The organism is Clostridium algoriphilum (assembly GCF_020443705.1).
GTDB lineage: Bacteria > Bacillota > Clostridia > Clostridiales > Clostridiaceae > Clostridium_AD > Clostridium_AD algoriphilum.
Genome location: NZ_JAIZZK010000017.1, coordinates 1 through 57,671 on the forward strand (window position 1 = coordinate 1; position 57,671 = coordinate 57,671).

53 protein-coding genes, 2 pseudogenes and 1 riboswitch (1 of these 56 running past the window's edge) are annotated in these 57,671 nt (G+C 31.4%); of the genes and pseudogenes, 14 read left to right on the forward strand and 41 right to left on the reverse strand.

The window, feature by feature from the left end; translation table 11 throughout:
• The first annotated feature begins 131 nt into the window (after positions 1 to 131).
• The gene (locus LGK95_RS12820; RefSeq protein WP_226125185.1) at positions 132 to 1,268 is read left to right on the forward strand and encodes a trans-sulfuration enzyme family protein; all 1,137 of its coding nucleotides are present in this window, start codon (positions 132 to 134) and stop codon (positions 1,266 to 1,268) included.
• Positions 1,269 to 1,761: 493 nt separating this feature from the next.
• Here the strand turns inward: LGK95_RS12820 and LGK95_RS12825 are convergent, their stop codons facing one another.
• From LGK95_RS12825 to LGK95_RS12870, 10 genes are all read right to left on the reverse strand, one after another.
• Complete coding sequence (locus tag LGK95_RS12825) at positions 1,762 to 4,899, reverse strand: glycoside hydrolase family 2 TIM barrel-domain containing protein (protein WP_226125186.1); 3,138 nt, start codon at positions 4,897 to 4,899, stop codon at positions 1,762 to 1,764.
• Positions 4,900 to 5,109: 210 nt separating this feature from the next.
• Entirely contained in the window at positions 5,110 to 6,276 is a 1,167-nt protein-coding gene (locus LGK95_RS12830) for an amidohydrolase (protein WP_226125187.1), read from the reverse strand.
• 163 nt (positions 6,277 to 6,439) lie between these two features.
• A complete protein-coding gene (locus tag LGK95_RS12835) occupies positions 6,440 to 7,282 on the reverse strand; it encodes a MetQ/NlpA family ABC transporter substrate-binding protein (protein ID WP_226125188.1) in 843 nt (280 codons plus the stop codon).
• Positions 7,283 to 7,305: 23 nt separating this feature from the next.
• The gene (locus tag LGK95_RS12840; RefSeq protein WP_226125189.1) at positions 7,306 to 7,956 is read right to left on the reverse strand and encodes a methionine ABC transporter permease; all 651 of its coding nucleotides are present in this window, start codon (positions 7,954 to 7,956) and stop codon (positions 7,306 to 7,308) included.
• Entirely contained in the window at positions 7,946 to 8,980 is a 1,035-nt protein-coding gene (locus LGK95_RS12845) for a methionine ABC transporter ATP-binding protein (protein ID WP_226125190.1), read from the reverse strand. Before LGK95_RS12845 ends, LGK95_RS12840 begins: the two co-directional genes overlap by 11 nt.
• A gap of 5 nt (positions 8,981 to 8,985) precedes the next feature.
• Complete coding sequence (locus LGK95_RS12850) at positions 8,986 to 10,155, reverse strand: amidohydrolase (protein ID WP_226125191.1); 1,170 nt, start codon at positions 10,153 to 10,155, stop codon at positions 8,986 to 8,988.
• Positions 10,156 to 10,222: 67 nt separating this feature from the next.
• Positions 10,223 to 11,572 (reverse strand): N-acyl-D-amino-acid deacylase family protein, encoded by a 1,350-nt coding sequence (locus tag LGK95_RS12855; protein WP_226125192.1) that lies wholly within the window; start codon positions 11,570 to 11,572, stop codon positions 10,223 to 10,225.
• A gap of 632 nt (positions 11,573 to 12,204) precedes the next feature.
• Entirely contained in the window at positions 12,205 to 13,596 is a 1,392-nt protein-coding gene (locus tag LGK95_RS12860; protein WP_226125193.1) for a PhoH family protein, read from the reverse strand.
• A 214-nt stretch (positions 13,597 to 13,810) separates the two neighbouring features.
• Positions 13,811 to 14,398: a TetR/AcrR family transcriptional regulator gene (locus LGK95_RS12865; protein WP_226125194.1), complete on the reverse strand. Its 588-nt coding sequence runs from the start codon at positions 14,396 to 14,398 to the stop codon at positions 13,811 to 13,813.
• Between the two features lie 107 nt (positions 14,399 to 14,505).
• Positions 14,506 to 16,503 (reverse strand): oxidoreductase, encoded by a 1,998-nt coding sequence (locus tag LGK95_RS12870; protein WP_226125195.1) that lies wholly within the window; start codon positions 16,501 to 16,503, stop codon positions 14,506 to 14,508.
• Between the two features lie 280 nt (positions 16,504 to 16,783).
• Between LGK95_RS12870 and msrB the strand changes: the two genes are divergently transcribed.
• Positions 16,784 to 17,248, forward strand: coding sequence for a peptide-methionine (R)-S-oxide reductase MsrB (gene msrB / locus LGK95_RS12875; protein WP_226125196.1), 465 nt, complete (start codon positions 16,784 to 16,786; stop codon positions 17,246 to 17,248).
• Here msrB and LGK95_RS12880 read toward each other — a convergent pair.
• Together LGK95_RS12880 and LGK95_RS12885 are read right to left on the reverse strand one after the other, a co-directional pair.
• Complete coding sequence (locus LGK95_RS12880) at positions 17,245 to 18,216, reverse strand: carbohydrate kinase family protein (RefSeq protein WP_226125197.1); 972 nt, start codon at positions 18,214 to 18,216, stop codon at positions 17,245 to 17,247. The genes msrB and LGK95_RS12880 overlap by 4 nt on opposite strands.
• A 33-nt stretch (positions 18,217 to 18,249) precedes the next feature.
• Positions 18,250 to 19,242, reverse strand: coding sequence for a LacI family DNA-binding transcriptional regulator (locus tag LGK95_RS12885; RefSeq protein WP_226125198.1), 993 nt, complete (start codon positions 19,240 to 19,242; stop codon positions 18,250 to 18,252).
• 342 nt (positions 19,243 to 19,584) lie between these two features.
• Between LGK95_RS12885 and LGK95_RS12890 the strand changes: the two genes are divergently transcribed.
• On the forward strand, positions 19,585 to 20,748 hold the full coding sequence (locus LGK95_RS12890; RefSeq protein ID WP_226125199.1) for an iron-containing alcohol dehydrogenase: 1,164 nt from the start codon (positions 19,585 to 19,587) through the stop codon (positions 20,746 to 20,748).
• A gap of 223 nt (positions 20,749 to 20,971) precedes the next feature.
• Positions 20,972 to 21,139 carry a hypothetical protein gene (locus LGK95_RS12895; RefSeq protein WP_226125200.1) on the forward strand — a complete coding sequence of 56 codons (168 nt, stop codon included), beginning with the start codon at positions 20,972 to 20,974 and terminating at the stop codon, positions 21,137 to 21,139.
• An 84-nt stretch (positions 21,140 to 21,223) separates the two neighbouring features.
• Here LGK95_RS12895 and LGK95_RS12900 read toward each other — a convergent pair whose 3' ends face one another.
• The 8 genes from LGK95_RS12900 to LGK95_RS12935 all read right to left on the reverse strand — a co-directional run bounded on the left by LGK95_RS12900 (position 21,224) and on the right by LGK95_RS12935 (position 29,552).
• Positions 21,224 to 22,753 (reverse strand): hypothetical protein, encoded by a 1,530-nt coding sequence (locus LGK95_RS12900; RefSeq protein WP_226125201.1) that lies wholly within the window; start codon positions 22,751 to 22,753, stop codon positions 21,224 to 21,226.
• A gap of 450 nt (positions 22,754 to 23,203) precedes the next feature.
• Complete coding sequence (locus tag LGK95_RS12905; RefSeq protein WP_226125202.1) at positions 23,204 to 23,908, reverse strand: ABC transporter ATP-binding protein; 705 nt, start codon at positions 23,906 to 23,908, stop codon at positions 23,204 to 23,206.
• Positions 23,901 to 24,674 (reverse strand): ABC transporter ATP-binding protein, encoded by a 774-nt coding sequence (locus LGK95_RS12910; protein ID WP_226125203.1) that lies wholly within the window; start codon positions 24,672 to 24,674, stop codon positions 23,901 to 23,903. Before LGK95_RS12910 ends, LGK95_RS12905 begins: the two co-directional genes overlap by 8 nt.
• On the reverse strand, positions 24,652 to 25,617 hold the full coding sequence (locus tag LGK95_RS12915) for a branched-chain amino acid ABC transporter permease (RefSeq protein ID WP_226125204.1): 966 nt from the start codon (positions 25,615 to 25,617) through the stop codon (positions 24,652 to 24,654). The genes LGK95_RS12910 and LGK95_RS12915 overlap by 23 nt, the downstream gene beginning before the upstream one ends.
• A gap of 9 nt (positions 25,618 to 25,626) precedes the next feature.
• Positions 25,627 to 26,505, reverse strand: a complete 879-nt coding sequence (locus LGK95_RS12920; protein WP_226125205.1) for a branched-chain amino acid ABC transporter permease — start codon at positions 26,503 to 26,505, stop codon at positions 25,627 to 25,629.
• 91 nt (positions 26,506 to 26,596) lie between these two features.
• Positions 26,597 to 27,742 carry an ABC transporter substrate-binding protein gene (locus tag LGK95_RS12925; protein ID WP_226125206.1) on the reverse strand — a complete coding sequence of 382 codons (1,146 nt, stop codon included), beginning with the start codon at positions 27,740 to 27,742 and terminating at the stop codon, positions 26,597 to 26,599.
• 474 nt (positions 27,743 to 28,216) lie between these two features.
• Positions 28,217 to 28,723: an amidase domain-containing protein gene (locus LGK95_RS12930; RefSeq protein WP_226125207.1), complete on the reverse strand. Its 507-nt coding sequence runs from the start codon at positions 28,721 to 28,723 to the stop codon at positions 28,217 to 28,219.
• A gap of 103 nt (positions 28,724 to 28,826) precedes the next feature.
• Positions 28,827 to 29,552, reverse strand: a complete 726-nt coding sequence (locus LGK95_RS12935; RefSeq protein WP_226125208.1) for a VCBS repeat-containing protein — start codon at positions 29,550 to 29,552, stop codon at positions 28,827 to 28,829.
• A gap of 189 nt (positions 29,553 to 29,741) precedes the next feature.
• Between LGK95_RS12935 and LGK95_RS12940 the strand changes: the two genes are divergently transcribed.
• Complete coding sequence (locus LGK95_RS12940; RefSeq protein ID WP_226125209.1) at positions 29,742 to 30,068, forward strand: hypothetical protein; 327 nt, start codon at positions 29,742 to 29,744, stop codon at positions 30,066 to 30,068.
• A 132-nt stretch (positions 30,069 to 30,200) separates the two neighbouring features.
• Here LGK95_RS12940 and LGK95_RS12945 read toward each other — a convergent pair whose 3' ends face one another.
• From LGK95_RS12945 to LGK95_RS12980, 9 genes are all read right to left on the reverse strand, one after another.
• Complete coding sequence (locus tag LGK95_RS12945; RefSeq protein ID WP_226125210.1) at positions 30,201 to 30,746, reverse strand: ParB N-terminal domain-containing protein; 546 nt, start codon at positions 30,744 to 30,746, stop codon at positions 30,201 to 30,203.
• Positions 30,747 to 30,882: 136 nt separating this feature from the next.
• Entirely contained in the window at positions 30,883 to 31,014 is a 132-nt protein-coding gene (locus LGK95_RS22435; RefSeq protein ID WP_264174557.1) for a hypothetical protein, read from the reverse strand.
• A gap of 108 nt (positions 31,015 to 31,122) precedes the next feature.
• Positions 31,123 to 32,256 carry a Ger(x)C family spore germination protein gene (locus LGK95_RS12950; RefSeq protein WP_226125211.1) on the reverse strand — a complete coding sequence of 378 codons (1,134 nt, stop codon included), beginning with the start codon at positions 32,254 to 32,256 and terminating at the stop codon, positions 31,123 to 31,125.
• Positions 32,249 to 33,337, reverse strand: a complete 1,089-nt coding sequence (locus LGK95_RS12955) for a GerAB/ArcD/ProY family transporter (protein ID WP_226125212.1) — start codon at positions 33,335 to 33,337, stop codon at positions 32,249 to 32,251. Before LGK95_RS12955 ends, LGK95_RS12950 begins: the two co-directional genes overlap by 8 nt.
• Positions 33,330 to 34,805 carry a spore germination protein gene (locus tag LGK95_RS12960; protein ID WP_226125213.1) on the reverse strand — a complete coding sequence of 492 codons (1,476 nt, stop codon included), beginning with the start codon at positions 34,803 to 34,805 and terminating at the stop codon, positions 33,330 to 33,332. Before LGK95_RS12960 ends, LGK95_RS12955 begins: the two co-directional genes overlap by 8 nt.
• A gap of 146 nt (positions 34,806 to 34,951) precedes the next feature.
• A complete protein-coding gene (locus LGK95_RS12965) occupies positions 34,952 to 36,307 on the reverse strand; it encodes a PFL family protein (protein WP_319001925.1) in 1,356 nt (451 codons plus the stop codon).
• Between the two features lie 10 nt (positions 36,308 to 36,317).
• Positions 36,318 to 36,587: an ACT domain-containing protein gene (locus LGK95_RS12970; RefSeq protein WP_226125214.1), complete on the reverse strand. Its 270-nt coding sequence runs from the start codon at positions 36,585 to 36,587 to the stop codon at positions 36,318 to 36,320.
• 64 nt (positions 36,588 to 36,651) lie between these two features.
• Positions 36,652 to 36,744, reverse strand: a riboswitch (glycine riboswitch).
• Between the two features lie 203 nt (positions 36,745 to 36,947).
• Entirely contained in the window at positions 36,948 to 38,156 is a 1,209-nt protein-coding gene (locus LGK95_RS12975) for an MFS transporter (protein WP_226125215.1), read from the reverse strand.
• Position 38,157: 1 nt separating this feature from the next.
• Complete coding sequence (locus LGK95_RS12980) at positions 38,158 to 38,643, reverse strand: MarR family winged helix-turn-helix transcriptional regulator (RefSeq protein ID WP_226125216.1); 486 nt, start codon at positions 38,641 to 38,643, stop codon at positions 38,158 to 38,160.
• A 118-nt stretch (positions 38,644 to 38,761) separates the two neighbouring features.
• Here LGK95_RS12980 and LGK95_RS22835 point away from each other — a divergent pair.
• Positions 38,762 to 38,875 (forward strand): annotated as a pseudogene (locus tag LGK95_RS22835) (2-iminoacetate synthase ThiH); the annotation flags it as partial.
• A 292-nt stretch (positions 38,876 to 39,167) separates the two neighbouring features.
• Here LGK95_RS22835 and lon read toward each other — a convergent pair.
• From lon to LGK95_RS13000, 3 genes are all read right to left on the reverse strand, one after another.
• Positions 39,168 to 41,555, reverse strand: a complete 2,388-nt coding sequence (lon, locus tag LGK95_RS12990; protein ID WP_226125271.1) for an endopeptidase La — start codon at positions 41,553 to 41,555, stop codon at positions 39,168 to 39,170.
• 133 nt (positions 41,556 to 41,688) lie between these two features.
• Complete coding sequence (locus LGK95_RS12995) at positions 41,689 to 42,252, reverse strand: TetR/AcrR family transcriptional regulator (RefSeq protein WP_226125218.1); 564 nt, start codon at positions 42,250 to 42,252, stop codon at positions 41,689 to 41,691.
• Between the two features lie 160 nt (positions 42,253 to 42,412).
• Complete coding sequence (locus tag LGK95_RS13000; RefSeq protein ID WP_226125219.1) at positions 42,413 to 43,777, reverse strand: MATE family efflux transporter; 1,365 nt, start codon at positions 43,775 to 43,777, stop codon at positions 42,413 to 42,415.
• Between the two features lie 314 nt (positions 43,778 to 44,091).
• On the opposite strand from LGK95_RS13000, the gene LGK95_RS13005 reads away from it, so the two are divergent.
• The 3 genes from LGK95_RS13005 (at position 44,092) to mmuM (ending at position 47,143) form a co-directional block, all read left to right on the forward strand.
• Positions 44,092 to 45,216, forward strand: a complete 1,125-nt coding sequence (locus LGK95_RS13005) for an NADH-dependent flavin oxidoreductase (protein WP_226125220.1) — start codon at positions 44,092 to 44,094, stop codon at positions 45,214 to 45,216.
• Between the two features lie 277 nt (positions 45,217 to 45,493).
• Entirely contained in the window at positions 45,494 to 45,961 is a 468-nt protein-coding gene (greA, locus tag LGK95_RS13010) for a transcription elongation factor GreA (protein WP_226125221.1), read from the forward strand.
• 240 nt (positions 45,962 to 46,201) lie between these two features.
• Positions 46,202 to 47,143 carry a homocysteine S-methyltransferase gene (gene mmuM, locus LGK95_RS13015; protein WP_226125222.1) on the forward strand — a complete coding sequence of 314 codons (942 nt, stop codon included), beginning with the start codon at positions 46,202 to 46,204 and terminating at the stop codon, positions 47,141 to 47,143.
• Between the two features lie 287 nt (positions 47,144 to 47,430).
• On the opposite strand, the pseudogene LGK95_RS13020 reads toward mmuM, so the two are convergent.
• Positions 47,431 to 47,973: pseudogene (locus tag LGK95_RS13020) on the reverse strand (glutathione peroxidase); the annotation flags it as partial.
• A gap of 248 nt (positions 47,974 to 48,221) precedes the next feature.
• The gene (locus LGK95_RS13025; protein WP_226125223.1) at positions 48,222 to 48,962 is read right to left on the reverse strand and encodes a hypothetical protein; all 741 of its coding nucleotides are present in this window, start codon (positions 48,960 to 48,962) and stop codon (positions 48,222 to 48,224) included.
• 363 nt (positions 48,963 to 49,325) lie between these two features.
• Between LGK95_RS13025 and mgrA the strand changes: the two genes are divergently transcribed.
• Entirely contained in the window at positions 49,326 to 50,321 is a 996-nt protein-coding gene (mgrA, locus tag LGK95_RS13030) for an L-glyceraldehyde 3-phosphate reductase (RefSeq protein WP_226125224.1), read from the forward strand.
• 72 nt (positions 50,322 to 50,393) lie between these two features.
• Here mgrA and LGK95_RS13035 read toward each other — a convergent pair whose 3' ends face one another.
• Both LGK95_RS13035 and LGK95_RS13040 read right to left on the reverse strand, forming a co-directional pair.
• Entirely contained in the window at positions 50,394 to 50,927 is a 534-nt protein-coding gene (locus tag LGK95_RS13035) for a pyridoxal-dependent decarboxylase (protein WP_226125225.1), read from the reverse strand.
• Complete coding sequence (locus LGK95_RS13040) at positions 50,878 to 51,018, reverse strand: hypothetical protein (RefSeq protein ID WP_226125226.1); 141 nt, start codon at positions 51,016 to 51,018, stop codon at positions 50,878 to 50,880. Before LGK95_RS13040 ends, LGK95_RS13035 begins: the two co-directional genes overlap by 50 nt.
• 360 nt (positions 51,019 to 51,378) lie before the next feature.
• Between LGK95_RS13040 and LGK95_RS13045 the strand changes: the two genes are divergently transcribed.
• From LGK95_RS13045 to LGK95_RS13055, 3 genes are all read left to right on the forward strand, one after another.
• Positions 51,379 to 51,849 (forward strand): hypothetical protein, encoded by a 471-nt coding sequence (locus LGK95_RS13045; RefSeq protein ID WP_226125227.1) that lies wholly within the window; start codon positions 51,379 to 51,381, stop codon positions 51,847 to 51,849.
• Positions 51,850 to 51,965: 116 nt separating this feature from the next.
• Entirely contained in the window at positions 51,966 to 52,352 is a 387-nt protein-coding gene (locus LGK95_RS13050) for a hypothetical protein (protein WP_226125228.1), read from the forward strand.
• A 7-nt stretch (positions 52,353 to 52,359) separates the two neighbouring features.
• Positions 52,360 to 52,686, forward strand: a complete 327-nt coding sequence (locus LGK95_RS13055; protein WP_226125229.1) for a hypothetical protein — start codon at positions 52,360 to 52,362, stop codon at positions 52,684 to 52,686.
• Between the two features lie 45 nt (positions 52,687 to 52,731).
• Here the strand turns inward: LGK95_RS13055 and LGK95_RS13060 are convergent, their stop codons facing one another.
• Positions 52,732 to 53,196 (reverse strand): Lrp/AsnC ligand binding domain-containing protein, encoded by a 465-nt coding sequence (locus tag LGK95_RS13060; RefSeq protein WP_226125230.1) that lies wholly within the window; start codon positions 53,194 to 53,196, stop codon positions 52,732 to 52,734.
• A gap of 268 nt (positions 53,197 to 53,464) precedes the next feature.
• On the opposite strand from LGK95_RS13060, the gene LGK95_RS13065 reads away from it, so the two are divergent.
• The gene (locus tag LGK95_RS13065; RefSeq protein ID WP_226125231.1) at positions 53,465 to 54,421 is read left to right on the forward strand and encodes an asparagine synthetase A; all 957 of its coding nucleotides are present in this window, start codon (positions 53,465 to 53,467) and stop codon (positions 54,419 to 54,421) included.
• A gap of 120 nt (positions 54,422 to 54,541) precedes the next feature.
• Here the strand turns inward: LGK95_RS13065 and LGK95_RS13070 are convergent, their stop codons facing one another.
• The 4 genes from LGK95_RS13070 to LGK95_RS13085 form a co-directional block, all read right to left on the reverse strand.
• The gene (locus LGK95_RS13070; RefSeq protein ID WP_226125232.1) at positions 54,542 to 54,769 is read right to left on the reverse strand and encodes an alpha/beta-type small acid-soluble spore protein; all 228 of its coding nucleotides are present in this window, start codon (positions 54,767 to 54,769) and stop codon (positions 54,542 to 54,544) included.
• Between the two features lie 216 nt (positions 54,770 to 54,985).
• Positions 54,986 to 55,189, reverse strand: a complete 204-nt coding sequence (locus tag LGK95_RS13075; RefSeq protein ID WP_226125233.1) for a cold-shock protein — start codon at positions 55,187 to 55,189, stop codon at positions 54,986 to 54,988.
• Between the two features lie 167 nt (positions 55,190 to 55,356).
• Positions 55,357 to 56,994 carry an FMN-binding protein gene (locus LGK95_RS13080; RefSeq protein ID WP_226125234.1) on the reverse strand — a complete coding sequence of 546 codons (1,638 nt, stop codon included), beginning with the start codon at positions 56,992 to 56,994 and terminating at the stop codon, positions 55,357 to 55,359.
• A 21-nt stretch (positions 56,995 to 57,015) separates the two neighbouring features.
• Positions 57,016 to 57,671, reverse strand: the 3' portion of a protein-coding gene (locus LGK95_RS13085) for an FAD:protein FMN transferase (RefSeq protein ID WP_226125235.1). The gene runs 388 nt beyond the window's last position; the window shows 656 of its 1,044 coding nt (coding positions 389–1,044); the start codon falls outside the window, past its right edge — the gene reads right to left on this strand; the stop codon is at positions 57,016 to 57,018.

Consider the following 57,671-nt stretch of genomic DNA (forward strand, 5'->3'; position numbering starts at 1 on the left):
ATTATAACAAATAGAGGGGGTCATTGTTTTTTTTATTATAAAAGTAGCTTAAACCCTTGCTAATGCAAGGATTCAAATAAATAAAACAAAGATAGTGTTAACACTATCAAATTTTTTGAGGAGGAAAAGATATGAAAATTGAATCATTATTAATACACGGCGGAATAGATGGTGATGCTCAAACCGGAGCAGTAAATGTACCTATTTATCAAACATCTACATTTAAAAAAGGCAAATTTGATGCAGATAATGCTTACGAGTATTCAAGATCAGGAAATCCTACAAGAGAAGCTCTTGAAAAACTCATTACAGATCTTGAAGAAGGTCATGCAGGATTTGCATTTGCTTCAGGAATGGCAGCTACAACTGCCACATTATCATTATTTAAAACAGGAGATAAAATTCTAATATCAAATAATATCTATGGTGGAACCTTTAGAGTTATAGACAAATATTTTAATAATTTCGGTATAAATTATAGTACATTTAATTCATCAGATATAAAACAACTTAAAAATAACATTGATGCAAGTGTTAAAGCTATTTTTATAGAAACCCCAACAAACCCATTGATGGGTATTACAGATATAAAAGAAGTTTCAAAAATTGCAAAAGAAAATAATTTGATTTTGATTGTCGACAATACCTTTATGACTCCATACTTACAAAAACCAATTACTCTTGGTGCTGATATAGTTATTCATAGTGCTACAAAATATCTAAGTGGACATAGTGATTTAATTGCAGGGCTTGTTGTAGTAAATAATAAGGAATTAGCAGAGAAAATACAATTTATACAAAATTCAACAGGCGGAGTTTTGTCTCCATTTGATTCCTTCTTATTGATTAGAGGTATTAAAACTCTAGCTTTAAGAATGGATAGACACAACTCAAACGCTAAAATTGTTGCTAGTCTTTTAAGAGATAGAAAGGAAGTAGAAAAAGTATATTATCCAGGTTTTGTTGATCATCCAGGACACAAAATACAATCAAAGCAAGCTAAAGGATATGGTGGCATCATTTCTTTTGTTCTAAAAAAAGATTATGATTATAAAAAATTCTTAGAAAGCTTAGAGTTAATAACTTTTGGAGAAAGCTTAGGAGGGGTGGAATCATTAATTTGTCATCCTGCCACTATGACACATGCCGCAGTTCCATATGAAATAAGACAAGAAATCGGCATAACAGATAATTTAATAAGATTATCTGTAGGTGTTGAAAATGTAGAGGATATAGTAGAAGATTTAATAAACGCATTAGAACTATAACTTTAACAAAGTAATCAATGAAAGATATATGAACCAAAAAAATCTTGGATCATCACAACAAATTGATGATCCAAGATTTTAAAATTGCTAATTACTTTTTATGATCTTCTTCCAATAATAAGATCAAAAATGAATACAATTGCTGAAACTAATTCAAGAAAGTCGTCTTTTCACATTGAATATTTTATTTAAAATCCAAACCATTCTTAAATATACACCAAACTGAGTATGAATTTTCATTAACAGTGAAAATCACCGCTACCATCCTCTTCAATTTTAATTCCTCCAGAAAATGTTACCAGTTATATCTACAAAAGTCTTACCAGCGAGTTTTTCTGAAACAAACATCTTCTTAGAACCACCATCCTTTATATGCCGGTGGGAGCCAAAGAGTGTTTATGCCTACATCACTTAAGGCTTTACATGCTCTTTCAAAAAATTCCAGTGACCTCCATCTGATGGTAGATTCCATTCAAAGAATTGCATTATAGTTTTATTCATGCAAGCAAGTTCCTTTTATTTTATAAGAATAAAAATAACTTCTATTTGAATAAAGTGTAAATTCAGAGTGTGTTTTAGCTCCCCAGCTATCATCTCCACCCACTCCCATTTGTTTGTAATTAATTCTTACAACTACCTTATCACTCTTTGTAAGTTTGTATTCATGATCACTTTCTTCAAGCTCACTTGGTGAATACGGTAGTGCATTAATCTCAACCAATGGCAACCCACTTACCATAAGCCCAATGCCATTATTGTTAGTTAATGTTGCCCATCGTACATCGATCTTATTCCCACATTCTTGTGGTCTTAGGTAATGTTCAAACTGATCTTGAACCTTTCCACTATATATACCAACCCTAGCTCCCTCAGCTCTATCCCAATAATTTTCATGTGGTCCCCTACCGTACCAAGTGAGATTATCAAATTCCTTATTAAGTATAACCATCATTCCAACCTCTGGTATTTCAGGTAGTTTTGTTCCAGGAATTAGTTCTTCACTAATTTCAATTTCGCCTGCCTCATCAATAATATATTTAATATAACATCTACTTGGAGTTTCCGTAAGTAACGTATAATCTACTTTTATAACAATTTTATTGTTAATCTCTTCAATTTCAAAAGAATTAATTTTCTTATTTTGTCCTGCATTCTTCCACGTTTTACATCTTTCTTGAAGCTTGTTACCATCATCATTATCAGTGTGAGCTCTCCAGAAGTTAGGGTACACTCCCTCTTTTATTAGCTCTACATGCTTGTAGATATATGATACAAGCGCAGCTTTTTCTTTATTAAAAGTTATTTCAAAATCTCTTCCTTCTACTTTTAGAACTTTATTATTTTCTTCTACTTTTAAATTAAATGCGTTTTTTAATTCTTTTATCCCTTCATTAATGTTAGTTTTAACAACATCTTCAGAAATCTTAAACTGTTCAAAAGCAATTTCGTGACCAATTTTCGCCCAAGTTGTATCCTCTTTTAATTGTAAATTTAACTCCAAATAATATTCAGATATATCTTCGCAATTTTTAGGATATTCAAAAGGCAATTTAATAATGTCAAAAGAATTAGGTTTAATATCTATATCTAGATACCCTTTTAATATTTCTTTACCATCTTTCAATATTTTATATAATAATGTGAATTCACTCAAAGATGTAAACAGAAAATTATTTGTGATTTTGTATATACCTTCTTTAATATTCTCAACCTCAAATTTAACATTTTGATAGCATTTTTTCACTTCATAAATCTTAGATGTTTTTTCTCTATCTGCAAAAATCAGCCCATTCCCACAGAAATTGCCATCATTAGGCTTATCACCGAAATCTCCACCATATGCTAAATACTCTGTTCCATCTTTTGTCTTTGTCTTAATGGCTTGATCTATCCAGTCCCATATAAATCCGCCTTGAAGTATAGGATATTTATCGAACAAATCCGTGTACTTAAACAAATTACCACAAGAATTACCCATAGCATGACTATATTCACATAATATAAATGGCTTCTTAGGATTATTTTCAGCATATTCTTTGAGATCTTCGACTTTAGAATACATTTGACTTTCTATATCTGACGCTGCCTCAAACTCACGGGCATGAAAAATTCCTTCATAATGAATAACTCTCGTTGGATCACTTTCTTTTATGAAGTCATGCATTTTTATAAAATTATCTCCACCCCATGCTTCATTTCCAAGAGACCATATAACAATAGACGGATGATTTTTATCCCTTTGTAGCATTGAATTACATCTATCTAATACAGCGTTTGTCCATTCTTGTTTGCTTCCAGGAATAGTTCGTAATTCTTCCTTCGTTTGCTCAATAGTCCATGACCCGTGTGTTTCTAGATTTGTTTCGTCAATTACGTAAAGACCATATTCATCACATAAATCGTACCATAAAGTATTGTTTGGATAATGAGATGTACGAACTGAGTTTATATTGTGTTGTTTCATAAGTATTATGTCTTTTACCATATCATCTCTCGAGACTACTCTACCTGTTTCACAATTAAATTCATGTCTATTGGTGCCTTTAAATACTATTCTTTCACCATTAATTTTCATAAGGCCATCTTTTATTTGGAAGCATCTAAATCCAACCATGCAACTTACAGTTTCGACTATATTACCATCCTCATCCTTTAAGCACAAAATCAATGAGTAAAGATTTGGCTTCTCGGCACTCCATTTTAATGGATTTTTAACAAAAGCCTGAAAGCTTACATCTCTATATTCTTTGCTATTAACATCAACATCCATTTTTTGAGACTTATTGAAAATGTTTGAATTAGTTTTGTCGTATAACATAACATCTATAGTATACTTGTCTGTGACCTTTTGAAAGTAATTTATTACTTTTGCTTTAATATTTAATTTAGAGTTCTCATAATGATCATCCAATTCAGTAACTACTGAAAAGTCACATATATGTACTTTAGGTGTTGAATATAAATAAACGTCTCTAAATATACCACTAAGTCTCCAAAAATCTTGATCTTCAAGCCAACTAGCATCACACCATCTATATACCTCAACTGCGAGCTTGTTTTTACCTTCTATTAAATATGGAGTTATATCAAATTCCGAAGGAGTGAAAGAATCTTTACTAAATCCAACTATTTCTCCATTCACCCATACATAAAAAGCAGATTCCACCCCCTGAAAGCTTAAATATACTGGCTTGTCAATCCACTTAAGTGGTACAATAAAGTCTCTGGTATAAGATCCAACAGGGTTGTATTTTGTTGGAGCAAAAGGGGCAACTATATCTTCGCTTAAAGTCCATGGGTAAGTTACATTAGTATACTGAGGATAGTCAAATCCTTGTAATTGCCAGTGACTTGGAACTTTAATGTCCTTAAAGTTACTACAGTCATATTCTTTTTTATAGAATTCTTTATTTCTTTGACTTGGATTCTCTGCAAAACTAAATTTCCATGTACCATTTAAAGATAAATAATTATTTGAATTTGTTTTTTCTCCCAGTAGAGCTTCTTCAACTGTTGAAAATGGAATAAATGACGCATGTGAAGCGGTGCGATTGAATCCGCAAATCTCCGGATTATTATTCCACTCAGGATAACCATTCTTTGGCGCAGTATAAACAAATTTTTCTAACATAATAACCATCTCCTAAACCAATATTTTATATATAAGAGTCACTTAAATAACTAACATACAATTGTCTATTTAACAACTTATTACTTTATTCAACAAGTACATTCTAATACCTTTATTTCTTACAATTTTTTCAAATAAAAAAGCCAGTCAAGTTGATATAATATCATCTTAACTGACTACTAAAAATACTTATACTTAATCCTACCTAGTTTATTCTTCTTTCAAAATATTCAATGCACGTTTAGCGAGTTGTGAAAAATATTTTGCACCGGGCAGAATCGCAGCATCATCTACTTTAAATTTAGGATGATGAAGTGAATATGACACACCTGTACCAATATTTACAAATGCACCTGATATTTGTTCCTGATAAAAAGCAAAGTCTTCACCAATTAGTGTGTCTGGAAGTTCTTTAATAACATATCCCTGTTCTTTTGCTACATCCAATGCAACAGACGTCCACTTAGGAGTGTTATTTGTTGCTGGTGGTCCGCAGTACCATTTTAGCTCAGCCGTTGCGCCAAATGAGTCAGCCATTCCTTTAACTATTTGCCGCATTCTTTTAGGAACAAACTCACGCATTTTAGCATTAACTGTTCTCACAGTTCCTTCAAGATAAGCTGTAGTTGGAATTACATTCCATGTATTACCACTTTGCAAGTGAGCAACACTAATGAGCGCTTGATCAAATGCACTAACATTACGACTAACTATTGTTTGTAATGCTGTAATTATATGAGCTGCAACAATAATCGGATCTATCCCCTTCTCTGGTGAGGAAGCATGTGTCCCAACACCCACAATTTCAATTTCAAAACGATCAACTGCAGCAGTCAAAGGTCCTACTTTTGTTCCAAAACTTCCCACTTCTAAATCTGGTGCACTATGGAGCCCAAAAATTGCAGATACATCAGTTAATGCTCCGGTTGCTAAAACATTTTCTGCACCCTTTCCTGTTTCTTCAGCTGGTTGAAATATAAACCTTACCGTTCCAGATAATGTTGCTTCTTGCTGTTTTAATATATACGCTGCACCTAAAATAACTGTTGTATGAAAATCGTGACCACAAGCATGCATTTTACCGAGCACTTGTGACTTATAATCTAAATTCGAATCCTCAATGATAGGCAACGCATCAATATCTCCCCGAATTGCAATAATAGGCCCTTCCTTATTTCCTGTTATTTCTGCAACTAACCCTGTAGCGAGCGGTAGATCAAGTATACGAATATGAGCCTCGTTTAATAGCTTACGTAAAGTTTTAGTTGTTTCAAATTCCTCATTTGATAACTCTGGATTCTTATGAAAATTATGACGTACCTCAATTAATTTTTCTTCCAAATTATTAATAATATTTGATAATATCTCATTTTCCATAAATTATTCTCCTTAAATTTATTTAAATAGGTTTTATATCTATGTCATTATAATAGTTCTTGTATATTTGTTGAAATAACAGTATAACCCACCTCTCATATAAAAAGCCAGTCAAAATGACTTAGTATCACCTTAACTGACTGAATAACAAATAATCTTGTTATTATTTTAACCCATCAGGTATTACCCAATAATTATTCTTATTGTGTTCTTTCATATACTTCTTAAATTCATCTGATTTATATGCTGCTACAATATCTTTTGCCCATACACTATTTTCTTTACCTTTGTTCACAACTGCAGTAATTTCTAAATCTTTTACAATATTCTCCGACAACAAAGACTTTGATGCATCTATATGTGATGAATATACAATGCTCCCGGGTAATACAGCAAAATCAATATCCTTCATTGCACGAGGAATTTGTGCTGAGTCCATCAATGTAATATTTAAATTATGTGGATTTTCTATTATATCACTTTTACTTGCAGACATAGGGTCTATTCCTGCCTTTAGTTTAATCCAACCTGCCTTTTGCAATAAATTATAAGCACGGGCTGTATTAGAAGGATCTTTTGGTATAGCTATTTTAGCACCAGCCTTAACATCTTTAATTGTTTTGAATTTATCAGAAAATATTCCTGCTGGTACTGTTGGTATGTGCACAATTGGTAAAAGATGTGCATTCTTTTCCTTATTAAAATTGTTCATATAAGCTGTATGCTGTGCTACATTTAAATCAATGCTATCTTCAGTTAGTGCCACTTCAGATAATAATAAATTAGAGAAATTAACCAACTTTACTGTGTATCCTTTCTTTTCTAGGATGGGTTTAACCACAGAATTAAATAAATCATTATAAGGCCCTGCTGAAACACCAACTCGTAGTTCTTTCTTTTTATCATTACTAGCGCTACTATTTGATTTTCCACAACCAGATACTCCCAAAATAAGTACCCCTACTGACATAATTGTAACGATTTTTGTAAATAATCCTTTTTCCATATATATTCTCCTTTATAAATAGCTTAATGGCGTCGTATCCTAAGCGCCAACATATTACCTAGTGATTGAATGATTTGTACAAAAATAATCAATATAACCACTGTTACAATGATTACAACAGTATCAAATCGTTCATATCCATACGAAATTGCTAAATCTCCTATGCCTCCACCTCCGACCGTTCCAGCCATAGCTGTAGCACCTATTAAACCAATTGTAGCGGTTGTTAAATTTAAAATTAGTGAACTAGAAGCTTCCTTTAAAAGAAAATGCCAAATAATTTGAAACGGCGTTGCACCCATAGCCTCTGCGGCTTCTATAATCCCATCATCTACTTCTAGTAACGAGCTTTCTACAAGACGAGCGATATACGGTGCAATGTAAACAATTAAAGGTACAATAGCAGCACTCGTGCCAATTGATGTCCCTACTACAATGCGTGTAAATGGAATAATTGCTATTAATAAAATAATGAATGGTAATGAACGAAAAATATTTATAATTTGATTTAATATTGAAAATATTATACCTTTTGCAATGATGCCACTTTTTCTAGTTACCACCAACAATATACCCATAGGAATACCAAATAGTGATCCAATAACCAAAGAAAAACTAACCATATATAATGTTTCTTTTATTGCTTGTATTACTTGCTGACTATCAATCGTCATAATTGCTTTTAACCTCCTCTACAATAAGATCTTTTTTACATATGAACTGATATGCCTGCTCTATTGATAATACTTCACCTTGTAGAAGAACAATAATGTTTCCGAGTGTCGTCCCTTGCAATTCGCTTACATTAGCAAACAAAATATTAATATTTACATCAAACTTCTTTGCTATTTCTGAAACTAATGGTTGCCTTGCCCTATCTCCAATAAATTTAATTTTAAAAATACGCCCATTAAGTTGCTCTTCTGTCATACCTTTAACAATACTCTTTGGCACTGTATCTTTAATAATCGTGCGAACAAAATTCTGCGTTGTAGGTTCCTTGGGATTTCCAAACACTTCTAATACATTCCCTTGTTCTATAATCTCACCACTTTCCATCACAGCTACTGAATTACAGATTTCTTGGATGACATTCATTTCATGAGTAATAACCAAAATTGTAATATTGTACTTTTTATTAATACGTTTTAAAAGTTGTAATATTGACTGTGTTGTTTGAGGATCAAGTGCCGATGTTGCTTCATCACATAGTAATATAAATGGATTTGTGGCTAAAGCACGTGCAATGCCGACACGTTGTTTTTCTCCCCCCGATAATTCATCTGGGTAACTTTGCATTTTACTTTCAAGCCCAACAAATGATAATAATTCATTAACTCTTTCACTAATCTGTTTTCTAGGCACATGACTTAATACAAGCGGAATAGCCACATTATCAAAAACCGTTTTTGAGTTAAGCAAATTAAAATGTTGAAAGATCATCCCAACTTGTTTTCTAACTGTTCGCAGGTCTTTATTAGATAACAAAGCCAAATCTTTTCCATCGATAAGTACTTTTCCTAAAGTAGGTTTTTCCAAAAAATTAACCACGCGAACCAAGGTACTTTTACCTGCCCCACTAAAACCAATTACACCAAATATATCACCTTTCTTAATTTTAATATTTATTCCTTTAAGGGCATGAACAATTACACCTTTACTATTAAAAGTTTTGCATACATCTTGTAATTCAATCACCTATCTTACCTCTTTTCTGTTAAAATAACCAATGCACGTCTAGCCAGTTTTGTAAAATAATTTGCACTTGGCAAAATTGCCGCATCATCTACTGTAAATTTAGGATGGTGAAGTGAATAGGATAAACCTGTACCAATATTAACAAATACGCCTGGTATTTGTTCTTGATAATAAGCAAAATCTTCACCACCGAGAGATGGTGGCACTCCTTTAATTTCATATTCCTGTTCTTTTGCTACCTCTAATGCAACCGCCGTCCATTCTTCCGAGTTATTTGTTGCTGGTGGTCCTGGGTACCATTTAAGCTCAGCCTTTGCACCAAATGAGTCAGCCATTCCTTTAATTTTTTGTTGCATTTTTTTAGGGATAAACTCACGAGTTTCCTTTTTTAACGTTCTCACCGTTCCTTCAATATATGCTTTAGTTGGAATTACATTCCATGTATTACCACTTTTTAACTGAGTAACACTAACAAGAGCTTGATCAAAGGCACTAACATTACGACTAACAATTGTTTGTAATGCCGTAACTATATGAGCCGCAACAATAACCGGATCTATTCCCTTTTCCGGTGACGATGCATGTGTCCCAAGACCTTCAATCTCAATTTCAAAACGATCAACTGCTGCAGTCAATGGTCCCACATTTGTCCCTAAACTGCCTACTTCTAAATCCGGTGCGCTATGCAATCCAAAAATTGCACCAACGCCTGATAAGGCTCCTGTTACTAAAATTTCTTCTGCACCATGTCCTTTTTCTTCAGCTGGTTGAAAAATAAACCGTACCGTTCCACATAATGTTGATTCTTGCTGCTTCAGCAAATAAGCTGCTCCTAAAATAGCAGTTGTATGAAAATCATGGCCGCAAGCATGCATTTTACCAAGCACTTGTGACTTATACTCAAAATCTGTTTCTTCAATAATAGGAAGTGCATCAATATCTCCTCTAATTGCAATAATAGGGCCTTCCTTATTTCCTGTTATTTCCGCAACTAATCCTGTTGCGAGAGGCAGATCAAGTACACGAATTTTAGCCTCATTTAATAAATTACGTAAGGTTTTAGTTGTTTCAAATTCCTCATTTGATAACTCTGGGTGTTTATGAAAATTATGACGTACCTCTATAAGTTTTTCTTCTAGATTGTTAATAATTGTTAGTAACTTTTCATTTTCCATAAAATATTACTCCCTTTAATTTATTAATAGTTTTCTAATATCCACTTAAGTATTATTATATTTATAGCTATGCGGTTCTAATAGTTCTACCTGCGGTACTATTTTGTATAACCCCTCCATCTAAAACTAACCTCCCATTCACAAATACGTATTTTATTCCTTCAGGATTTCTATCTGGAACCCCCACATCTGGAAACTCAGATTTATCTTTAATAGTATCTATATCAAAAATAACAACATCGGCGTCTGAGCCTTTTTTAATTCGTCCCTTTTGTTTAAGCCCCATGGTTTCTGCTGGAAGAAAAGTTGCCTTGCGAACTGCTTCAATTAGGCTTATCTCCTTGCGTTCTCTTACCATATACCTAAAATACCTTGGGAAGGTACCTGAAATTTGAGGATGTCCTTCACCCCTTTTGTAAGGCCCGGTGTCAGAAGAGGGCATTGCGTAACTTTTATCTAAAGCCTTATATACACTTTCATTTGAACCCGTACAATATATAATACATTCACAAGGATTACCAGCTCTTAATTCTTTATATAGTTTCTTGTTTAATCTTTCACCTTTATATTTTCCTGAAGCTACAAGCATTTTGTTTAAACATAATAATCCATGATTCACATTTTTCTCGCAAAAAATTGCAGTTCCAATAGACGTAGCCCAATCGTTATATAATCCACTATCTATTTTTATATTTAATCCGTCCTCTATTGCTTTATCCACTATTTCTAACGCTTTATCCATAACTACATTATATTGATAAACAAAATGGGATATTAGCACTGCAGCTCCTGTAACCCTTGAAATTTCAATAGCTTCTCTTAGTGAATTTAAATCATGATCCGAAGAAACTCTTGTATGAATTGTAATAGGTCTGTTGTGTTTTGCAGCTATTATGCATATAGCATATATTTCTTCGAGTGAGCTATAAGGGGCATATTCTAATCCTAATGATAGTCCACAAGCACCTTCCCCCAATGCTTTTTCTGTAAGATATTGCATTTTGCAAATTTGTTCTTTATTAGCTGCTGAATATACATCTGTAATTCCAACAGCCTCACGTAGGCTCATAGAATGTCCTACAAGTTCAGCTTGATTTATAACAAACCCTTTTTTATCTTGCTTATCAAAAAAAGTATTCATATTTATAGGACTTAACCCACAATTGCCACCTATTGTAGTAGTTATACCTTGACGCAAGGATAGCTCTCCACAATAATCTTCTCCGTCAACATGTCCATGAATATCGATGAAGCCCGGTGAAACTATTAAACCCGATGCATTTATATTTTTTATTCCAACTAGTTCTCCATTTGTTATTTCTGCCAGCTTTCCATCTTTTATACCTAAACTTCCTTTGAAACTTGTTTTGAGGTCAGGGTCAATCAAAGTACCGTTATTAATTGCAACATCAAACATTTATAAACACTCCCTTCAAAGATTATTTAGGATCTAAAGCATCTCTTAGTACATTGCCTATATACTTTATTGATAATACACTTAATATAATCATTAAGCCCGGTAGTATCTACAACCATAGTCAGCATTCAATCCATAGTAAACATATATGTTTTAAGTTTTACTAATATTACCACGTTGTTTACCATTTGTCAACGCGAAATAGCCCCTTCACCTTTCGTAACTATCAATTAAAATAACTTGTTATTCAGCAGCTAACACCCTATAAAATTAATCTGTTATAACTTTAAGTTTAGCTTCATCAATTAATAGAGAAAACCCTGTAAAATCAAAACCTTATGTTAATGTAAATAAGAGTTTCCACAGGATTAGAGAATATAGATGATTTATTATCTGAATTTAAGAAACATTAAACAAACATAATAATAATTAAATAAAATAAAGGATGGCTTTCAGCCATCCTTTATTTATTTTATTAAATTATTTTATAAAATCTAAGCCTTCTTAGCAGTTTTAATAACTACAACCACTTGTCTTAACCTTACCATCTGTTACTTCATCCTTCAATATTAAAGGTATTGCTTCAGATACAGTTGTAGTAACTGTTACACAAAATACTGTTTAAAGATGTCCTACATAGACTTCTCAGCTAATTTAGACAATGGACTTCTCTCTACATGTTCAAGAGTTACGTGCCCTGTAATGTTGAAAGGCTTCATTTTTTCAATGGTATAAACTAATCCATTGGATTTCTCATCAACTAAAGTATTATCTATTTGATTGTCTGATGGATCACCTATAAATACAAACTTAGAACCAAAACCAGCCCTAGTCAACATAAGTTTTGCTAGATGAGGTGTGGTTTGCTGTGATTCATCAACTATAACCAAGGCATCTGATAAAGTTCTGCCTCTCATGTAAATAAGAGTTTTAGTTTCTATAACACCATTTAATCGGTATTTATCAATAAAGTTATCTACTGATACCTCTACTCTCTTAACCTCATGCTCATCAATTTTTTTACCTTTTTTGTTTTTATTCAATTTATCCTTTTTAGCATTATTCTTTGCATCCATTAAATTCTCTACAGCATCATAAAAACAACCCATCCAAGGTTTCAATTTTTCTTCCTCTGTTCCTGGCAAAAAACCTATATCATCCCCTGCTGGCACAACTGGTTTAACAAAAATAACTCTTCTATATTCACCTTTCTCTATCACTTTTTGAAGAGCAACTGCTGTTGATAAAATTGTCTTTCCTGATCCTGCTCCACCAGATATTGTTACAAATTGTATTGCTGGGTCCATTAATAACTCAAATGCCATCTTTTGTTCCTTATTGATTGGAGTTAGTCCAAAAGCGATTTCATTGTCATATTTTAAGGGTACTATTGCTTTACCATTGAATTTTCCAATTATCTCATAACTTTCATCAGTTGAACTTGTAATATCTAAAAACTCATTAGGAAATAGTGTAAAGTCAAAGTTAGGAGGCAAAGCAATTCCTCCCTCTTTAATTTCATCCATCTTTTTAGATGTAAGTGTGATTTTTCTATGCCCTTTATACAACTCATCGGCAGTAACTTTGTCATTTTGATAATCCTGTGTAATTATACCTAAAGCATCGCTTTTTATAGCCATATACAAATCTTTTGTAACTAATATTGTTGAAATCTCTTTATCCTTTTGAGCTATATTTTTTGTTATTGCTAGTATTTTAGTATCATTTTTCGTAAAATCAAACCCATTAGGTAAACAGCTTGGATCATTATTATTTAATTCAATTCTTATAGTTCCACCATTTTCAAGTTTAACACCCTCATGTAAATTACCAATTTTTCTAAGATTGTTTAACTCTCGAGCTGCACTTCTTGCATGAAACCCGACTATTCCTTCTCTTTTTTTAAGGTTATCTAACTCTTCTATACATATTATTGGAATTATTATGTTGTTGTCTTCAAAATTATAAATAAAATCAGGATCGTGAACCATTACGTTTGTGTCAATAATGTAGTTTTTAATCATAGCTACCCTTATTAAACAAAGTTATAAAGATCCCTTTGTTTAATAAAGTTTCACCTCCTTAATAATTTTGTTTAATTATATCGTAGGTATACGTTTAATCCATGAAGTTAACTTACTCTTTACATTGACTTTAATTCATATTAATAAAAGGAAATAGTTTAATATTATATAGTATTTTTAGTATTATATTGTTATTTCTAAATTATATGCATCTTTAATTATTTAACATATATCCTTCTACCATACTTGCTATAATTTTATTCATTTCACTTTTCAAATCCATAACTCCATCTAAAAGACACCATTCAAAAACGATGCCGCGTGCTACAACAAAAAATATACGAGTTATCTCAGTTGAATTTTCCCTGGTTGAAATATGCCCTTTTATTTGACCATTTTCTATAATGTCTTCTAGTATTTTTTGCATAATACGTCCTTTAATATTAAACATTTTATTATCAGAGGTATATAGCTTTTTTACCATCTCCAAACCATTTAAACAATTAAATTCAGCATACTTTTCAAAAAATTCTGTTATTTGCCCTCTAAAATCTTCTGCTTTTATATGCCCCTTAACTTCCTTTAGAAAATATTCATCTGCTTGCTTAAAAATTTCACTAAAGAGTTCAAATTTAGAAGCAAAATAATAATAATATGTTCCTACTGAAACTCCTGCTTCTTTAGCAATTTGATCAACTGTAACCCCATCAAATCCATGAATACGTATAAGCCTAACTCCACATTCATATATTTTCCTTTTAGTGGTCTCAGCCTGTTTTGAACGGTTTGTTATTTTAGCCATGTCGCATTCTCCTATAATTCAAATTTAAAACAGAAGCCATTTAACTATAGCTTCTGCTTTAATATATATAAATATTCCATTAATTTCTTTACTCTTATAAGAACATACTATAGGTTAGATGCAACCTCATATGCATCCCAAATTGCATACATTATGTTTGAAACGCTTCTAGCATCCCCTATTAAATGTAATTCATTTTCCTCAAATTTAAGCTCTTCATAAAGAGATTTTTCTGCGCTATACCCAACAGCCAAAACAATTGTATCGGCTATTATTTCATGCGTGCTTCCATTTGTATCTACTAATACACCCTTATCAGTAGTTTTTACAACCTTAGATGATGTAAGTACTTCAATTCCATTATATGGTATTAACTTCTCAAGCATTTCATGGTTAGCATGACAAAGTGGTCCATTTACCGCTAATATTTTATTTTGTAATTCAACAATAGTAACTTTTTTACCTTTACGTGCAAGGCATAGTGCAAGTTCACAACCAACTAGTCCTGCTCCAATAATTACAACTGTATCGCCTGAAGTCACCTTTCCAACTAGTACATCAGCCGCTGTAAAGACTTTACTATTATCGCCTAAATTAAATATTTTAGGCTTCGATCCAGTTGCAATAATTACAGATTCTGCATCACTCTTCTTTATTATATCTGCAGTTACTTCTACATTATACCTTATTTCAACATCTAATTCATTAAGTGTATGTTTATACCAAGCGACCAAAGCTAAATCATCTTCCTTAAAATCTGGTGCACCACCAGGTATTAAATTTCCACCTATGCTTCCACTTTTTTCATAAATTACAGGTTTATGACCACGTAATGCAAGAACCCTTGCAGCTTCACAACCAGCAACTCCACCGCCTACAATAAGTACATTTTTACTTTTAACTGCTTTTACAAGTGCTGTCTCTCTTTCTCTGCATGCTGCTGGGTTAACAGCGCAGTTTAAAGCAGAATACTCCTGAATACGACCCATGCACCCTTCATGGCAAGACAAACATGGTCTAATAGCTTCTACATTACCTACTCGAAGCTTATTTACATAATCCGGATCAGCTAGAAGAGGCCTACCAAGACCAATCATATCACAAGCCCCACTCTCAATGGCACTCATAGCTAAGTCAGGGTTATCCATACGACCTGCACAAATTATAGGAACATCCACTTCATCTTTTATGATTTTTGCAAAAGGAATATAAAGGCCTTTATCTTGGTACATTGGTGGGTGACTCCACCACCATGCATCATACGAACCTGCATCCACATCTAATGCATCATAACCATAGGATACAAGTAATTTTGCTGCGTCTATTCCTTCAGGTATGTCCCTTCCTTTTTCTTCAAATACCTCACCAGGTAAAGCTCCATCCCGAAGATCTTTAATAAAACTTTTAGCACTATATCTTAGGGTAACAGGATAATTTTTTCCACATCTTTTCTTAATTTCTTCTACGATTTCTCTAGCGAATCTTAATCTATTATCTAACGAACCACCGTACTCATCTGTTCTTTTATTAAACAATTTCATAGCGAATTGATCTATAAGATAACCTTCATGGACTGCATGAATCTGAATACCATCAAAACCTGCGCGTTTTGCATTGTATGCTCCGTCACCAAACTTTTTAACAATAGTATGTATTTCATCCTTTGTTAATTCCCTACAAGTTTTATCTAACCACCTATGTTGAATAGGCGATGGCGCAACTGGTGGAAAATCTCCCAAATTGGTTGGGATAGTAACTCTCCCAAAACCACCGCTAATTTGAAGAAATATTTTTGCATCGTATGCATGTATACGTTCAGTCATCTCACGGCTTGTCCGTATAAAATGAACAGGATTGTGAGTTGAACAAGGAACATTAGGCATACCATGTTCTTCAATCTCATTATCTACAAATGTGACGCCTGTAATAATTAGACCAGTACCACCACGCGCACGCGCAGTATAATAATCTATCCCTCGAAGGTTAAATCCACCTTCTGAATCTGATAATCCTAGTGGTCCCATAGGTGCCATAACAAACCTATTTTTTATCTCGAGTGCTCCTATTTTTACTGTCTCAAATAACTTATTATATTTTTGTATCATATAAAGCCCTCCAAAATTATTTTATTTATTATATGTTTAGTCTAATATATTCACTGAATGCATTCAGTAAACTTATTAAGTTCATTATATTAAAGAAAGAGGTATTCGTCAAGTTTACATTATTATAACCAAATTAATGCAATTGAAGAAGTCGACATAACTCTATTAACAAATTTATCCTATTTTCAGCAATATATTTAGTATATAATAATTATAAATTGATACAATAAAGTATAAGGGTAAAAAAATCAAATGTACTTATTTTGAGGAGGTTATTAGTGTGGATAAAAGAGTTTATACTAAAAAAAGTAAAGAAGAACTAAAAAAGATATTAACAAAAGATCAGTTTGAAGTAACCCAAGAAAACGTCACAGAAAAATCTTTCGAGAATGAATTTTGGAATAATAAAGAAGCTGGAATCTATGTAGATATTAATAGTGGAGAGCCGTTATTTACGTCTCTCCATAAATTTGACTCAGGTTGCGGATGGCCTAGTTTTACAAAGCCTGTAGAAAATGGCAATGTAGAAGAGAATAAAGATATGACACATGGAATGTCGAGAACAGAAGTTAGAAGTAAGTATGGTAACAGTCATTTAGGACATCTGTTCAACGACGGTCCACGTGAGACAGGTGGACTAAGATATTGCATAAATAGTGCAGCACTTAAGTTTGTACCAGTTAATAAACTTGAAAGCGAAGGATATGGAGAGTATTTACTTTTATTCAAGAAATCAGGGGATTAATATTTATTTTCCTCTGATTTTTTTACATCTTCACCTGTTGGCATTGAGCATATTGCACCAAAGTTCATACATGTGATTGCCCCAACCACATTTGCAAATTCAACGTATTTAAAAATAGTATCAAATTCTAAATTATCTTCACCCTTCGCTATTTGATATAATATAGCTCCAACAAAAGCATCTCCAGCTCCTGTAGAATCTACTTGCTTTATTTTTATAGAAGGTACTATCACCTTTTTCTCTTTAGTTGCAAGTAATGTTCCCTTTGACCCTAAGGTTATACATACCGTTTTAGCTCCCATTCTCAATATTTCATCTGTGCATTCTTCTAAATTTTCTTTTCCTGTTATAATCATTGCTTCTTCATCACTAAGCTTTACGAAATCCGATTTTTCTATAAACTTAATAGAATCCTCTGCAAATGCCCTAGTATCCTTTATTAATGCATCTCTATAGTTAGGATCAAACGAAATAAACATTTTGTTTTCCTTTGCATATTCCAGCAACTTAAAGTATGTATTTCTTAGTTCTCCGTCTAAAAATCCTGTAGCTGAACCAAAATGTATAATATCACCTTTTTTCATCTTTAGAAAATCTATATCATCAAATGAATATTCACCATCTGCACCTCGGCAGAACTTAAAATCTCTTTCTCCCTTTGAATCTATTGAAACAAAAGCTAATGTAGTATTTCCACCTTTTATAAGCATTGATGTATCAACATTTACTTCCTTAAGGGTATTTTCTAAAAAAACACCAAAAGGATCATTTCCTACTTTACCTAAAAAGTATGCATGTCCTTCAAGCTTTGTAATTGCAGCTGCAACATTAGCCGGCGCTCCCCCAGCTTTCTTTTCAAAGTTATTTCCTTGTACTAAATTTGTTCCTACATCTTTACATATAAAATCTATAAGAAGCTCCCCTATACAAAATACTCTTTTTGATGCATTTCTAGTATTACCATCCATATTTTAATCTCCCATCTAAATTATAATTATATTTTACATACTACTTCTTTCAACTAACTTATATGGCAATTTTTTCTTCATCAATATGTTTTTTGATGAACCAACTCTATTAGTCAATAAATCCACCATCATATTCGCTGCCACTACTCCTGATGTCTTATAGTAGAAGTGAACAGTCGTAAGCTTTGGACTTGTAAAACTAGATATTTTAGAATCCCCCATGCCTATAATTGCAACATCATTGGGAATGTTATAACCATTTTCACTTAAGTACTCAATGATACCAATAGCAATATTATCTGTAACTGCAAATATTGCAGTTGGCTTTTCTTTTTGATTCATTAATTCCTTAGCCAACGTGTAACCACTCTCTACTTTAAAATTGCCTATTTTTATAAACTCTTCATTTATTTCAATATTATTTTCACGTAATTCATCTATATATCCTTTTTTTCTTTCTTGTCCTACAGAAATATCCTCTTCATATACACCGATAAATCCTATATCTTTATGCCCCTTACTAATTATATATCGTACGACATCCCTTGAAGCGTTATAATCATCGTTGTATACAGATGGATATTCCTCTAAGTTTTGAGCAACTACTACAATAGGAACCTTAACCTCCTGCATTACTTTTAAATGCTCATTAGTAATTTTTGTTGCCATAAAAATAATTCCATCCACTTGGTTGTTTTTAAATATTTTTAGATACTCAATCTCTTTTTCAGTATTTAAATTTGTATTTGCTATTAATATATCATATCCATGTACATTTAGTTCATCTGCTATTCCTTCTACAACTCTAGGTGCTGTTTCTGTACTTATTTTAGGAATTATTACACCTATTAAATTAGTTTTCTTAGTTCTTAATGATTGAGCTTGTCTTTGAGGCTGAAATCCCGTTTTTTCAATAGCTAACTTTATCTTTTTTATAGCCACTTCGCTAACGTAACCATTATTGAAATATCTGGATACTGTTGATTTTGATACTCCCACCATTTTTGAAAATTCTATAATGTTCATTAAACTCACCTAACTTCTATCATTTAGGTTTAATTATAACATATATTTGTATTCATATACTATACATTCATAAGGCTTTAAATGTAAAAAATCACTTAATAAAGCAGGATCAGTATAATTGCTCAATATAATATTTGCATTATTATCACTACCTTAATTGCTTTTTTAAGATTATTACAACGATTATTTGGAGTGTTGAGTTATAATATATATACATATATAAAGGAAGATATAGTTAAAATTCAATGGTAAAATAATTCATTGAATTTTTGTTATATAGGTATACTAATCAATATACATTTTGTAATTAAACTACTAATTTTAAAATAAAGGAGATCTACAATGTTAAATTTTAATTATTCAATCCAGACGAAAATATTCTTTGGTAAAGGTAAAATAGATGTACTTGCAGACAATATAAAGAAATATGGTTCTAAGGTTTTGCTTGTTTATGGCGGTGGAAGCATAAAGAAAAGTGGGTTATTTGATAAGATAACAGACATTTTTAATAAAAACGATATTAAATTCTTCGAATTATCAGGTGTGGAACCCAACCCTAGAATAACAAGTGTACGCAAAGGAATAGAAATATGTAGAGAAAATAATGTAGACATTATACTTGCTGTAGGTGGTGGAAGTGTAATTGATTGCTCAAAGGCTATAGGAGCAGGCTATTATTATAAAGGTGATGCTTGGGACATCGTACTTGATTCAAGGAAAATCACTAAAGTACTTCCAATTGCAACCATACTAACACTTGCAGCTACTGGTTCTGAAATGGATTCTGGCGCAGTAATTTCGAATTTAGAAACAAATCAAAAATTACCAACCTTTAACGAGGGTATGGCACCTAAATTTTCAATACTAGACCCTACTAATACATTTTCGGTTCCTAAAAATCAAACAGCAGCAGGTACTGCAGATATAATGAGCCATATTTTTGAAGTATACTTTAGTAATACAAATGAAGCATACATGCAAAATAGAATGGCAGAAGCACTTCTTAAAACTTGCATTAATTATGGTCAAAAAGCTATGGCTGATCCTACAAATTATGAAGCAAGATCTAATTTAATGTGGACTTCAAGTCTTGCTATAAACGGTCTATTAAGTTATGGAAAAGAAACAGAGTGGAGTGTTCATGCAATGGAACATGAGTTAAGTGCATTCTATGATATAACTCATGGAGTTGGACTTGCAATTTTAACACCACATTGGATGGAATACGCACTAAATGATAAAACAGTAGATAAATTTGTTGAATATGGAGTTAATGTTTGGGGACTTGAGCTAAGTGGTGACAAATACGAAATAGCGCGAAACGCTATTAAAAGAACAAGAGAACATTTTGTGAAATTAGGAATACCTACTTCATTAAAATCAATCGGAATAAACGAGGAAAAATTAGAAACAATGGCAAAACAAGCTACTGCAAGAGGAAAGATTGGATCATTTAAGCCTCTTGACGCAAACGATGTAATAAATATATATAGATCTTCTCTATAATAAGGAGTAGCACAATAAGTTTGACATTTAAGGTAACTTAGATGTCATTTTTTTGTACATAAAAATACTAATCTTTTACAAATGTACTATAAATGAAAACTTTATTCGTAATAAGCTTTAAGTAATATAACATAAAAAGTATGTACTCAAACTGAATATTTTATTTTAAAACGGATATAATTTGTAACAAATATACAATTAATTGTTTTAGTGGAGGTGACTAATGAGAGGTATTTACATACCCATAAAAAAAGATAATTCTTCCTATAATAAGGATATAATGGACACGAGCTATGAAGAAAGATTAAAATGGTACAACACTTTAAGCAAAGGTCAAATAATGAGTGTGCTTGAGCAGTTTGTAACTAATAAAACTATGATTCATAAATAACTACATAAAACTAAAGAGAATATGGATTATAAGTTCCACATTCTCTTTCTTGAATTTTAGGTTACATATGTTTTTTATCTTTTATTAATTTTTAGCTATATTGCTATAGTCTTTGTAATTAGGCGAGTCTTCACCTACTAATTTATTAAGTTTCCAGTTGTACCCATTATTATTGTCATAAACAAGAAAATACAGTGCTACAAATTTAATGTTTTTACTTTCATTGCTTTTCCCATCTATAGATGTAATACTTCCATAAACATACTTTATATTTTCATACCCCTTCTTAGACAATATGTCACTAGTTTTAAATGTCTTCGCTTCTTCAGTTGTTATTTTATGATTATTAGACCACCAGAAAAATAAATTACTCCCCTCGATTTCTGCGTTAGTAATAGTGGGTATTATTGTTTTTGTAATCACATTATTTATTGACCCACTATCAACAGTAGTTTTTGATCCATTTAGGAGAGATATTTTGCTTAGTGATATTGAAAAAACATAATTACTTGATAATGTAGACTTTATTTCTCCTGCTGCATTTTCCCTCTTCGCTATAACCGTTAATGTTCCCTTTTGAGCATCAAATTTTTTACTAGATATTTTAATACTCTTAGTAAATCTGTCCTTTACAGCAAACCCTTTGCCTCCAAAAAAATCCGAATAAGATACAGTTTCATCCATTCCTTGTTCTCTTATTAATTCAAGAACCTTATTATCAGAAAAAGCTGGCGATAATAATAATTTAAAATCATCCTTGCTATTTTGTGATATAGAATCGAGATTCCAAGTTTCATTTTCAAAAACAAGCTTACATTTTATCTTTCCAGTAGTCGCAAGAAGTCCACTATCTATAGATGTTTCCACCAATACTTCTTCCTTTCCATTCTCTAAATCCATTGTCTTTGAAATAATATTAAGTTTCTTAACATCTTGTTTATTTAATGCTACTAACGTATCAGAAACTGCAATACTTCGTTTCCCTAATTCTGACAGGATTTCCTTTGCATTCATTCCTACCACTGGTTTAATTGAGGTCACGCTATCAAGTACAATTTTATTATTAAACTTCCATTCATTTTTACCTTCATTAACATATACTAATGACAATATAGTATTTGCCTCAACAGCACCATTGTTTAAAGTTAGTGATACTTTTACATCATCTTGACTCTTGTCAGTACTACTACTATTAATATTGAGGTCTTTTATATTATTGTTGTTTATTTTTATTTTAGTTCCTTTAGGAAGAGTCAATACTTGTCCTATTAAGTCTTGTTTTATTCTCTGTTCATCAACTGGTTTAATAATAAAAATTGTGCATGCAACAACCCCTACTGCAATCGTAAGCAATAATGCTATTATTGGTATGATTACTTTCTTATGTACAAATATTTTTTTAAAAGAAGCAACAAACTTATCTCTTTTATATTTTTTTATATCTTCATCCGTTATAGCAGGCATTTCTTGTGTAAACTGACGTTTTTTATCCCTTGCGCTGGCATCGACTAAATTTTCTATATTTATATTTCCTTCTATTTTCTCTCCACAATAAGGGCAAAATTTTAATCCATTAATATTAGCAAATCTATTCTTACATTTGTTACAAATCATTAGTTCCCTCCAAACATTATATAAATATAAACCGAAATATATATGTATTTAATATATTATAGCTTGTTTACACACTATATTCAAACATATTTACTTTACTTGTCATCGCTAATATTGTAAATTCTACATCCACACAATGCATTAGAATTCACAATCTAAGCTCAATGTTTTTCTTAGGAACTACAAAAGACCAGCTTGGATCAAACCGGTCTTTTGTAGTCTTACTGAATATATTTTTAATTAAAGGGGGCTTCAATTAAAAAATTGAATATTTAATTACTATATCCTTATAATAACAATTAATTGTAGTACTATTATCAAATAATTATGTGAACACTATGTAATTTTAATAGACATATCTAACTTGTCATTTTAATTAAAAGCAAAAAAACTCACTCCAATATAAGAGTGAGTTTTCATCTAATCTAGCATCATACTTAAGCCAAAAGTTTACTCTCCAAGATATGCACTTCTTATAGAATCGTTGGTTAATAATTCTTTTGAATTACCTTCTAAAACTATCTTTCCTGTTTCTAGCACATATGCTCTATTTGCAATTGAAAGTGCCATATGTGCGTTTTGTTCTACAAGTAGAATTGTAGTTCCTGCCTTATTAATTTCCTCTATTATAGAAAAGATATTTCTTACGACGAGTGGCGCAAGTCCCATAGATGGCTCATCTAGTAGTAGTATCCTTGGTCTTACCATAAGAGCTCTTCCCATAGCTAACATTTGTTGCTCACCACCACTTAACGTACCAGCCATTTGTTTAATTCTTTCTTTTAGTCTTGGAAATTTATCAAAAACCATATCATAATCTTTTGCTATTTCACTCTTATCTTTTCTAATATACGCACCTAGTTCAAGATTTTCCATTACTGACATATTTGCAAAAATCCTTCTTCCTTCTGGTACATGAGCGATACCTAATTTTGAAAGTTTATAAGAGGCGGTGTTGTGTATAGGTTTATCCTCAAACATCACACTTCCTGACTTTATTGGAATAAGTCCTGAAATAGCTCTTAATATTGAAGTTTTTCCAGCTCCATTCGCACCTATAAGTGTAACTATTTCTCCTTTTTTTACGTTTACGCTAATGTCATGTAATGCATGTATTGCACCATAATTTACATTCAAACCATCAATTCTAAGCATCAGCTACCTCCTCTCCAAGGTATGCCTCAATTACCTTAGGATTTTTCTTTATTTCCTCAGGCGAACCCTGCGCAATTACCTTACCGTAATCTACTACTATTATTCTCTCACAAACTCCCATAACGAGCTTCATATCGTGTTCGATTAATAGTATAGCTATTTTAAATTCATCGCGCACAAAATTTATTAGTCCCATTAACTCATGAGTTTCTTGAGGGTTCATACCAGCTGCAGGTTCATCTAATAGTAACAATTTAGGTTCTGCGGCAAGTGCTCTAGCTATCTCAAGTCTTCTTTGTTCTCCATAAGGTAGATTACATGCAAGCTCATTTCTTTTCCCATCAAGATTGAAAACCTTGAGAATTTTAAGTGCTTTCTCTTCAATTTTAGCTTCTTCCCTATTGAATTTTGGAAGTCTAAGTATTGAATGAAACAAATTGTACTTAACATTATAATTAAATGATATTTTTACATTATCTAAAACTGTTAGTTCCTTAAATAATCTTATATTTTGAAAAGTTCTAGCAATTCTTTTTTTAGTGATTTCATATGGCTTTATGCCTTGTATAAATTCTCCATTAAATTCAATAGTTCCAGATGTTGGAGCATAAACCCCTGTTAGCATATTAAAAATTGTAGTTTTCCCTGCTCCATTGGGTCCAATTAAACCTACAAGATCATGCTCTGAAATGTTAAGTGAAAAATTAGAAACAGCCGTAAGCCCACCAAACTTAATTGTAAGATCATTTGCCTTTAATAGCTGCATCTTTATCACTTCCTTTTGAAAATTTATCAAACATGCTCATAGATAATTCTTTTGTTCCCATTAAACCTTGAGGTCTAAATCTCATAATAATGATAAGCGCTAGTGGGTATATAATCATTCTATAATCATTCAAAAACCTTAGACCTTCTGGAAGAATTGTTAATATACCAGTCGATAATATACTACCTGTTAAACTTCCCATTCCCCCCATAACTACATAAGTTACAAAATCTACAGATTTCAAGAAATTAAATTGTTCAGGCTTAATGTACATTAGATAATGTGAAAATAATCCACCTGCGATGCCAGCAAAAAATGAACCAATAACAAAAGCCATAATTTTATACTTTGTAGTATTAATGCCCATAGCTTCTGCAGCTATTTCATCTTCCCTCACAGACATCATGGCCCTTCCCTGAGATGAACGTGCTATATTATAAATTATTAAAATAGTAAACATCATTGTAAAAAATACCCAAGCAAAATTTGTTTTGGGAGGTATCCCTGAAAGTCCCCTACCTCCTCCAAGTTGATCTATATTAGTGATTACAACTCTTATTATTTCTCCAAAACCTAAAGTTGTTATAGCAAGATAATCACCCTTTAAACTTAATGTTGGAAGACCAATTAGAAATCCAATCAGTCCAGCAAGTAAACCACCGAATAGTAATGCAATAGGAAAAGGTACGTTTAGTTGAATTGTAAGCATTGCAGCTGCATAAGCACCTATTGACATAAATCCTGCATGTCCGAGTGTCAACTGCCCTGTAATTCCTATTATAAGATTTAAACTTACTGCAAGTATAACGTTTATACAAATCAGAACCAGTATTCTTGAATAATATCTATTCAAAACTTCAGTATCCATTAAAAATGTTAAAATAAAAAACAAAATAATACCGCAAATGAGCAATATAATAGTATTTCTAAGTTCTTTTTTCATTTTCATCACCTACACTTTCTCTCTGGTTTTCTTACCAAGAAGTCCAGAAGGCTTTACAATTAAAATAATAATAAGAATTGAGAATGCTATAGCATCTGAGTAACTAGATGATATATAGACCTTACTAAAAGTTTCAACTAGTCCCATTATGAGTCCTCCCCATAAGGCACCTGGAATTATTCCAATTCCACCGAGTACCGCTGCGACAAATGCTTTTAGGCCTGGCATTATACCCATATATGGGTCTATGCTAGAATATAAAATTCCTACAAGCACACCTGCAGCTCCTGCAAGGGCAGATCCAATTGCAAATGTTATAGAAATTATAGAGTTCACATTGATTCCCATAAGTGCCGCTGCATCCTTATCAAAAGAGGCTGCCCTCATTGCCTTACCTGTTTTAGTTTTAAATACTATAAATTGAAGTATTACTACAAGAATGATTGATATTAATATAATAATAACTTGACGATTATCAATACTTAAACCAGCAAAGTGTATTACCTTTTGTGGTAAAAGAGTTTCCGGATATGTTTGTGGATCAGTAGTCATCTTGAGTCTTACTAAATTCTCAAGAAGCACTGACATTGCAATTGCTGTAATTAGAATAGACAATTTAGGTGATTTTCTTAAAGGTTTATATGCTACTTTTTCAACGATAACACCTGCGAGTGCTGCTCCCCCCATAGCTATTAACAGAGTTGGAATGAAAGCAAGATGTAAATTTGTTGCGGCAAAAAAGCCAAAATATGCTCCAACCATGAAAATATCTCCATGGGCAAAATTTATAAGTCCAATAATTCCATATACCATTGTGTAACCTATTGCAATTAATGCATACACAAAACCCAGTGATAGCCCATTAATTACCTGTTGTAAAAATTCCATTTACCTTCCCCCATTTCTCACAATTCTGATTATATATGCAGGCATACTTCTCTTTTTTATAATAATTGAAGTATGCCTGCCAGTTTTTTTATTAAGGAATAAGTTTCTTTACAAAATTAAACTTACCATCATTAACCTTTAAAATTACGGCCCCTTTAATTGCATCTCTATTAGCATCGAAAGAAACTTTACCAGATACTACTTCAAGATTAGTTTTTGTAAGCGCTGCTTTAATACTTGGGCCATCTGTTTTACCAGCAGTTTTTATTGCTTCAACCATTATTTTTGCAGCATCATAATTTAAAACTGCCATAGCATCTGCATTTAAGCTATATTTTGCTTTATATTGTTTTTGGAATTCAACAACTAATTTCGCCGTATCATCTGCTGAGTAATGGTCAGATATATAACATCCATTAACTGCAGTTCCACCAACCTTAAATAATTCAGCTGAATCCCAACCATCTCCACCTAGTAGTGGAACATTTATATCTATAGCTCTTGCTTGCTTTGCAATATTCCCAACTGTTGAATAATAATCTGGAAGTAATATTACCTCTGGTTTAGTTGGCTTTATTTTTGTAAGCTGTGCTTTAAAGTCTTTATCATTTGTTGCATATGTTTCTTTAGCAACAATTTTCCCACCTGCAGCTACAAACTCTTTTTCAAAAAACTCAGCCAAACCTTTAGAATAATCATTACCATTATCATAAAGAATAGCAGCCGTCTTTGCCTTTAAATCTTTTGATGCAAATTTCGCAATAACTGTTCCTTGAAAAGGATCTATAAAGCATGCTCTATAAACATATTCTCCACCCTTTTTAGTAACATCTGGATTTGTACCTGATCCTGTTATCATTGGCACCTTACTTTGAGTAGCTATTGGTCCGAGTGCTATACAAGAACCGCTTGTTAACGGGCCAACTAATGCTACAACATTGTCATTACTGATAAGCTTTGTACCAACTGTTGTTGCAGTATCTGGTTTACCTTCATCATCTTCAAAAATAAATTTAATCTTACGTCCATTAATCCCTCCGGCTTTGTTCACTTGATCTTCCAATAATTTTATACCATTTTGACCAGATTTTCCAAAAGATGAAACTTGACCTGTAAGTGGTAATACAACTCCAATCTTAATATCTCCAGTAGTTGATGACCCCTTAGCTCCGCATCCTGCAAGTAATCCTACAGTCATAGCCATAGATAGTAATAAACAAGCTTTCTTTTTGAACATTTAATAACCCCCCTAAATTCTAATAACTTTTCATAAATCACAAAATATAATTTACTTGTATACCCATATATAGGACTTTAATATTTTATGAACTGGATGTAAATTATTTATAAATTGTGAATTAACAATTATTAAATAATTCATAATTTATAATTTTTATTAATAATATCATAAAATTTCAAGCATATCAATACTATTTTTATGTTTTTTGAATTATTTAGACATTATTTTTTTTCATTCTTTCATTTTTTCGACAATTGGTATTTTTTTAGATCTTTATACATAAAATTTACATCTTTCAAAAAAATATCTGTATATATGCAACTTGTTTTTTTATAATATGGTAATTATATTTTAATTACGGATAATTTATGTTAGATTTTTCATTTAAAAAGTTACTATATTAATCTAGATATGTTTTAAGGGATTCCTTGTACAGAAATCCCCTTTTATTAACATATTGTACTATACACATCATAATATAATTTTAAGAAAATGTGCTTTTTTATAAGCATAGCTTTTTTCATAAGTCTCATCAAGTTGATTATATGAATGTTGCGATATACGTGGTTCTTTATTTCCATAAACATCTATAAACGAGGTTATTATTGCAGAATGAAAAATTACATTACTGTAGTTTTCATAAAATACTAAGTCCCCAATATCAAGTTTATGTCTATCCTCTATCTCTATCCCTTTAACAACGTTTCTATTTGTACTTTGATTTACTTTTAAATACCAGTACAGAGCATGAGCAACACTCCAACAAATTGAGCCACTACCACGCAATTCATACCACCAAGGTCTAATGTTATTGTAATCCAGCGGTGCTCCCCCTGCTTTTAAGCATTGAGAAACAAAATTAGTACAATCACCACCATTACCGTTAATATAATTTAAAAATATATATTTATTGTTTGGCACTATTGCAAATTTTACAGCATAATTCTTTGCTGATTCTCTATCGTATTTATTTTGCATTAAGTTACTCCCTAAAAGTTCTCATCAAAATATATTATGCTATATATTTTTTATTGTTTACAAATACTTTAAAATACAGTTTTAAACTGTTCTATGTGCGTACCTAGCCTTCTAATCCAAAAATGGCTACATACTGATTATCCAAAGCAAATATTTTCTCTTTCCATTTTAGAGTATTCATAACATAACCTAAAGAATCTGCATTGTATCTTCCAGCTATCTTTTGATATACCAATAGCTCATATACTTTATTTGAATCAAAATCTACAGGATATAGCCCACTTATTGGATTTACAAATCCGTTAATTGGGTTCTTTAACTTTCCATTCTCATCGTATATTTCATTTAAATAATCTATGTCCTTATTGGATATATCTATAATGTATTTTTCATTGTTTATCTTACTGATAACCTCAACCTTGTAGTTGTTTTTATAAGTAACATCATATTCATATTTGTCGTTATATACATTAAAGTCAAACAATAATTTTTCTGTATTGTTAATAAAGGAATAGATATAGTAGTACATTATTCCACCACTACCCCCTGAATTAATACCTATTAAAATATCATTTACAAGGTTTCCTGTAAAATCGCCCAAAAATAATGTAGGATTATACCCTGCATTTTGGCTCAGAGCTATACTAGTAATTATACCTGTCATTCCATTTTGGATTACAAGGGTAATATTTTGAATAAATGGACTATCTGGTGTCCTTATTCCAGTTAAATAGACATTATCTTGTATTCTATCACCAGTTACATCTCCTCTTATATAAGCAACTATACTCGGTTTTATCATATTAGCTCTATTATAACAATTATACATACTTACTCCTTTACAATATAATTTTATGCATTATCTTATGAACTATAGAGCAAACTGTTCGAGTTTTCGTAATATTCCTGTGCCGATACCATTTAATATAAGTAGTATTTATTTAAACAAAGTATGCACATATTAATATCAATATTCATAATATATTAGTATATATTAATGCTATAGGAGTTAGTAATAATGAGCAAAAAAGTATCAATTACTCTTCCAGATCATGTCTATAAATTAGCACTTCGAAAATCCAAATTAACTCATGGAGAAAATAATTTCTCGGGTTATTTACGTGAGCTCGTATGTAATGAATTTACAGAGGATGAGCTTAAGCTGGAGTTAATAAAACTTAATGAACCCCTATGGCTCGGAATTGCAAAACCAGCTGATTACAACTCTACTTGTCAAGTATGTACTAACGCAATATCTCCTGGGGAGGTAATTTGTTATACCGACTTAGGATTTAAAGAAGACTATAAGAATTGGGTTCATCAAAATTGTTGTAGAAAAGATTAATAGTCCTAGAAGTTCATTATTAACATTTTCTTCTATGTTTAATTCATTGGGGTATCTCACACAGGAGCATTACAATCCATCCAGCCAAGCAACTTAGAGCGATACCCACAATTTTAAGTTTACTGTTAGTTTTTAATCCTCATAAGAAACTGGTACATTTTTTATTCCGAGTTCTTGTGCTGCAGCATATTGATCATATCCTGACACAATTATAAAACTATCTTTCTTAATAACAATAGGTTTATTAAACTTATTATTATTTTTCATATAATTTAATGCTTTGTTCTTTGAACGTTTTACTGATAAATCTTCATTCTCATTAACAATTTTCGAAATATCAATGATTTCATCAGTTCCAATTGGCATTTCATCAACCAAATCAATGTGACCATTTTCATCTTTTAACAGATTGAATATTTTAATTGATGTTGCTTCTACTGATATAAAAGGTGTACCTTTACTATTTACACATGCTTTAAGCTCACCTTTGATTACAAAATAATTTACATCCTTCATTCCTATTACGGCGTCTCTCCAATAATCTTTTTTTACAATGACTCTATAAACTGAATTCATATCATCATAAGTTCCTATTTTAAATAGTAACTTAACATCCCCATTCTCTAACCTATTTGTTTTTGCAGGTAACCCCTTAATTATAATCTCACTTTTATTCATAATTAAATTCTCCTTTTAGTTGTACATATTTTTTTATAATACTTACATCATCAAATATTAATTTAAGAATATCCTTGCTCTCAAATTTAAAAAATAAACACCTAGAAAGCACATGTTGCTTTCTAGGTGTTTATAATTAGATATATTTTAAATTAATATTAGTTTTTTCGCAAGTAAATTTACCTAATGCTATATTAGTTGTCTTTAGATATTTTTCTGTTGTAGAAATTTTATCATTACAAGCTAACACAGACTTCACCTCATTCATTAATTTTAAACTATTGTTTTTACTATCTTTTCTTATAAGTATTGTACCATTTTATTCATAGAATTACAATTTAAAAAATGTTTAGTTCTTAAAATCTATTGTAACACTCTACCGTATATCACCATATTCAACTAAATTAAATTTAACATGAACAGTAATTGTTGCTTCTTTATATTGTGTATGCCAATCTACTTTTTTAAAGTAGCTGTTATACTTAACTCTTACCATATCACCTATACCAATAGGATCGCTTTCTATTCTTTGCATGTATCCAATCAATTTTTGACAATCTCCTCGAATTTGTTCCTGTACATAATCATTTAACTTTTTAATTTCTTTTTCATCATCTAAATTGTCCCATTTATACTCATCTGCATATCCAGATAAATCTAAATAAATATCAACTACGGGTTTATTATTTTTAATTGAAACATTTATTTTTTTACTATTTTGGCTAAGTTGAATAGCTGCGCTTTGCTTTTCACTATAAGTTTCTTTGACACTCGCCGGAATCCCAGCATTGTAGGTATATTTTTTATGTTTTAAAGTTTTCATCATTGCAATTAAGAGTCCACTATCTTGTGCGTTTATACTTCCAACCATTTTTTTATTTGAAAATAGAGCTGAACCTTTGACTTCAACAGACTTATCAGTAATCTTTATCAAAGGAGCTGTATTATCAATACCTGGAGCCATACTTATTAAGTCATAATTAAAAATCCTTGTTTCATTGATGTTTGCGGTGCTAACCGCACGTTCAAGAAGAGTAGTAATATATATAGATGTTCTAGGTTTATCCTTTAAATTATCTTCTGCTTGGTGTATTAAACTTCTAGGGCTTCCGTCAACAACCACAACCCAGGCAAGGATTGGGTCTGATGGATCCCTTTCAAATATTGAATTAACATCAACTATATGCCCTTCTCCAGCAAATTCTTTAGAGTATAAAATCATCTGAATATTACCTGCCAGCATTAGCTTTCCTGATCTTCTGTTAAATTTGTCCCTAGCTACCCTTACTAAATTTGTTTCACCTTCAAATATTTCTGCCCTAGAAGTCTTAATATCAGGATCGACTATTGGCATGGCATAGGTAACATTTAAATTACCTTGTGGCGCTTGCTCTACACCTATTATAGTCAAAAAACTAGTTTTCTCTACTAAGACTTGATCCCAGCAACCGCAAAGTATAAAGGGAATAATAATTAATAATACATATATCTTTTTTATCCTTTTATACATGTGGATTCACTCCTTTTTTTCGTATGAAGGAAAATAAGTAACATATAATTAAAAATATTGAAAATATAGTTCCAGCTATCATCATCCCATTACTATATATATCTATATTAGAGATACTTTTAGGTACATTACTTAATAATATTGTTATTGAGGTAAATATAAATAGATATATACCCTTTTTCTTTAGATTTAATAGTTTATTTATACTATAATAGGCTATACAAAAGTATCCTCTAGTTGTCATAGCCATTGCTGGTAGCCATATAGCAATAAAAAGTATATCCATTCTTTCAATTATTGGGGCTTTATATGATCTGATCAGTGTAAAAGTGGGAAATATACTTTTTTTCAGCATTTCCTCTCCAAAAAAAGACGTAACAACTAGAAGAATAATAACACAAAATATAGTGGTAATTATATTGGAACCTATTGCATATTTCATAGCCTTTTTTTTATTTGTAATTTCGGGATATATAACTGAAATTACCTCATAACCTAGGAATGCATAAATACAGGGACTAAAGCTAGCTTTTATGCCTTCTATACCACTTTGGCCAATAGGCAATAAAAAGTTTATTCTTAAACCATTAAATACAAGGAGACACAAAATACAACAAAAAGTCAAGGAAAGATATATTGTAGATGCAAATCTAGTTACGTATTTTAGTCCGTACCATGTTAAGTAGTAAGTAGGCATTAAAATGAAAATACATAGTACTAATGTAGGCGTTGATCTTAATAGATCAATATGTACTATATTTGTATAACCTCTTAAACTTAAACATGCGCTGTACCATAAATATAAAGCTATAAGTAAATTCAACAAACCACCTAGGTACTTTCCGTATAAAAGTTTATTTATTTCGTATATAGATTTATTGTTATACCTATTCATAAGTTTTATTATAAGAAAAATTACAGCAGTTATTATTGTTCCATATAGCAACATTGAAATCCAACCATCATGACCGCAAACTATAGCTAAAGAAGCTGGTAAGCTAAGAATTCCTGTACCTATTTGAATTGATACAATAAGACCCATTAATTGACTAGAGGTAATATTATTTTCTCTACTATCCATTTTTCTTACCTCTTTCCTTATCCAGTGGTTTCGCTACATCTGGTCTTTTCTTTAAATATCTAATTGGTGCCCTTATATAAGTATCTTTTAAATCACCAAACTTAAACGGCGCTATAGGCTGAAAATATGGTTCTCCAAGAGACTCTAACACTAATAGATGCGCAAGTAACATTACCATGGGAATTACTACTCCCAAAATACCAAATATTGATGATGCTATCATAACCATATATTTAATAATTCTAATAGTGATCCCCAAATCATAAGTAGGCATAGTATAGCCTGCTATGGCAGAAGCAGCGATTATTATTACCATCAGTCCGCTTGCTATCCCAGCCTGTATAGCTGTTTGACCTATTACTAATCCTCCAACAATACTAATAGATGCAGTTATAAAAGATGGAAGTCTAATGGAAGCCTCTCTTACCATCTCTATCATAAATTCTACTAAAAATCCTTCAACAACTGGAGGGAAAGGTACATTTGTTCTGGATTGTGCAAGTTGAACTAGTAAAGGTAGCGGTATCATGTAGTAATGGTAAGTAAGAAATGCAATATATATGCCAGGAAGAAATAAGGCTATTAATATTGCTAGCGTCCGAAGTATTCGCAGGTAAGTTGCGCCTACCCAGTGGGTTGAATAATCTTCAGGAGCTTGAGTAAATGCATGAAAAGTTACAGGAGCTATCAATACAAACGAGGTTTCTTGAAGCATTATTAAAAATTTGCCCTCTAGTAATCCCGCTACGGCTTTGTCAGGTCTTTCAGTGGCCTGATATTGAGGAAAAATAGAATTTGGATGGTCCGCAATAATTTGTTCTAAATATCCAATTGCTAAAAAGCTGTCAGTATCTATTTGATTAATTTTGTCAGAAATAATTTGTAGTAAGTTTGGATTGGCAATATGTTCAAGGTACGCTACCGAAATTGTTTGGTGTGATATATTTCCAACAGTATTTTTAAATTTAAGTTTAACAGTTTTTAATTTCCTTCTGAGAGTAGCTATATTAGTTGCCATGTCTTCAATAAAGCCATCATGATCTCCTCTAACACTTTTTTCTCCTTCTGGCTCTTTTAAGGTTCTTTTTTCATGTTTTTTTAGTGTACATGAAATTCCTTGATTTAACCCCTCGCATATAAAAACTACATTTCCAGACAATATATCTTCTATTAGATTGTCAATTACTATAAGGAAGGTTAGTCCTGCTACAGGAATTTTATTAGAAAGATATTTAAGTTCTTCAGAATCTAATTTTTTCAAATTAAGTAAAGGAGTCATAAAATCTCTTTGAAAAAGGTCAATATCACATAACCCTTGAACAAAAAAGAAACAACCTTTTTTCCCCGAATTTAAAATAACCTTTCTCCTTATAATATCAGGACAATCTTTTAATGCCTCATCAATCAAGGAAAAATTTTTCTTATAATCATTATATAAATTTACATTTGTATTATTATCTTCAGCCATTTCACATCACCAATTTTAGTATTTGCAATATATATACTATTATACAAAATGTGTTTATGCAATCTAAAAAGTACAAAGGGATCGTACCAAAACGATTCAATCATTTTGTCACGATCCCTTAAGATATAACTTTAAGTTTTCTATTATTAATTCTTAAAGCTATGTATAGGCGCTGGAATTCTTCCACCACGATTTATAAAATCAGCACTTGAGAATTCACTTACCTTCATAACAGGTGCACGTCCAAGAAGTCCACCAAATTCAACAGAATCCCCAACTTTTTTACCTGGCGCAGGTATAAGCCTTGTTGCAGTAGTTTTATTATTAATCATTCCAATTGCACACTCATCCGCAATAATTGCTGATATTGTTTCCGCAGGAGTGTCTCCCGGAATAGCAATCATATCTAGACCTACTGAACATACGCATGTCATAGCTTCAAGTTTCTCAATGTTTAAAGCCCCTTTTTCAACAGCCTCAATCATTCCTTCATCCTCACTTACAGGTATAAATGCGCCACTTAATCCACCAACAGAACCAGAAGCCATTATTCCACCTTTTTTAACTGCATCATTTAACATGGCTAATGCACAAGTTGTTCCATGAGTTCCACATACCTCAAGGCCCATTTCCTCAAGAATTCTAGCAACACTATCACCTATAGCAGGTGTTGGTGCCAAAGATAAATCTACTATACCAAAAGGCACATTTAACCTTTTGGCAGCTTCCTTGCCTACTAATTGACCCATTCTTGTTATTTTAAAGGCAGTCTTCTTTATCTCTTCAGCTACAACTCCAAAATCCTCACCTCGTACTTTTTCAAGAGCAACCTTTACTGTACCTGGACCACTTATTCCTACATTTAGAGTACATTCAGGCTCTCCAACACCGTGGAAAGCTCCTGCCATAAAAGGATTATCTTCAACTGCATTTGCAAATACTACAATCTTTGCACAACCAAGTCCATCTCTATCTGAAGTTAATCTCGCAGATTCCTTAATAATCTGACCCATTTCACGGACACCATCCATGTTGATTCCTACCTTAGAACTTGCGACACATACTGATGAACATACCCGCTCAGTTACCCTCATAGCTTCAGGTATAGATGATATTAGTCTATGATCACCAGTAGTATATCCTTTTTGAATAAGCGCAGAAAATCCACCAATAAAGTTTATTCCAAGTTCATTTGCAATTTTATCAAGCATTATAGCATACTCTACATAGTTTTCATCTTGAGACGCTCCTGCTATTAGTGAAATTGGAGTAACTGAAATTCTCTTATTAATTATTGGAACCCCATATTCCATCTCTAAATCTTCGCCTACCTTAACTAAGTTTCCAGCTAGTCTCATAATCTTATCATATATTCTCTGCCTAGACCTTTTACCATCAAAATCACAACAATCAAGTAATGATATTCCCATAGTAAGCGTTCTAATATCTAACTTTTCATGATCTAACATTTTAACTGTTTCCATTATTTGATTAATATTCACTTTCTACCTCCTATAAAAGATGCATTGAATTAAATACATCCTCGTGTTGCATTTTTATTAAAACTTTTAAAATTTTACCTTTTTCATTTAATGTTTCATTTAATTCCTTTAAAGAAATATTAATATTAGATAATTCCACGAGCATTACCATAGTAAAAAAATCATTCATAATAGTTTGATTAATGTCTAAAATGTTTGCGTTTTTTTCAAACAAAAGATTTGATACATTAGCAATAATACCTACTTTGTCTTTTCCAATTACAGTTAACACAGCCTTCATTTTTTTCCCTCCATTTTTTAGTCGCAAAAAGAGCCGAATAGATAATATTCGACCCTTGAAATCAATATTATCCCTTGTCCTTTTACCTGAGAGTTTCATTAGTTTTTACTAACTTTCTCCTTCGGTGCTCAATTAGAGTCTCTCCAAGGGCTCGTCCTGTAACAGTCATATCAATGTGGTACCTGAAAATTTAACTTTTTTTGGGTATATAGATTCCTATACACTCCTGCTACACTCATCCGAACTATTAAATTGTAAGTTATTATTATTATAATATCAGTTTTAACAATTAATTTCAACATATTCTATTCTTTTAGTCTACATAATCTATATATTCACCTATTTTTAGTTATAATATGCTTAAGCTACTTCTTCTTTTTCTAGTTTTTCACTTTTGTTAATATTACTCCTATAAAGCATACATGAGTATACTACCAAAAGTAAAATTATGAATACTGAAGAAACTCTATACATAATTGCATAACCTTTGTACCCAGCAATAGAACCAAGAAGAACTGATCCAACTGTATAAGCTAAATCCATAGCAGATAAGAAAGTTCCATTTGCTGCACCCTTTCTATTTTCTGGTGAACGATTTACAGCCCAAGCCTGCAGTGATGGTTGCACCGCTCCATATCCAAGACCATAAAATAAAGAAGCTATCACAAGAGCAGGCACAGAACTTGCATAGGATAATAATATAAGACCTATAATTAATGAAATTGAACCAGGGATTATTATTACAACATGTCCCCTTTTATCAAATATCTTTCCAACAAAAGGTCTTGTAACTAAAATTATTGAAAGATATCCAACAAAGTAAATCCAAATTGAGGATATTTTTAATTCTTTGCCATACAACATTATATAACTCATAATTCCACACAGCGTAATTACAAGAAGAAAACATAACAAAGAAGGCAAGGCTGCTTTCTTTTCAAATGAATCAGCCAAGGAAAACTTTTTCTTTAAATTCTTTTCATTAAAAGTATTTTTTGGTATTTTAACCTGACTAAGAAATATTACTCCTATAACTACTAATGCGATTGATGTAAGTGCAATATTCTTAAAACTGTATAAATTCATTATAATTATTGCAAATATAGGTGATAATGCCATAGATATTATCATTGAAAGTGAATAGTAGCCCATGCCTTCACCACGTTTATCTACGGGTATAATATTCGAGAAAATTGCAGCTGCTCCAGTAGACGCGAGTCCCCACCCTATTCCCTGAATGATACGAACAAAAATTATTGCATCTAAGGGAAGCCAAATAAATGATAATGTACTTCCTGCAAGGATTATCGAACCTACTAGAAGCAAAGGCTTGATTTCTATTTTATCCATAATACTTCCTGTAAATAGTCTAATTAACAAAGAAGTTATAGAAAATGTACTTACAACGAGACTTGCTTCAAGGTTACTCCCCCCACTAGCCTTTGCATATGCAGGTAATGTTGGTGTAAGCATATAGAAAGCTAGATATATAAATAGATTAGAAAATAACATTAATATATAACTTTTAGTCCATAGTTTTGATGTTCTTGTCTTAATATTTGCTTTCAAATTAATCCTTCCTTTCTTCTTGTAAATCGTCTATATTTTCATTTATTTGTAGAAAAACTCTATTAAATATTTCTAGCTTCTCATGAGAAATACCCTTAAGAATATCATTGAATATTTCCTCTAAAAATGGAATAACTTTTTTGCAGGTGCTTAAACCTTCGTCAGTTATATGTATAACAATGGACCTTCTGTCTTCTTTACTTTGGTGCCTTTCAATAAAGTTTTTTCTTTCTAATATATCAATTATTCTAGTTAAAGTAGATTGATCTTTTGTTGAAATCTCCGCTAGTTGCTTTTGACTTATTTTATCTTTTTTAGATAATTTCATTAATACTGCCCATTGCTCTGTTGTAAGATGAAACTTAACCAGTCTACTATTAAGGTAATGTAATAATTTTTTATTGATTTTATTTGTAAGCATTCCAATATCTTGGTCATAAGATTCAAACATATTTTTATCATCTCCCCTAATTACTTGTTGCATCATTAATTAGTACAACATCTAATTATATACTCCTTTTAATGTTATTTCAATGTTTATATATAAAAGTTATTATATTTATATTTTACAAATAATTACTTTACAATCTAATTGTACAAGCCTATACATTATAATCCTTACTGTTGAATCTCAAGTACACAGCCCAGTATCATATATTGTAGATTGCGTTAAAATATTAAAAAAATATTTTACTTCAATAACTATTGAAATATATCCAGAAGTTGGGGGGCACAGTGGAAAAGCTAAAAGTGAAGGACAATTTGAAATTTCAGATCCTAGAGATGTAAATGAAATGAGTGACATGCTCTATGCTAAAGGTTACCAGCCAGTTTTTAAAGATTGGGATATTATTTAATGATAGAATTAGAATTCAATTATCCTAATTCTATCATTGGAAGCTATATATGGAATAAAACTTCATAATATAATGGATATTAGAAAGGGAAGCACAAAGAGATGATTTCTGTACAACCAGAAATCATCTCTTTGTTTGTTATTTTTATAAATTTCTACATCTGATTTGCATTAAATGTCGCTTCAGTTGATATATTAGGATTAAATACATGCTCCACTCTCGGTAATGATATCCCGAGTGTTTCACGAAGAACATCCTCTACTGTCTCTACAGTTTTAATAGTTAATTGATTCTTAACTTCTTCTGGTACTTCCTTTAAATCAACTAGATTTTCTTTTGGAATTAATATTTTTGTTATACCAGCTCTTTGAGCCCCTATTAATTTTTCCTTAAGTCCACCTATTGGAAGTACCGCTCCTCTTAAAGTGATTTCACCTGTCATTGCAAGCTTTGAATCCACTTTTATTCCTGTAACAAGTGATGCAAGTGCAGTGAATAAGGTAATTCCAGCTGATGGACCATCTTTAGGAACAGATCCTGATGGAACATGAATATGAAGATCTCTTTCCTTAAAGTTTATTGAATTCATTGGTAGCCTTGATTTAAGTAGACTTAAAGAAATCTTTGCAGACTCTTTCATAACATCTCCTAGTTGGCCCGTTAAGATAACTTGTCCACTTCCTATCATATCCGTTGCTTCAACGAAGAGTATCTCTCCACCTACAGCTGTCCATGCAAGACCTGTAACAACTCCTGGTGGATTATTCCTCTGAGCTTTATCATGGCTTGAAACTTTTCTTCCAAGCAAATCATCTAACTTACCTACTGTAACAACAAATGGTAACTCTCCCTTATGTGAGACAATCTTCTCAGAAGTAATTCTTGCGAGAGTAGCTAGTTGTTTTTTTAGTCCACGAACTCCAGCTTCCTGAGTATATTCACTAACTATCTTTTGCAAAGCTTCGTCTTCAATAACTAGCTGCTCATTATTTAACCCATGCTCTTCAAGTATTTCAGGTATTAAATGATTTTTGCCAATATGGAATTTTTCACTCATAGTATAACTAGATATTTGAATAATCTCCATTCTATCAAGTAAAGGCCTAGGAATATTTTCCAAAGAGTTAGCTGTTGCTACAAAGAATACTTCTGACAAATCATAAGGTAAATCCAAATAATGATCAGTAAAGCTATTATTTTGCTCTGGATCTAGTACCTCAAGTAATGCGCTAGCTGGATCTCCATTATAACCCGTCATTAGCTTGTCCACTTCATCTAAAACCATAACCGGATTTATTTCTCCTGCTTTTTTAATGCTTTGAATAATTCTTCCTGGCATTGCCCCGATATACGTTCTTCTATGTCCTCTAATTTCAGCTTCATCACGTATGCCTCCTAAACTCAATCGTATATATTTCCGATCTAATGCCTGTGCAATACTTTTACCTAGACTTGTCTTTCCTGTGCCAGGAGGTCCAACTAATAATAAAATAGAACCTTTTTTATCCTTTTTAAGTTGCATAACTGCTAAATGTTGTATTATTCTATCCTTAACCTTTTCAAGCCCATAATGCTGCTCATCAAGTATTCTCCTTGCTTCTACTAAATTTATAGCTGTAGGAACAGATTTTTTCCAAGGAAGCTTAACTAATAAGTCTAAATAGTTACGTATAACATTGTATTCAGCACTACTCTCACTTTGTCTTTCTAGCTTTTCAAGTTCATCTAAGGCAGCATTTTTTATTTCTTCTGGCATTTCAGCTTCTTCAATTTTACTTAAATAATCTTTATCTTTTTTAGCCCCTTCACTTTTGCCTTCATTTAATTCATTTTGAATAGCTTTTAATTGCTCTCTGAGTACTGATTCTCTATATGTTTTATTGGCCTTTTGGGTAAATTTTTCTGCCATCTCGAATTGCAATTTTAAAGCTTCTTTTTGTTTTAAGAGGTAATCCATAAATTTAAGTATTCTATCTTTTAATGATTGGGTTTGGATTAAATCATACTTTTCTTCATTTGTAAGAGGCATAAATTGAGTAAGATGAGCCATAAGTTTGTTTATATTTGTCTCATCATCTATCATCTTCATAAACTGGTCTGATCCCTTGAATTTTTGACTAACTTCACGGGTAACCTTCTTAACATACTCTAGCATTTCTTCTTGACTTTTTTCTGTAAGATCAATGACATCTGGTGCTAACTCAAATTCTACACGAATAGAGTCATCTTGTATATTAAGAGCTTTTATCGCTACTCTATCTAAAACTTTAATTTTTACTTGGTATCCGTTATCTGTTTTTTCAATTCCATTAACATGAAATGAAACACCAATGCTATGAAAATCTTCCTGAGTAAGCTTATTTTCATTAAAATTCTTCTTTAAAGGTAATGCAATACTAACTTGCTCATCCTTAGCTAAATTTTCAAGTTCTTCCTCACTAATCTTATTTAGTTTTAAAGTATACGTCATTCCTGGTAATAAAACTATATCAGATACAGGAATTACCATTCCATCTTTGTTTTTCTTATCTAAATTCATCATTATAATCATCCTTTCTTTTTTAATATTCATAAGCGAATGTTCGTTTAATTAATTTTTAAATAATAACGAGATCTTTTGTAATTATTATATAACAAAGTTTTCTCGTTCTTATTTGGTAAAATAATATATCTAATTAAGCTAGCAACGCATCCTGTATAATCATAATCATTTCTTCTAGTAAACTGGCCTGTTCAGATTCTCCAGTGCATTGCTTAATCGCAATGGATTTTACTGGGTAAAAAAGTATTGCTACCAAATTATCGTTTTGAATATCCTTAAACACCCTTTTCTCTTTCATTTCCTCAAGCAAATTATTTAAATTATTTATACCTCTTCGCTCTAGGCAGTGACTTGCCAAAGCTGGACAACTTGAAAATTGATCTACAAAATGAAATATTTCTCCATGTTCTTGGATATAGGTATAATAGCCTCTAGCAAGTATTTCAATAAGCTCATGCCCATCCATATCCTTATAAACCATGCTAAGTAAATAATCAAATATTTCTTCAGAATACTCATGATATATATCTTGAAACATAATTTCTTTATTCTCATAATAAATATAAACGGTAGCTGGGGAAACCCCTGCCTCTTTAGCAATTTTAGAAATAGAAGTACCATGAAAACCTAATTCAAGTATTAGCTTAACAACTGCTTCCTTTATACTCTTTTCTTTTTCATCATCTTTTCGTCTCATTTGAACACCTCTATTAACTTATATAATAAATGATCGTTCATTTATTGTCAAGTAACATTTATTGTCAAGTAATAATTTAATCTTTTATCTATTTTTTTAATTCTTAAGCTTAAAATCTATAATTTGACTTCTTACTCTATTTTTAAGTAACCTTATGTATTTATTTAGACCCTTTTTTATATTTAAATTTATTTATACTTTCATATAGGAAAAATGCAGTAAGCGCTGTTGCAATTAGGTCAGCACAAGGCTGTGAAAGCCATAATCCATCTAGTTTAAAAGATAATGGTAGTATAATAATAAGAGGAATTAGTACTATGACTTGTCTTAATATGCTTAAAAGCATTGAGGTTTTTGCCTCATTTATAGCTTGAAAATAGCTTGCTCCTAATATTTGAAATCCTAAAATAGGCAAAAACATTAAATCTATTCTTAGTCCACGTGCACCTAATTTAATTAATTCATGATTGTTACCTACGAATGTGCCAATAAGCTGCCTTGCAAATAGTTGAACACCAATAAATCCTATTGTTGCGACGCAAGTTCCAGCAATTATTGCAAGCTTTAAAACCTTCAAAACTCTTGGGTACAATTTAGCCCCATAATTATATCCTATTATAGGTTGTATTCCTTGACTTATACCAAATATAGGCATAAAAATAAGCATAGATATACTATTTAGTATTCCCATTGCAGCTATTGCAAGATCCCCTCCATAAGAATAAAGTCCTTTATTATATAAAATAATTACAAGACTGGATGCAATCTGCATAGAAAAAGGAGCCATGCCAATTGCGAAAATCTCCTTTATAATATGTGTATGAAGCTTTAAACTGATTCTCTTTATTTTAAGTACACTTCCGCTACTTTTAAATGTGAAATATCTTAGAACCAATATTGTATTAAAAGCTTGAGAAATTATTGTAGCTATTGCAGCACCTTGAATTCCCATATTAAAAACGAATATGAATATTGGATCTAATATAATATTGATAATTGCACCAAATACCATTGTAAACATTGCCATTTTGGGATTACCCTCAGCTCTTATTATATTGTTTATACCAAACCCTACATTTTGAAAAACAGCACCTATTAGTATGACTTGTATATATGCTTTTGCATAGGATATGCTATTTGCACTTGCCCCGAATATAATTAAAAGCTTGTTTAAAAACAAAACCCCAAATAGACCAATTACTAATGATATTATTGTGATGATAATTAGAGAGTTCCCCAAGATATTTTCTGCAGCATCTTTGTTTTTTTCTCCTAGTCTTATTGAGATAACTGCACTAGCCCCTATCCCAACGAGCATACCAAAGGCCATTATAATAATGGATATTGGAAATGTGATAGCAAGTCCTGATAATGCATAGGATCCTACCCCTTTAATATGTCCTATATACATTCGATCTATAATGTTATATAAGGCGTTTACAATCATTCCAGTAATAGCAGGCACTGAAAACTTGAAAAGTAGTTTGCCTATACTTTCTGTTCCTAGTCCTTTTGTTTGATTCATAAAACTTCCCCCATGTAAGTCACAAATTTATAGCTGAATAATGAACATCCACCATTGCTATACCTACTTTTAAGTATAACATATGTTTTTAAATTTTTGATTTTTCCTTCTTTAAAATCATTATCTATCCTAGATATTAGCATCTCAAATAACAATTTATATCTTTTAATAATTATTATTGTTTACAAGTATATAAAAATATAGTATTATGAAAATACAGGAAAGTACAATAAAAAGTAGAGTTTATTCATAGTATTAAATATACCAATATTTTTATTTATTATTAAAATAAGTTTTAAAAAGGAGAGATTAAATTGGAACTAAAAATTGAAACATTACTTAAACCAAGAACATTAAATTTATCTATAAATGTAAGAAACCCTATAGTTATGGCGCCTATGACTACCTTCTCAGGAAACATTGACGGAACAGTGTCTGAATCAGAATTAAGTTATTATAAAGCAAGGTCAAAAGGTGTGGGTATAGTAATTACTGCAGCCACCTATGTAAGACCCTCCGGCAAGGGTTTCCTAGGCCAATTCGCTGCCTATGATAATAGTTTCCTACCAAGTCTAAAAAAATTATCCCAAACCATAAAGGGAGAAGGTGCAATAGCCATTCTTCAAATATTTCACGGTGGTAGAATGGCTATTCCAGAAGAAATACCTGGTGGACAAACAATTAGTGCAAGTGCAGTAGCACCAGAAAGACCAGGTGCAATGACGCCTCGCGAAATGACAGAAGCAGAAATCCAAGATACTATTAAAGCCTTTGGTGAAACTACAAAGCTTGCAATAGACGCTGGTTTTGATGGTGTTGAAATTCATGGAGCTAACACATATTTATTGCAGCAATTTTTCTCTCCTCATTCTAATCACAGACAAGATGCATGGGGTGGAAGTGTTATAAAACGAATGAATTTTCCCTTGGCTGTAATAGCTGAAGTTAAAAGAACAATAAAAGAAAATAAGAAGAAAAACTTTATAGTTGGCTATCGTTTTTCACCTGAGGAAACTGAAAACGTAGGTATTACTTTAGAAGATTCTCTTCTATTTATAGATGTATTATCAACTAAAGGACTAAGTTACTTGCATAGCTCCATAATGGACTTTTGGCAAAGCTCAATGCGCGACAAAACAAATACGAAGCCTATTATTTGCAAAATACTTAACCAAATCAATGGCAGAGTACCTTTCATTGGTGTTGGCTCTATTCATACACCAGAGGATGCTATAAAAGCATTGAATAGTGGTGCTGAGTTCATATCCCTTGGCAGAGAAATAATCATGGAACCAGAGTGGGTCAATAAAGTACAAGATGGAAAAATTTCAGAAATGCGTACAACAATAAGCAAAGATCATGGAAGATCTCTAGATATACCTGAGCCACTATGGAATGCAATTATAAATACACCTGGTTGGTTCCCAATAACAAAATAATTTTTTATAAATATAAATTACCGTATACCCATGTTTAATTAATGGTGCCAGATATAACTTAATTTTATCTGGCGCCTTTGTTATTGTGAAGACAATTTTTATAGGTTAAATTCATATAAATAAGCAATAAATTCACGATTATATTTAATAAAGACTTCAACATGTGATATAATAAATCTTTATTGTCTTCTTTATATTTAAATTAAAATTGTGTCTAATTTATTTAAGTATAGAGATTATCATTATATACTTAAAATTTGTTAGGAGTGACAAGAATATGAAAAGTACAATATTAACACCTAGCGGGGTAATAAAATTAGAAGAAGAGTTAAAACTTCGCACAACAGAAAAAAGAAGAGAAATAACAGCAGCAATTAAAGAAGCAAAGGGCCATGGCGATTTAAGTGAGAATGCAGAATACGATGCAGCTAAAGATGAGGAAGCAACCAATAATGATAGAATAATTGCGGTTCAAGAGTTGCTTCGGAACGCTACAGTAGTAGATGACGAGAGTAGTGATGACCACTTAGGACTTGGAGGACAGGCTGACATTAAATTTCTTGATACAGATGATGTTGAGAAAGTACGCCTAGTATCCACAGTAGAGACTGACCCAGAACTTATGAATATAAGTATTGAATCACCACTAGGCATGGCAATATATAAAAAGGCGCTTGGTCAAAAGTGCGTTGTTGTAGCCCCTGAGGGTAATTATGACGTTTTAATAGAAAAAATTTACGAGTAGGAATAAATATTTTAATTCTCCTATACTCATCAAAAATTTAAGCAGCGAGTAATCGCTGCTTAAATTATACTCTTTTATTATTGTTTTATTATTATAATTGACCATATATGTTTTTTATTTACAAGAAACAAAATAAATTAAAGAAATATGTATTTTAATATTTTGAAATTATTTAAAATAAAACATATACATAATGTTATTGTCAATTAAAACTATTTTATAAAAGAAAGGGGACTCATTATGAATCCAATAAATAATATTCTAAAAAATTTTCCATTAATTATTTTAGATGGTGCCTTAGCTACAGAACTTGAACGAGTAGGATGCGATATTAATGACTCTCTTTGGTCAGCTAAAATACTTGCGCAGAATCCTGAACTAATAGAAAAAATACACTATGCCTATTTTGCTGCCGGAGCAGACTGTGCAATTACCTCAAGTTATCAAGCTACCATAAAGGGTTTTGTAAAAAAAGGTTTCACTGAATTCGAAGCAATTTCTCTTATTAAGAAATCTGTTGAAATTGCTAAAAAAGCAAGAGAAGATTTTTGGGGTAATCCAATGAACAGAACAAATAGGCCCGCACCTCTAGTTGCTGGTTCTGTAGGTCCCTATGGTGCTTATCTTGCAGATGGTTCTGAATACCGTGGAGATTATAAAGTCAGTGAAGAAGACCTAATAGAATTTCATAGACCAAGAATAAAAATCTTAGTTGATAGTGGCGTAGATATTCTTGCTTGTGAAACAATACCTAATCTTATAGAGGCTAAAGCTATTGTTAAACTACTTGAAGAATTTCCTGGAGTTTATTGTTGGATTAGTTTTAGTGCCAAAAATGATTTTCAGATAAGCGATGGTACATTAATTTCAGATTGTGCCAAATATTTAGATGCATTTACTCAAGTTGCAGCTATTGGAATAAATTGTAGCTCACCTGCGCATATACAATCCTTAATTGAAGAAATTAAAAAGAATTCTAAAAAACCAATAGTAGTTTACCCAAACTCAGGTGAAGAGTATGATGCCAACTCTAAAACCTGGCACGGTAATTCCTCTAGTGAATCCTATGGTCGAAGTGCCAAAAGCTGGTTTGACGAAGGTGCCCAGTTAATTGGTGGTTGCTGCAGAACAACCCCTGAAGATATTAAATCTATTGCTGCATGGGCTCGAACCAAACTATAACTTCTTAGTTATTAAAATCAAACTATCAATAATTTTATTTATACATTATTGATAGTTTGTCTATCAAATATATAGAATTTAATATCTCTAAGTATGTATTTAATTTAATGGATGAAAATATAAATATGCTTCTATTAATATATTAACTAATCATTTTGATCATTGTATACAAAGTTGCAAGGTCCGCCTTCACAATTCATTACCTCTTCATCATCATCACCAGTGTAAATTTCTTTATTATTATTTAGCTCATCAGTTAAAGGAAAATAATTCTCATTTATACACTCTAACATTCTTTCTATATCTGTTGACATAGCTGACGGATCAGTTGTAGGTTCATACCTACTATCTATGTTCCCATCCCTACCAACAAGAAACTTTGTAAAATTCCATTTTACTGAATCTCCCTCCAAGAATTTTGGAAAGTTTTTCTTAAGCATACCATTGAGTTTCTTTTCATTGGGATGATTTTGATTAAACCCTTTAAAAGTTGTTTTTTTTGTCATATATTTAAAAAGAGGATGAGCATTTTCGCCTCTTACATCGCTTTTCTCAAATAATTGAAAACTCACACCGTAGTTAATTTTACAAAATTCCTTTATTTCATCATTCTCGCCTGGTTCTTGAGCTGCAAATTGGTTACTAGGAAATCCAAGTATCTCAAAACCACTATCCTCATATTTCTTATAGAGCGCCTCCAAACCCTCATACTGAGGTGTAAATCCACACTTACTTGCTGTATTAACTATAAGTAGTACCTTTCCTTTATACTTTTCCAAAGATACTTCATCACCCTCGATTGTAGTTACTTTAAAATCATAAATTGACATAAACTATCCCTCCATTTTATATTATTTAAAACTTTTATAGTTTTTTTATATTTCATAACGTATATTACTTAATAGTTGTTATTGTTTATAAATTTATTGTATCATAAAATACAGTAAAGTACAATCAAAAATAAAACAACTCTTTAACACATTATCCATGTAGATATACTAATAGGACTAGCTATTAAAAATGAGGCCATGTCAAATGATTTAGAATTCATTTAACATGGCCCCATATTCTTTTTAATTTAATGAGATTTATCAGTCGATGGAGCTTTAAAACTTGATTCAAGCTTATCAACAACTTTAGTATATTTATCTTTTTCATTAGTCGGAAATTTAAAAATAAAAGTATTAATTGAACCTTTTCCTACTACTTTTTTTTGATATATTATTTTATCTCCTTCAATATAAGATATTACAAACCAGTTACCAGATTTCACTTTATAATACATTTTAGTTTTTTTAATAGCTTTACTATATATTGAATTAATATTATCATTTGATGCGTTATTAGTTCCATATATCTGAAGTGAAACCTTTTTGTCATCAGATTCTAACATATTTCCCTCACCATTCTCATGGTCATCAACTTTTTCAAGATTATTAGGATACATAATTGAATATAAATATCTTTCATTAAGGTAACTTTTATACTCAGTTTCTTTAGGTTGATCACTTTGAGCTGCTGCATCTGCTATTTTTTTATCCGCAGCTGTTTTTGCATCTGCTATCTTTTTTGTTTCGATTGCTTTTGCATCTACTACCATTTTATCTGCTACTATTTTTGCATCAGCTATTTTTTTATCTGCTACTATCTTTGCATCTGCTATTCTTTTATCTGCCACCTGCTCCGGTGTTCCTGTTGTATTTTTTACAGGTGATGATACTGATGATGATACTGATGAAATTATATTATACATAACCACTATTACAACTAATAATACTGCAACGGATATACTTATCTGCATTTTTAATGAGTTCTTCATTTGTTTTCCTCCTTGTATTGCCTTTTCCCTATCTAACGACTAAAGAATATTCCTTTTATTTCTAATTGAATTTTATTAAATATTATACATTAATAATTATACTTCATATTACTTCAGTCTTTCACAACCTTAGTATACATTATTCTATAGTCTTTCCAAAGACATTTGTTACATTTTAACTAAACGTTCTTTTTTTCTTCTAGTGGTTTATTCAGAGATTTTTTACAACTGGATGGCCTTTAATTCCCCATAAGCAGATCCTAGCACACTATTAATAATATAATACCATTATTGAACACAATACCTACCAATAGTATATATATTAGCTCATATATGATAACATAAATATAGGAAGGTGAAAAAATGTCATATTTAGCTAGCGATAAAAGATACTTAACAATGAAATACAATAAATGCGGTAATAGTGGATTAAGACTTTCTGCGATTTCTCTTGGATTATGGCACAATTTTGGTGTTTCAGATTCTTTTGAAAACTCAAGTGCTCTTGTTCATAAGGCTTTCGACCTTGGAATAACACATTTTGATATTGCCAATAACTATGGTCCTCCTGCCGGCAGTGCAGAAGAGAACTTCGGTAAAATTTTAAAACAAGACCTTGCACGTTATAGAGACGAACTTGTTATATCAACAAAGGCTGGTTATACCATGTGGCCTGGTCCTTATGGTGATTGGGGATCAAAAAAATATTTAGTTTCAAGTTTAGACCAAAGTCTAAAAAGAACAGGTTTAGACTATGTGGATATTTTTTATCATCATAGACCCGACCCTAATACCCCTTTAGAGGAAACTATGTCCGCCTTAGACTTAATAGTAAAACAAGGAAAAGCTCTTTATGTAGGATTGTCAAACTATAAACCGGCCGAAACAAAAAGAGCCTCTGCAATCCTTAAGAACTTAGGGACCCCCTGCTTGATTCATCAACCCTCTTATTCAATGTTTAACAGATGGATAGAAGATGGGCTTCAAGATGTTTTAGATCATGAAGGTATTGGCTCTATAGCCTTTAAGCCCTTAGAACAAGGTTTACTTACCACAAAATACTTAAATGGGATTCCTGGAGACTCTAGAGCCGCAGGTAAGTCTGCTTTCCTGCATTCTAAAGATATTACAAAGATAAAATTAGAAAAGATTTCTAATTTAAATATTTTGGCAATGGAGAGAGGACAAACATTACCTCAACTAGCTTTAGCTTGGGTATTAAGAGGTGGAAGGGTTACTTCTGCTCTGATTGGCGCAAGCAAAATAAGTCAAATTGAAGATAACGTAGGTGCACTTAATAATTTAAACTTTAGTTCTGAAGAACTGGAACGTATAGAACAAATATTAGCAGTCGAGTAGGAGCTGGTGCTCTGAACCCTACTCTTAATGTATTCATATACATATATGCTTTTGCTAATACTTTTATTCTAATTAATGATGAAAGCTAATATTTTCAGGAGATTTTGGTACTGAGTTTTTCTTTAAAAACTCTAGTCCCTTACGTAAATCACGAAGAAGTAAAGACACCATATCACGACTAACACCGTGACGAATTAAAATACGTTTTACAGTTATATTCTGACGATTACTTTGGAGTGGATAAGAGGCAATTTGCCAACCATGCATTCTTAGGCGATCTGAAAGATCATAAAGTGAAAATCCAGCAGTATTTTCATCCTTTAATGCATAACAAACTGCTGGTATACCACCATTTTCATCATATAACATTTCCAATAAATCTATTTTTCTAAGTTCTTGACCTAAGTACTGAGCAGTATTTGCACAGTCATTTTGAATAGCAGAGTAGCCCTCACGACCATACCTTAAAAAATTGAAATACTGAGCAATAATCTGACCAGCTGGCCGTGAAAAATTCAGGGCAAATGTCGGCATTTGTCCTCCTAAATAATCAACATTAAATATTAATTCCTGGGGCAAGTCTTGACGCTTTTTCAGGCAGCTCATTTTTGGGAAGCTGAGTCTGGGCTATTGTATTCGTATAAAGATCTTTATATCCTCCTTCATCTCTTTCTTTCTTATACCGATGTAATGTCATATTTTATTCCACCTTCCTCTCTATATTATTAATTTTTCTTAATATCTCACTCATACTTAATTTAGTTTAACTTCTAAATATATAATTAATACATATAAATCAATAAATTTTTAGATAACTATAGTTAACTTATTGTATGCTAAAAACTAGTTCAATCCTACAAATTTTAGAATTCAGATGTTTATAAGTCATAGATAGCTAAATACACTTTTAATAATTTTTTTAATTATTCTTCATTATTTTTCATTTTTAAGTACTATTATTATCATCTTTAATATAATAATAATGTAAAGCTATTTAATAAGAGAATTACTAATACCTTTATATAATAATTTTTATAATTTTTAAGGAGGATATTTTATGTATATAGAGCAACCAAACAATTTTAACCAAATTCCAATTTCGGACAGTGTCCCTGTGTTTAGTGAATCTCAAATTACATCTATGCAAAGATCTGGTATGTACCATAATGATCCGATAAAAAAGACTATGGCTAAACAACCAGTTGCAAAATCCACCTCACCTGCTCCTATCCCTTCGACCTCTGGTAATAATTTGAATCCTGAAGTGAGCGCTACAACGTCCATAATAAATAATCCGCTATATACTCAAGGTTGGTTAATAGCACATATAGGCAAATATATAAAGATAGAATTTTTAATTGGAAGTAATATGCTTATAGATAGAGAAGGTATTTTACAAGAAGTTGGAATTAGTTATATTATTATTAAAGAAACAGGTACAAATGATTTAGTATTGTGTGATATTTACTCTATTAAATTTGTAAGAGTTTTTGATGATCAAACTAAAAAAATGTGTGTCGCAACATAATTAATATATATTATATTTTCACCTGTACTTTAAAGACACATATGGTTGTACAAAAATTGTGGTCATTGTTAACATGTAAAATAATAGATATACATTAAAAATAGGAGGCATTATGTATGGGAATAGATTTAGATTCATTATATGAATTATATATGGGGTATATGGGATATACGGTATCTAGAGTATTTATACAAGATACGGCCACGCTTACTGAGATACAATCTATTGCCGCAGTTGAGTTGAAAAAGGATGAACTTAGTAAAAACATTGAGTTTTCACCTCATACTAATGCTAAACAACATCCAGTTGATGATACCCAGTTTATAACATTATGGAACAACTTAATTGGATATAAAATAGATTCGGTTATTATACTTGAAACCATGACCAGAAACAAGCCTGTAAACAAAATCTTAAAGGTAGCATTTAAGGCTAGTATTGGATCTAAAATAGTGGAGTTTAACGAGAATGGAAAGATAGCTTTAAAAAGACTAGTAATGTAAAATCTTTATGGGGAGGGAGTTTGTTATATTAAAACTACTTAACTTAAGTTATCCTAGAAAATTAGTAGTTAATAAGATAAATAATTTCATATTTGAATCAAAGCTAAAAGAAATTAAATTAAATAGATATCAAAAAATAATAGGTTATACTATAGGAATAATTTTTCTTAGTCAACAAATTGTATATGCACATCCCTCATTAGAAAAGAGCAACGAAGCAATTGGATTTTTAAATAATTATGGACCGCCCTTATTCCTTACTGCAGGGGACATTTTAAAATTAAGTTTATCTAAAAAGTTATATAACAAAAATTTCTTAATTCCACACAATTAAATAAAATCAGATAACTCATTAATTTTTTAATGAGTTATCTGATTTTTAAAGAGATATATTTCTATCTATAGGTTGGGATAAAGTTATAAATGTATCTGTACTTTGAACTCCTGATATTACTTGAAGTCTGTTCATTAGTAAATCCTGAAGATTAGATATGCTCTTACACATGACTTTAATGAAAATAGAATATGCACCAGTAGTGTAATGTAGTTCTACTATCTCTTTTATGTCTCTCAATTGTTCTAATACATCAGGATATGATGATGCTTTGTTAAGGTAAATGCCTATAAAGCAACATACATCATAACCAAGTTTGCCTGTATCTAGTATAAGCTTGGTTCCTTTTATTAACCCCATTTCTTGCATTTTATTCATTCTAACATGAATGGTGCCTCCACTTACGTGACATTTCCTTGCAACTTCAAGATAAGGAGTTCTAGAATCTTTAATTAAAATGTCTAATATCTGATAATCTAATTCATCCAAACCAGAAATATTCAATTCCATAACATCAGCTCCTAATAACTAATATAATTATCTAATAAATAAAATAATATCACATACTTTATATTATTATAACAAACCCTTTGACAAATTGGCAAAACATCTACAAATTAAACTAACATTTTATTAATTTATCAATATAAATACGTTTTTATTGTTAAATTTACAAATATAATAAATAATCATTAAATATATTGCAATAAATAGCTCAATGTATTATTATATTATCAATGAATGAAATTAAAACAAAAATTTATTAGGGGGAATTATAATGGCAGAATTAATAAAAGAAGAAAAAGAAATATTAGCTAAAGCAGTGGGTATGATTAAAAATAAGAAGATTAAGGATATTCTATTCGTTCAACAATCAATTTTAAAAGCTGTAGATGAATTTATGTATAAGAGAAGAATTACTAGAATATTACCTCTTATGATGTCTCCTATTACAGATACTTTAAACCATAGTGTTGAAGAATGTGAAATAAACTATAACAGTCAAACATTTAATGTTATGAAATCAATGATATTCCACAAACAAATGACCATGTTAAACGCAGATATTGATAGTCTTTATATAGTATCTCCTAACATAAGACTCGAAATGGCAACTAGAGGAGATTCAAGACATTTATTTGAATTCACTCAAGTGGATTTTGAATTTAAGGAAGGTACTATGGAAGATGTGCTTCAATTTATAGAAGAAATCATAACTTTTATATTTAAATTTGTTAAAGAAAACTGTATTCCAGAATTGACAAGACTTGGTGTAGGTACCGATCATCTTAATTTAACTGGACCATTCAAAAAATATACAACAGATGAAATGCAAGCTAAATACGGTGATGATTTCGAATCAGAAGCATCAAAAGCTGCAACAGAACCTTTCTTCTTAACAAACCATAAAAGAGAATTCTATGATGCTGAGGACTTAGATAATCTAGGAACTTATAGAAACTATGATCTTATTTGGCCTCTAGGTTTTGGCGAAGGTTTAAGTGGAGGAGAAAGAGAATTCACATTAGATAGAATACTACTAAGAATGAGAGAACTAGCAACTGATGAGAATGCATTTAGATACTATATAGAACTTGCAAAGCAAGGTGAAATATTTAAAACTGCTGGAGCTGGTTTTGGAGTAGAAAGAATAACAAGATTTATTACTCAACAACCTGAAATTAGCGATGTTACACTATTCTGTAGAAAACCTGGACAAAAATATATATTCTAAAACAACATAAAATCATTAATGTCCATCTAAATGATGCATAACAATACATTATATTATATCATTTAGATGGACATTATAAAGGGAGTAAATTTCACTAAGAAATTTACTCCCTTTATAATGTTATTTGTTATTATCTACCATATTCTTTTCAGCTGCTTCTACCATTCTCCTTACCATTTCTCCACCAACATTCCCTGAATTTTTTATTTTATTTACAATGTTACTAGGCACATCTCCCATATATACATTATTGCTTTCAACATTATCTAATGACATATCACTGGCTACTTCCATCTTAAATTTCTCAAGTTTTCCCATTGCTTCTGGTACTAATGTTCTTCTACTCATTTTACTACCTCCCTATAATTTTAGATTTCCAAGATATACTTTATATACTTTTTTACTCTACATTATATATCTATAGGTAGTATTTTTAAAAACCAACTTTTTATTCATTATATATACTTAACATTTTTATTTTATTTTATTTTTATAACCCTAAAGCTAGACATACAAAAAGCCACCTTCATAAAGGTGGCTTTTTGTACTATAAATATTTATTATTTATATTGCTGAAACCTCAATTGCTTGAAGTCCCTTAGGTCCTTCTTCTGTTTCAAATTGAACTGTTTGACCCTCTTCAAGACTTTTTCCTGAATCGTTTCCTTGAATTCCAGTTGTGTGTACAAAAATATCTTTTTCGCCTTCAACTTCAATAAATCCAAAACCCTTTTGTGTGTTAAACCATTTAACTGTACCTGTTTTCATTAATAAACCTCCAAATAAAAAACACCATTATCTATGATACACTAATTTTGCATCAATAGTGTTACATAATAATATACCATAACATTCAATAAATATCAACTCTCTGTACAATATTATAATGTTTTATTGATAGTTTTTCCCATTAATCATGCTTTAGCTTGACTTAATCATGCTTTAGCTTGACTTAATGCTTCCTCTGTTGCACTAATAATTCCATCGCTGCTATAAGTAGCGCCGGAAACTGTATCTACGGTCGTTGATTGTGCTGAAATTATTTCAGAAATCACTATACTTTCTGCTCTTTCATAAAAATCTGGTGTATCTTCATTTGATACTGTAGAAACATTAGTAATTTTATTATCTTTTACTGTAACTAAAATTTCAGTTGTACCTCCTCTAAAACCACTACCAGATCCTGTATAATTTCCATCCTTATAACTACTCGTTGTCGAAGTAGTTGCACTTTCACTGGTAACTGTATTATCACTTGAACTTTGTGAACTAACATCTGAGCTTACTGCATTAGTATCTGAATTCGTTGTATTAGTACTAGAATCCGTTGTAGTTGTATCTGCACTTGATGCTGCTTTAGTCGTGCTTGTGGAAGCTGTACTTGTCGCTGTACTTGCTTCTGCTTTTGTTAATGCTTCCTCTGTTGCACTAATAATTCCTTCACTACTATAAGTTGCGCCAGAAACTGTGTCTACGGTCGTTGATTGTGCTGAAATTATTTCAGAAATTATTACACTTTCTGCTCTTTGATAAAAATCAGGTGTATCCTCATTTGATACAGTAGAAACATTAGTAATTTTATTATCTTTTATTGTGACTGAGGTTTCTGTTGTACCGCCTCTATACCCAGTACCTATTCCTGTATATGTTCCATCCTTATATTTTTGAGATGTGCTTGTTTTACTAGCACTTACAGAAACATTAGTAGTTGCAGTTAATCCACTTTGTGTTAATATTACTCCACCTAAGTTGTTAACAGCATAAAGTCCTACCATTGCTGCTATTGCTACAGAACTAGCTAGTTCAGGGCTTATATTCTCGCCAAGAACATTTACCTTAGTATTATTTCTTGGACATGTTTCAATGCACTTGAAACAGTTAATACAATCCCCACCACATATACTTTCAACTTTATAAAGAGGTAATGCCATTGAGCAACTATTTGTACATAATTTGCATTTTCCGCATTTATCACTTGACTTTTTAATTTTAAGTATGCCTATTCTTGAGAATATATTGAATACAGCTCCTAAAGGGCATAAATATCTACAGAAAAACCTTTCTACAAAGAAAGCTCCTACTGTTATTAAAAGTAACAGTATAAATCCAATACTATAATCAGATAATACCTGTGGAAAATCGCTTATTTGTGCAAAAGCGTCCCATGGACTTGTAGTTTCTAAAATTGTACTTCCCATTGTCCATACAACCACTATAAGTAATAGTAACACAATGTATTTAACATATTTTAAAGCAGCATCTGTTTTTTCGTTTACTCTAAAATTAACCTTGAATACATTCTTAGACAATAAATGAATAAAATCATTATAGGTTCCAAAAGCACAAACCCAACCGCAGAAAAATCTTCCAAGTACAATAGTTATAATAATAGCTGTTAGAAACTCAATTAGACTAGGAAAAGCTCCAATAAAATTAAAATTGCCTTTAATAATCATTCCATAAATGCTTTTAAATTCTGAAAATGCTAATATAAATAATCCTGGTGATAAAATGAATAAAATTAATTGTATTATATGTCTAAATATTTGTATTTTCTTTATCTTGTTTTTCATTCTTGCATCCCCTCATAAATCCTATTTTTTATATACAAAATCATTACTCGTAATTTTAAAGTTTTCTCTCATACCCGATGTAATATAAACTTCTTTACTTTTAGTTATAAATATTGCATCTACACCCTTTATTTCTTCTATTAACTTAACAGCCTCATGTATTCCCATAATATATACACCTGTCGATAATCCATCTCCATCAATAGAATTATTTGAGATTATTGTAGCACTTATAATATCACCCTCAGAAGGATACCCCGTACCGGGATTTATAATATGGTGAAATCTTTTTCCATCCTGCTCAAAATATCTTTCATAATTTCCTGAAGTAACTACAGATTTATTAACTACGCTTATAGTTAAAGCAAATTCCCCACGAGCCTTAATTGGATCTTGAATTCCAACGCTCCACGGTGTTCCATCCTCTTTTGTGCCAATGACTAATATGTTTCCCCCAAGATTTATGAGAGCACTCTTAACTCCATTTTTAAGTATTATGTTTTTCACTTCATCTGCTGCATACCCTTTCGCAATACCTCCAACATCCACTTCTTGATTTTTATTTTTCAGAAAGATAGAACTATTATCTTTATCTATTACTATATCCTTGTAGTTTACAAATTTGAGCTTCTCCTTTATTTCATTAATTCCCGGAATCTTTTGACCAACCTTTCCAA

Bases quoted from the DNA above. Each gene is read 5' to 3' on its own strand.
- LGK95_RS12820 (WP_226125185.1), top strand. From the start codon at position 132: ATGAAAATTGAATCATTATTAATACACGGCGGAATAGATGGTGATGCT.
- LGK95_RS12825 (WP_226125186.1), bottom strand. From the start codon at position 4,899: ATGTTAGAAAAATTTGTTTATACTGCGCCAAAGAATGGTTATCCTGAG.
- LGK95_RS12830 (WP_226125187.1), bottom strand. From the start codon at position 6,276: ATGGAAAATGAGATATTATCAAATATTATTAATAATTTGGAAGAAAAA.
- LGK95_RS12835 (WP_226125188.1), bottom strand. From the start codon at position 7,282: ATGGAAAAAGGATTATTTACAAAAATCGTTACAATTATGTCAGTAGGG.
- LGK95_RS12840 (WP_226125189.1), bottom strand. From the start codon at position 7,956: ATGACGATTGATAGTCAGCAAGTAATACAAGCAATAAAAGAAACATTA.
- LGK95_RS12850 (WP_226125191.1), bottom strand. From the start codon at position 10,155: ATGGAAAATGAAAAGTTACTAACAATTATTAACAATCTAGAAGAAAAA.
- LGK95_RS12855 (WP_226125192.1), bottom strand. From the start codon at position 11,572: ATGTTTGATGTTGCAATTAATAACGGTACTTTGATTGACCCTGACCTC.
- LGK95_RS12860 (WP_226125193.1), bottom strand. From the start codon at position 13,596: ATGATTAAAAACTACATTATTGACACAAACGTAATGGTTCACGATCCT.
- LGK95_RS12865 (WP_226125194.1), bottom strand. From the start codon at position 14,398: ATGGCTAAAATAACAAACCGTTCAAAACAGGCTGAGACCACTAAAAGG.
- LGK95_RS12870 (WP_226125195.1), bottom strand. From the start codon at position 16,503: ATGATACAAAAATATAATAAGTTATTTGAGACAGTAAAAATAGGAGCA.
- LGK95_RS12880 (WP_226125197.1), bottom strand. From the start codon at position 18,216: ATGGATGGTAATACTAGAAATGCATCAAAAAGAGTATTTTGTATAGGG.
- LGK95_RS12885 (WP_226125198.1), bottom strand. From the start codon at position 19,242: ATGAACATTATAGAATTTTCAAAAATGGTGGGAGTATCAAAATCAACA.
- LGK95_RS12890 (WP_226125199.1), top strand. From the start codon at position 19,585: ATGTTAAATTTTAATTATTCAATCCAGACGAAAATATTCTTTGGTAAA.
- LGK95_RS12895 (WP_226125200.1), top strand. From the start codon at position 20,972: ATGAGAGGTATTTACATACCCATAAAAAAAGATAATTCTTCCTATAAT.
- LGK95_RS12900 (WP_226125201.1), bottom strand. From the start codon at position 22,753: ATGATTTGTAACAAATGTAAGAATAGATTTGCTAATATTAATGGATTA.
- LGK95_RS12905 (WP_226125202.1), bottom strand. From the start codon at position 23,908: ATGCTTAGAATTGATGGTTTGAATGTAAATTATGGTGCAATACATGCA.
- LGK95_RS12910 (WP_226125203.1), bottom strand. From the start codon at position 24,674: ATGCAGCTATTAAAGGCAAATGATCTTACAATTAAGTTTGGTGGGCTT.
- LGK95_RS12915 (WP_226125204.1), bottom strand. From the start codon at position 25,617: ATGAAAAAAGAACTTAGAAATACTATTATATTGCTCATTTGCGGTATT.
- LGK95_RS12920 (WP_226125205.1), bottom strand. From the start codon at position 26,505: ATGGAATTTTTACAACAGGTAATTAATGGGCTATCACTGGGTTTTGTG.
- LGK95_RS12925 (WP_226125206.1), bottom strand. From the start codon at position 27,742: ATGTTCAAAAAGAAAGCTTGTTTATTACTATCTATGGCTATGACTGTA.
- LGK95_RS12930 (WP_226125207.1), bottom strand. From the start codon at position 28,723: ATGCAAAATAAATACGATAGAGAATCAGCAAAGAATTATGCTGTAAAA.
- LGK95_RS12935 (WP_226125208.1), bottom strand. From the start codon at position 29,552: ATGTATAATTGTTATAATAGAGCTAATATGATAAAACCGAGTATAGTT.
- LGK95_RS12940 (WP_226125209.1), top strand. From the start codon at position 29,742: ATGAGCAAAAAAGTATCAATTACTCTTCCAGATCATGTCTATAAATTA.
- LGK95_RS12945 (WP_226125210.1), bottom strand. From the start codon at position 30,746: ATGAATAAAAGTGAGATTATAATTAAGGGGTTACCTGCAAAAACAAAT.
- LGK95_RS22435 (WP_264174557.1), bottom strand. From the start codon at position 31,014: ATGAATGAGGTGAAGTCTGTGTTAGCTTGTAATGATAAAATTTCTACA.
- LGK95_RS12950 (WP_226125211.1), bottom strand. From the start codon at position 32,256: ATGTATAAAAGGATAAAAAAGATATATGTATTATTAATTATTATTCCC.
- LGK95_RS12955 (WP_226125212.1), bottom strand. From the start codon at position 33,337: ATGGATAGTAGAGAAAATAATATTACCTCTAGTCAATTAATGGGTCTT.
- LGK95_RS12960 (WP_226125213.1), bottom strand. From the start codon at position 34,805: ATGGCTGAAGATAATAATACAAATGTAAATTTATATAATGATTATAAG.
- LGK95_RS12970 (WP_226125214.1), bottom strand. From the start codon at position 36,587: ATGAAGGCTGTGTTAACTGTAATTGGAAAAGACAAAGTAGGTATTATT.
- LGK95_RS12980 (WP_226125216.1), bottom strand. From the start codon at position 38,643: ATGATGCAACAAGTAATTAGGGGAGATGATAAAAATATGTTTGAATCT.
- lon (WP_226125271.1), bottom strand. From the start codon at position 41,555: ATGATGAATTTAGATAAGAAAAACAAAGATGGAATGGTAATTCCTGTA.
- LGK95_RS12995 (WP_226125218.1), bottom strand. From the start codon at position 42,252: ATGAGACGAAAAGATGATGAAAAAGAAAAGAGTATAAAGGAAGCAGTT.
- LGK95_RS13000 (WP_226125219.1), bottom strand. From the start codon at position 43,777: ATGAATCAAACAAAAGGACTAGGAACAGAAAGTATAGGCAAACTACTT.
- greA (WP_226125221.1), top strand. From the start codon at position 45,494: ATGAAAAGTACAATATTAACACCTAGCGGGGTAATAAAATTAGAAGAA.
- mmuM (WP_226125222.1), top strand. From the start codon at position 46,202: ATGAATCCAATAAATAATATTCTAAAAAATTTTCCATTAATTATTTTA.
- LGK95_RS13025 (WP_226125223.1), bottom strand. From the start codon at position 48,962: ATGAAGAACTCATTAAAAATGCAGATAAGTATATCCGTTGCAGTATTA.
- mgrA (WP_226125224.1), top strand. From the start codon at position 49,326: ATGTCATATTTAGCTAGCGATAAAAGATACTTAACAATGAAATACAAT.
- LGK95_RS13035 (WP_226125225.1), bottom strand. From the start codon at position 50,927: ATGAGCTGCCTGAAAAAGCGTCAAGACTTGCCCCAGGAATTAATATTT.
- LGK95_RS13040 (WP_226125226.1), bottom strand. From the start codon at position 51,018: ATGACATTACATCGGTATAAGAAAGAAAGAGATGAAGGAGGATATAAA.
- LGK95_RS13045 (WP_226125227.1), top strand. From the start codon at position 51,379: ATGTATATAGAGCAACCAAACAATTTTAACCAAATTCCAATTTCGGAC.
- LGK95_RS13050 (WP_226125228.1), top strand. From the start codon at position 51,966: ATGGGAATAGATTTAGATTCATTATATGAATTATATATGGGGTATATG.
- LGK95_RS13055 (WP_226125229.1), top strand. From the start codon at position 52,360: ATGGGGAGGGAGTTTGTTATATTAAAACTACTTAACTTAAGTTATCCT.
- LGK95_RS13060 (WP_226125230.1), bottom strand. From the start codon at position 53,196: ATGGAATTGAATATTTCTGGTTTGGATGAATTAGATTATCAGATATTA.
- LGK95_RS13065 (WP_226125231.1), top strand. From the start codon at position 53,465: ATGGCAGAATTAATAAAAGAAGAAAAAGAAATATTAGCTAAAGCAGTG.
- LGK95_RS13070 (WP_226125232.1), bottom strand. From the start codon at position 54,769: ATGAGTAGAAGAACATTAGTACCAGAAGCAATGGGAAAACTTGAGAAA.
- LGK95_RS13075 (WP_226125233.1), bottom strand. From the start codon at position 55,189: ATGAAAACAGGTACAGTTAAATGGTTTAACACACAAAAGGGTTTTGGA.
- LGK95_RS13080 (WP_226125234.1), bottom strand. From the start codon at position 56,994: ATGAAAAACAAGATAAAGAAAATACAAATATTTAGACATATAATACAA.